General features: G+C 62.2%; 58 protein-coding genes (1 of these 58 running past the window's edge). 27 read left to right on the top strand and 31 right to left on the bottom strand.

What is annotated here, in order from left to right; all coding sequences use genetic code 11:
- The 14 genes from RBB39_RS04115 to RBB39_RS04050 all read left to right on the top strand — a co-directional run.
- Nucleotides 1-254: hypothetical protein (locus RBB39_RS04115; RefSeq protein ID WP_306168839.1), on the top strand; the 254-nt coding region annotated here is incomplete at its 5' end.
- Nucleotides 255-276: 22 nt separating this feature from the next.
- A complete protein-coding gene (locus RBB39_RS04110) occupies nucleotides 277-1608 on the top strand; it encodes an NCS2 family permease (protein WP_045992468.1) in 1332 nt (443 codons plus the stop codon).
- Between the two features lie 133 nt (nucleotides 1609-1741).
- Nucleotides 1742-2287, top strand: a complete 546-nt coding sequence (locus tag RBB39_RS04105; RefSeq protein ID WP_108133097.1) for an adenine phosphoribosyltransferase — start codon at nucleotides 1742-1744, stop codon at nucleotides 2285-2287.
- Between the two features lie 3 nt (nucleotides 2288-2290).
- Nucleotides 2291-2767 (top strand): xanthine phosphoribosyltransferase, encoded by a 477-nt coding sequence (gpt, locus tag RBB39_RS04100; protein ID WP_045994212.1) that lies wholly within the window; start codon nucleotides 2291-2293, stop codon nucleotides 2765-2767.
- Nucleotides 2768-2772: 5 nt separating this feature from the next.
- Entirely contained in the window at nucleotides 2773-3456 is a 684-nt protein-coding gene (gene ung / locus RBB39_RS04095; protein ID WP_045994218.1) for a uracil-DNA glycosylase, read from the top strand.
- Nucleotides 3457-3616: 160 nt separating this feature from the next.
- Nucleotides 3617-4246: a uracil phosphoribosyltransferase gene (gene upp, locus RBB39_RS04090; RefSeq protein ID WP_045994211.1), complete on the top strand. Its 630-nt coding sequence runs from the start codon at nucleotides 3617-3619 to the stop codon at nucleotides 4244-4246.
- 224 nt (nucleotides 4247-4470) lie between these two features.
- On the top strand, nucleotides 4471-4821 hold the full coding sequence (locus RBB39_RS04085; protein WP_052704471.1) for a hypothetical protein: 351 nt from the start codon (nucleotides 4471-4473) through the stop codon (nucleotides 4819-4821).
- A gap of 309 nt (nucleotides 4822-5130) precedes the next feature.
- Nucleotides 5131-6279 (top strand): ABC transporter ATP-binding protein, encoded by a 1149-nt coding sequence (locus RBB39_RS04080; protein WP_045994210.1) that lies wholly within the window; start codon nucleotides 5131-5133, stop codon nucleotides 6277-6279.
- Nucleotide 6280: 1 nt separating this feature from the next.
- Entirely contained in the window at nucleotides 6281-7384 is a 1104-nt protein-coding gene (locus RBB39_RS04075; protein WP_045994209.1) for an ABC transporter ATP-binding protein, read from the top strand.
- A complete protein-coding gene (locus RBB39_RS04070; protein WP_045994208.1) occupies nucleotides 7381-8268 on the top strand; it encodes a carbohydrate ABC transporter permease in 888 nt (295 codons plus the stop codon). Before RBB39_RS04075 ends, RBB39_RS04070 begins: the two co-directional genes overlap by 4 nt.
- Nucleotides 8261-9154, top strand: coding sequence for a carbohydrate ABC transporter permease (locus tag RBB39_RS04065; RefSeq protein ID WP_045994207.1), 894 nt, complete (start codon nucleotides 8261-8263; stop codon nucleotides 9152-9154). The genes RBB39_RS04070 and RBB39_RS04065 overlap by 8 nt, the downstream gene beginning before the upstream one ends.
- An 11-nt stretch (nucleotides 9155-9165) precedes the next feature.
- Entirely contained in the window at nucleotides 9166-9438 is a 273-nt protein-coding gene (locus tag RBB39_RS04060; protein WP_108133102.1) for a DUF2160 domain-containing protein, read from the top strand.
- A gap of 66 nt (nucleotides 9439-9504) precedes the next feature.
- Nucleotides 9505-11244, top strand: coding sequence for an ABC transporter substrate-binding protein (locus tag RBB39_RS04055; RefSeq protein WP_045994205.1), 1740 nt, complete (start codon nucleotides 9505-9507; stop codon nucleotides 11242-11244).
- Nucleotides 11245-11509: 265 nt separating this feature from the next.
- Complete coding sequence (locus tag RBB39_RS04050) at nucleotides 11510-12763, top strand: uracil-xanthine permease family protein (protein WP_045994204.1); 1254 nt, start codon at nucleotides 11510-11512, stop codon at nucleotides 12761-12763.
- Nucleotides 12764-12853: 90 nt separating this feature from the next.
- Here RBB39_RS04050 and RBB39_RS04045 read toward each other — a convergent pair whose 3' ends face one another.
- Nucleotides 12854-13435 (bottom strand): cupin domain-containing protein, encoded by a 582-nt coding sequence (locus RBB39_RS04045; RefSeq protein ID WP_045994203.1) that lies wholly within the window; start codon nucleotides 13433-13435, stop codon nucleotides 12854-12856.
- A 175-nt stretch (nucleotides 13436-13610) separates the two neighbouring features.
- On the opposite strand from RBB39_RS04045, the gene mobA reads away from it, so the two are divergent.
- From mobA to RBB39_RS04010, 7 genes are all read left to right on the top strand, one after another.
- Entirely contained in the window at nucleotides 13611-14222 is a 612-nt protein-coding gene (gene mobA / locus RBB39_RS04040; RefSeq protein ID WP_045994202.1) for a molybdenum cofactor guanylyltransferase MobA, read from the top strand.
- The gene (mobB, locus tag RBB39_RS04035; RefSeq protein ID WP_045994201.1) at nucleotides 14219-14788 is read left to right on the top strand and encodes a molybdopterin-guanine dinucleotide biosynthesis protein B; all 570 of its coding nucleotides are present in this window, start codon (nucleotides 14219-14221) and stop codon (nucleotides 14786-14788) included. Before mobA ends, mobB begins: the two co-directional genes overlap by 4 nt.
- The gene (gene glp / locus RBB39_RS04030) at nucleotides 14785-16035 is read left to right on the top strand and encodes a gephyrin-like molybdotransferase Glp (protein WP_045994200.1); all 1251 of its coding nucleotides are present in this window, start codon (nucleotides 14785-14787) and stop codon (nucleotides 16033-16035) included. The genes mobB and glp overlap by 4 nt, the downstream gene beginning before the upstream one ends.
- Nucleotides 16036-16044: 9 nt before the next feature.
- Entirely contained in the window at nucleotides 16045-16857 is an 813-nt protein-coding gene (gene moaC, locus RBB39_RS04025; RefSeq protein ID WP_045994199.1) for a cyclic pyranopterin monophosphate synthase MoaC, read from the top strand.
- A gap of 3 nt (nucleotides 16858-16860) precedes the next feature.
- Nucleotides 16861-17319 (top strand): molybdopterin synthase catalytic subunit MoaE, encoded by a 459-nt coding sequence (gene moaE, locus RBB39_RS04020; RefSeq protein ID WP_306168838.1) that lies wholly within the window; start codon nucleotides 16861-16863, stop codon nucleotides 17317-17319.
- Complete coding sequence (moaA, locus tag RBB39_RS04015; RefSeq protein ID WP_045994197.1) at nucleotides 17316-18308, top strand: GTP 3',8-cyclase MoaA; 993 nt, start codon at nucleotides 17316-17318, stop codon at nucleotides 18306-18308. Before moaE ends, moaA begins: the two co-directional genes overlap by 4 nt.
- A gap of 303 nt (nucleotides 18309-18611) precedes the next feature.
- Complete coding sequence (locus RBB39_RS04010; protein WP_045994196.1) at nucleotides 18612-18896, top strand: hypothetical protein; 285 nt, start codon at nucleotides 18612-18614, stop codon at nucleotides 18894-18896.
- A 216-nt stretch (nucleotides 18897-19112) separates the two neighbouring features.
- Here the strand turns inward: RBB39_RS04010 and RBB39_RS04005 are convergent, their stop codons facing one another.
- Complete coding sequence (locus RBB39_RS04005) at nucleotides 19113-20699, bottom strand: ribonuclease J (RefSeq protein WP_045994216.1); 1587 nt, start codon at nucleotides 20697-20699, stop codon at nucleotides 19113-19115.
- Between the two features lie 289 nt (nucleotides 20700-20988).
- On the opposite strand from RBB39_RS04005, the gene purU reads away from it, so the two are divergent.
- Both purU and RBB39_RS03995 read left to right on the top strand, forming a co-directional pair.
- Nucleotides 20989-21843, top strand: a complete 855-nt coding sequence (purU, locus tag RBB39_RS04000) for a formyltetrahydrofolate deformylase (RefSeq protein ID WP_045994195.1) — start codon at nucleotides 20989-20991, stop codon at nucleotides 21841-21843.
- 173 nt (nucleotides 21844-22016) lie between these two features.
- Entirely contained in the window at nucleotides 22017-22709 is a 693-nt protein-coding gene (locus RBB39_RS03995; RefSeq protein ID WP_045994194.1) for an energy-coupling factor ABC transporter permease, read from the top strand.
- Nucleotides 22710-22734: 25 nt separating this feature from the next.
- Here RBB39_RS03995 and nadB read toward each other — a convergent pair whose 3' ends face one another.
- The 3 genes from nadB to RBB39_RS03980 all read right to left on the bottom strand — a co-directional run bounded on the left by nadB (nucleotide 22735) and on the right by RBB39_RS03980 (nucleotide 26007).
- The gene (gene nadB, locus RBB39_RS03990) at nucleotides 22735-24306 is read right to left on the bottom strand and encodes an L-aspartate oxidase (RefSeq protein WP_045994193.1); all 1572 of its coding nucleotides are present in this window, start codon (nucleotides 24304-24306) and stop codon (nucleotides 22735-22737) included.
- Nucleotides 24287-25432 carry an FUSC family protein gene (locus RBB39_RS03985; RefSeq protein ID WP_045994192.1) on the bottom strand — a complete coding sequence of 382 codons (1146 nt, stop codon included), beginning with the start codon at nucleotides 25430-25432 and terminating at the stop codon, nucleotides 24287-24289. The genes nadB and RBB39_RS03985 overlap by 20 nt, the downstream gene beginning before the upstream one ends.
- Nucleotides 25433-25788: 356 nt before the next feature.
- Nucleotides 25789-26007: a hypothetical protein gene (locus RBB39_RS03980; RefSeq protein ID WP_045994191.1), complete on the bottom strand. Its 219-nt coding sequence runs from the start codon at nucleotides 26005-26007 to the stop codon at nucleotides 25789-25791.
- Nucleotides 26008-28002: 1995 nt separating this feature from the next.
- Here RBB39_RS03980 and RBB39_RS03975 point away from each other — a divergent pair.
- Complete coding sequence (locus tag RBB39_RS03975) at nucleotides 28003-28305, top strand: hypothetical protein (protein ID WP_306168837.1); 303 nt, start codon at nucleotides 28003-28005, stop codon at nucleotides 28303-28305.
- Complete coding sequence (locus RBB39_RS03970; RefSeq protein WP_306168836.1) at nucleotides 28306-28806, top strand: hypothetical protein; 501 nt, start codon at nucleotides 28306-28308, stop codon at nucleotides 28804-28806.
- Nucleotides 28807-28850: 44 nt separating this feature from the next.
- On the opposite strand, the gene RBB39_RS03965 is transcribed toward RBB39_RS03970, so the two are convergent.
- Genes RBB39_RS03965 through RBB39_RS03930 form a run of 8 tightly spaced genes read right to left on the bottom strand, consistent with a single transcriptional unit; the run spans nucleotide 28851 to nucleotide 36780 of the window.
- Nucleotides 28851-29240 (bottom strand): hypothetical protein, encoded by a 390-nt coding sequence (locus tag RBB39_RS03965; protein WP_306168835.1) that lies wholly within the window; start codon nucleotides 29238-29240, stop codon nucleotides 28851-28853.
- Nucleotides 29233-29655 (bottom strand): hypothetical protein, encoded by a 423-nt coding sequence (locus tag RBB39_RS03960; protein ID WP_306168834.1) that lies wholly within the window; start codon nucleotides 29653-29655, stop codon nucleotides 29233-29235. Before RBB39_RS03960 ends, RBB39_RS03965 begins: the two co-directional genes overlap by 8 nt.
- A 9-nt stretch (nucleotides 29656-29664) precedes the next feature.
- Nucleotides 29665-31398, bottom strand: a complete 1734-nt coding sequence (locus tag RBB39_RS03955; protein WP_306168833.1) for a prophage tail fiber N-terminal domain-containing protein — start codon at nucleotides 31396-31398, stop codon at nucleotides 29665-29667.
- 38 nt (nucleotides 31399-31436) lie between these two features.
- Nucleotides 31437-31796 (bottom strand): hypothetical protein, encoded by a 360-nt coding sequence (locus RBB39_RS03950; protein ID WP_306168832.1) that lies wholly within the window; start codon nucleotides 31794-31796, stop codon nucleotides 31437-31439.
- Nucleotides 31789-32175 (bottom strand): hypothetical protein, encoded by a 387-nt coding sequence (locus RBB39_RS03945; protein ID WP_306168831.1) that lies wholly within the window; start codon nucleotides 32173-32175, stop codon nucleotides 31789-31791. The genes RBB39_RS03950 and RBB39_RS03945 overlap by 8 nt, the downstream gene beginning before the upstream one ends.
- Nucleotides 32172-35468, bottom strand: a complete 3297-nt coding sequence (locus RBB39_RS03940) for a host specificity protein J (RefSeq protein ID WP_306168830.1) — start codon at nucleotides 35466-35468, stop codon at nucleotides 32172-32174. Before RBB39_RS03940 ends, RBB39_RS03945 begins: the two co-directional genes overlap by 4 nt.
- Entirely contained in the window at nucleotides 35465-36040 is a 576-nt protein-coding gene (locus RBB39_RS03935) for a tail assembly protein (RefSeq protein WP_222568906.1), read from the bottom strand. The genes RBB39_RS03940 and RBB39_RS03935 overlap by 4 nt, the downstream gene beginning before the upstream one ends.
- Nucleotides 36040-36780 carry an NlpC/P60 family protein gene (locus RBB39_RS03930; protein WP_306168829.1) on the bottom strand — a complete coding sequence of 247 codons (741 nt, stop codon included), beginning with the start codon at nucleotides 36778-36780 and terminating at the stop codon, nucleotides 36040-36042. The genes RBB39_RS03935 and RBB39_RS03930 overlap by 1 nt, the downstream gene beginning before the upstream one ends.
- A gap of 62 nt (nucleotides 36781-36842) precedes the next feature.
- On the opposite strand from RBB39_RS03930, the gene RBB39_RS03925 reads away from it, so the two are divergent.
- The gene (locus RBB39_RS03925) at nucleotides 36843-37061 is read left to right on the top strand and encodes a hypothetical protein (protein WP_213227024.1); all 219 of its coding nucleotides are present in this window, start codon (nucleotides 36843-36845) and stop codon (nucleotides 37059-37061) included.
- A 1-nt stretch (nucleotide 37062) separates the two neighbouring features.
- Here RBB39_RS03925 and RBB39_RS03920 read toward each other — a convergent pair whose 3' ends face one another.
- Genes RBB39_RS03920 through RBB39_RS03910 form a run of 3 tightly spaced genes read right to left on the bottom strand, consistent with a single transcriptional unit; the run spans nucleotide 37063 to nucleotide 40109 of the window.
- Entirely contained in the window at nucleotides 37063-37773 is a 711-nt protein-coding gene (locus tag RBB39_RS03920; RefSeq protein WP_306168828.1) for a phage minor tail protein L, read from the bottom strand.
- Nucleotides 37770-38126 carry a phage tail protein gene (locus tag RBB39_RS03915; protein WP_253029335.1) on the bottom strand — a complete coding sequence of 119 codons (357 nt, stop codon included), beginning with the start codon at nucleotides 38124-38126 and terminating at the stop codon, nucleotides 37770-37772. Before RBB39_RS03915 ends, RBB39_RS03920 begins: the two co-directional genes overlap by 4 nt.
- Before the next feature lie 3 nt (nucleotides 38127-38129).
- A complete protein-coding gene (locus tag RBB39_RS03910) occupies nucleotides 38130-40109 on the bottom strand; it encodes a hypothetical protein (RefSeq protein WP_306168827.1) in 1980 nt (659 codons plus the stop codon).
- A 117-nt stretch (nucleotides 40110-40226) separates the two neighbouring features.
- Between RBB39_RS03910 and RBB39_RS03905 the strand changes: the two genes are divergently transcribed.
- Nucleotides 40227-40871, top strand: coding sequence for a hypothetical protein (locus RBB39_RS03905; protein WP_253029333.1), 645 nt, complete (start codon nucleotides 40227-40229; stop codon nucleotides 40869-40871).
- Nucleotides 40872-41180: 309 nt separating this feature from the next.
- On the opposite strand, the gene RBB39_RS03900 is transcribed toward RBB39_RS03905, so the two are convergent.
- The 15 genes from RBB39_RS03900 to RBB39_RS03830 form a co-directional block, all read right to left on the bottom strand.
- Nucleotides 41181-41576 (bottom strand): hypothetical protein, encoded by a 396-nt coding sequence (locus RBB39_RS03900; protein ID WP_306168826.1) that lies wholly within the window; start codon nucleotides 41574-41576, stop codon nucleotides 41181-41183.
- Between the two features lie 10 nt (nucleotides 41577-41586).
- Nucleotides 41587-42534, bottom strand: coding sequence for a phage tail tube protein (locus RBB39_RS03895; protein WP_306168825.1), 948 nt, complete (start codon nucleotides 42532-42534; stop codon nucleotides 41587-41589).
- Between the two features lie 29 nt (nucleotides 42535-42563).
- Nucleotides 42564-42962, bottom strand: coding sequence for a phage tail terminator-like protein (locus RBB39_RS03890; protein WP_306168824.1), 399 nt, complete (start codon nucleotides 42960-42962; stop codon nucleotides 42564-42566).
- Nucleotides 42963-42964: 2 nt separating this feature from the next.
- Nucleotides 42965-43378, bottom strand: coding sequence for a hypothetical protein (locus RBB39_RS03885; protein ID WP_222568914.1), 414 nt, complete (start codon nucleotides 43376-43378; stop codon nucleotides 42965-42967).
- A gap of 55 nt (nucleotides 43379-43433) precedes the next feature.
- Nucleotides 43434-43814 (bottom strand): hypothetical protein, encoded by a 381-nt coding sequence (locus RBB39_RS03880; protein ID WP_108448752.1) that lies wholly within the window; start codon nucleotides 43812-43814, stop codon nucleotides 43434-43436.
- A gap of 57 nt (nucleotides 43815-43871) precedes the next feature.
- Entirely contained in the window at nucleotides 43872-44255 is a 384-nt protein-coding gene (locus tag RBB39_RS03875) for a hypothetical protein (RefSeq protein ID WP_306168823.1), read from the bottom strand.
- Nucleotides 44255-44629 carry a DnaT-like ssDNA-binding protein gene (locus RBB39_RS03870; protein WP_306168822.1) on the bottom strand — a complete coding sequence of 125 codons (375 nt, stop codon included), beginning with the start codon at nucleotides 44627-44629 and terminating at the stop codon, nucleotides 44255-44257. Before RBB39_RS03870 ends, RBB39_RS03875 begins: the two co-directional genes overlap by 1 nt.
- A gap of 3 nt (nucleotides 44630-44632) precedes the next feature.
- Nucleotides 44633-44986, bottom strand: coding sequence for a hypothetical protein (locus RBB39_RS03865; RefSeq protein WP_045994875.1), 354 nt, complete (start codon nucleotides 44984-44986; stop codon nucleotides 44633-44635).
- A 52-nt stretch (nucleotides 44987-45038) separates the two neighbouring features.
- Entirely contained in the window at nucleotides 45039-45509 is a 471-nt protein-coding gene (locus RBB39_RS03860; RefSeq protein ID WP_306168821.1) for a helix-turn-helix domain-containing protein, read from the bottom strand.
- Nucleotides 45510-45942: 433 nt separating this feature from the next.
- Nucleotides 45943-46902, bottom strand: a complete 960-nt coding sequence (locus tag RBB39_RS03855; RefSeq protein ID WP_306168820.1) for a major capsid protein — start codon at nucleotides 46900-46902, stop codon at nucleotides 45943-45945.
- A gap of 11 nt (nucleotides 46903-46913) precedes the next feature.
- Nucleotides 46914-47639 carry a hypothetical protein gene (locus tag RBB39_RS03850; protein ID WP_045994880.1) on the bottom strand — a complete coding sequence of 242 codons (726 nt, stop codon included), beginning with the start codon at nucleotides 47637-47639 and terminating at the stop codon, nucleotides 46914-46916.
- A 95-nt stretch (nucleotides 47640-47734) separates the two neighbouring features.
- Nucleotides 47735-47887, bottom strand: coding sequence for a hypothetical protein (locus RBB39_RS03845; RefSeq protein ID WP_157033133.1), 153 nt, complete (start codon nucleotides 47885-47887; stop codon nucleotides 47735-47737).
- Between the two features lie 14 nt (nucleotides 47888-47901).
- Complete coding sequence (locus tag RBB39_RS03840) at nucleotides 47902-49062, bottom strand: phage minor head protein (RefSeq protein WP_045994873.1); 1161 nt, start codon at nucleotides 49060-49062, stop codon at nucleotides 47902-47904.
- Nucleotides 49055-50437: a DUF4055 domain-containing protein gene (locus tag RBB39_RS03835; protein WP_045994872.1), complete on the bottom strand. Its 1383-nt coding sequence runs from the start codon at nucleotides 50435-50437 to the stop codon at nucleotides 49055-49057. Before RBB39_RS03835 ends, RBB39_RS03840 begins: the two co-directional genes overlap by 8 nt.
- 2 nt (nucleotides 50438-50439) lie before the next feature.
- Nucleotides 50440-50688: the 3' end of a terminase large subunit domain-containing protein gene (locus RBB39_RS03830; protein ID WP_045994871.1), read on the bottom strand. Its footprint extends 1206 nt past the window's final position; 249 of the gene's 1455 nt are visible here — the last part of the coding sequence; its start codon lies beyond the right edge, outside the window; the stop codon is at nucleotides 50440-50442.

Genomic DNA, 50688 nt, shown 5'->3' with positions numbered 1-50688 from the left:
CTCGCCGTACCGCGCCCGATGTGCGTTTGGCCCTGGCCGATCGTCGAGGGCTGGGATGCCGCTTTATGGGGCGGGCAGCCTTGCTTGACGTGGTGGCGCTGGAGGTCGCGCGGACGACCCTGCGTGCTCCCTGTGCGTTGGCCAGGTTGTGCAGGATCGTCGTGATTCCCTGGACGGCCTGCTATATGGTGTCACTAGTCGCAGGGTGGCAGGGCGCGTTCGGCGAACTCTCGTCCTGGACACTCCCCTATTGACTCCACGTGCAGGACCCAGCGCATGTCCAACCAGCAGCCTGAACCGAGCTCCGGCAAGAGCCCGCTCGATCGCTTCTTCAAGCTCAGTGAGCACCGCACCACCGTCAAGACGGAGGTGATCGCCGGGATCACCACCTTCCTGACCATGGCGTACATCATCTTTGTCAACCCGAGCATCCTGTCCGAGGCGGGCATGGACTACGGGGCGGTCTTCGTGGCGACCTGTGTCGCCGCCGCGGTGGGCTGTCTGGTAATGGGGCTGTGGGCCAACTATCCCATCGCCCTGGCGCCAGGCATGGGTCTGAACGCCTTTTTTACCTACGGTGTGGTGCTGGGCATGGGCTACACCTGGGAGGCAGCGCTGGGAGCGGTCTTCCTGTCCGGTGTTACCTTCTTTCTGCTCAGCATCTTTCGCATCCGCGAGTGGATCATCAACTCGATTCCGATCACCTTGAGACTCGGCATCGCGGCGGGTATCGGTCTGTTTCTGGCCATGGTCGCGATGAAGAATGCCGGCATCATCGTCGACAACCCGGCCACCCTGGTGTCGGTGGGCGATCTGTCCGAGCCGGCCCCGCTGTACGCCCTGGCCGGGTTCTTCGTGATTACCGCGCTGGCCCATCTGCGCGTCACCGGGGCGGTGATGATCGGTATTCTGGGGGTGACCCTGGTGGCCATGCTGCTGGGCCACAATGAATTCAGCGGGGTGGTGTCGATGCCGCCGTCGATCGCGCCGACCTTGATGTCCATGGACCTGGCCGGTGCCTTCGATGTGGCCATGATCAGCGTGGTCTTTGCCTTCCTGTTCGTAGATCTGTTCGACACCTCCGGTACCCTGGTGGGCGTTGCCCATCGCGGTGGCCTGCTCGACAAGGACGGCAAGCTGCCGCGCCTGGGTCGTGCGTTGATGGCGGACTCCACCGCCTCCATGGCCGGTGCTGCCCTCGGCACCTCGACCACCACCAGCTATGTGGAAAGCACCGCCGGCATCGCCGCCGGTGGGCGTACCGGTCTGACCGCCGTGGTGGTCGCGGTACTGTTTCTGGCCAGCCTTTTCTTCGCTCCGCTGGCGGGCTCCATTCCGGCCTATGCCACCGCGGGGGCGCTCCTGTACGTGGCGTCGCTGATGGCGGGAAGCCTTGCCCATGCCGACTGGGACGACGCCACCGAGGCGGCGCCGGTATTGATCGCCGCCCTGGCCATGCCGCTGACCTTCTCCATCGCCGAAGGTATCGCCTTCGGCTTCGTCAGCTACGTGGCGATCAAGGCCCTGTCCGGTCGCTTCAAGGACCTGAACGCCGCCGTGGTGATCCTCGGTGTGCTGTTCGCGATCAAGATGATCTACCTCGATTGAGCCCATCGGGCTGACCGGGGCTGGCTGGCCAGGACCGGCTGAGCCGGCAGGTTGGCCAGCCCCGCCGTGCGGCGCCGAGACAAGGCGCCGCATGTGTCATGCATTCTTCTTTCGACCCCTAGCGAGAACCGCCATGAGTATCTACGGCGACTACATCAAGTCCGTCATTCGCACCGTTCCCGACTGGCCCCAGCCGGGTGTCAACTTTCGTGACATCACCCCGCTGCTGCAGAATAGTGCGGCCTTTCGCAAGCTGATCGACAGCTTCGTGCACCGCTATCAGGAGATGGATCTGGACGCCATCGCCGCCATCGACGCCCGCGGTTTCATCGTCGGCGCGCCGGTGGCCTACGAGCTGGGCTGCAGTTTTGTGCCGGTACGCAAGAAGGGCAAACTGCCGTTCAAGACCATCAGTCAGACCTACACCCTGGAATACGGCCAGGCCGAGGTAGAGCTGCACTCCGATGCCTTCCGTGATGGCGACCGTATCCTGGTGGTGGACGACCTGATTGCCACCGGTGGCACCATGCTGGCCGCGGCCGAACTGATCAGCCGCAGCGGGGGACATGTGGTGGAGACGTCTGCCATCGTCGATCTGCCGGATCTTGGCGGCTCCCAGAGAATCCGTGACGCTGGCCACAGCGTGTTCGCCGTGTGTTCCTTCACCGAGGACGAGTGACCCATGAGCAGTCAACGCTACCATCGCCATTTCGTGGTGTCCTGGGACCAGCTTCATCGCGACGTGCGCGAGCTGTGTCATCGCCTGATCGAGCGCGATACCAAGGGCATCATTGCGATCACCCGGGGCGGGCTGATTCCCGCCGCGCTGATCGCTCGGGAGCTCAATGTTCGCCTGATCGACACCGTCTGCATCAAGAGCTACGACCATATGGAGCAGGACAGCCTCGAGGTGCTCAAGGGCGTGGATCACGACGGCGAAGGATGGCTGCTGGTCGATGATCTGGTGGACACCGGCAAGACCGCGCGCAAGGTGCGCGAGATGCTGCCCAAGGCGCACTTTGTGACCATCTACGCCAAGCCCGAGGGTCGTCCGCTGGTGGATCAGTACCTCACCGAGGTCGCCCAGGACTGCTGGATCCAGTTCCCCTGGGACATGGGCGTGGCCTACGTCGAGCCCCTGGCGGACCAGCGGCGGTGAGCGACATGGTTCAGGTATTGCCCGACAGCTGGGAGCGCTGGCTCGGAGCTGAGTTCCAGGCGCCCTACATGCAGCAGCTCAAGGCGTTTCTGGCGGCAGAGAAGGCCGCCAGGAAGACCATCTATCCGCACTCGTCGGACTGGTTTCGGGCCTTCGAGCTGACGCCGCTGGACGAGGTACGAGTGGTGATCCTGGGGCAAGATCCCTACCACGGTCCTGGCCAGGCTCATGGGTTGTGCTTTTCGGTGCGCGAGGGCATCAAGCCGCCGCCGTCACTGGTCAATATCTACAAGGAGCTGGCCCAGGACCTGGGGGTGACGCCGGTCAACCACGGCCACCTCGAGGCCTGGGCGCGCCAGGGGGTGTTGCTGCTCAACACCTCCTTGACGGTGGAGGAGGGCAACGCCGGCTCCCACCGGGGCAAGGGATGGGAGACCTTCACCGACCGCGCCATCGAGACCGTCAACGCCGAGGCGCCGCCCTGTGTCTTTCTGCTGTGGGGCAGCCACGCCCGCCAGAAGAAGGCGCTGGTGGATCAGGAGCGTCATCTGGTGCTGGAGTCGCCGCACCCGTCGCCGTTGTCGGCCCACCGCGGCTTTTTCGGCAATCACCATTTCTCTCGGGCCAACGCCTTTCTCGCCGAGCATGGGAGATCCCCGGTAGATTGGCAGCTGCCGCCGACTCCATGAACGTGTTGGGCGGACGGCGTGGTCGTCCGCCGGCTTTCGGTGCACGCTGCGGGTTAACCTGACGCGGCGTTGCAGGTAGAATGGCGCGCAATTTGTCGCCCGCGTCCATGCGACGAAGGTCGTCCAAGCACCACCTCCCGTTATCAAAGAGGACTCGCCAATGAGCGTCCATGCCATCGATCACCCCCTGGTCCAGCACAAACTCGGTCTGATGCGTGAAGCCGGCATCAGCACCAAGAGCTTCCGTGAACTGGCCGGCGAGGTGGCAAAACTGCTCACCTACGAGGCGACCCAGGACCTGGAGTTGCAGGACTATGACATCGATGGCTGGAGTGGCGAGACCATCACCGTCAAGCAGCTCAAGGGTAAGAAGGTCACCATCGTACCGATCCTGCGAGCGGGACTTGGCATGCTGGAAGGTGTCACCGACCTGATTCCCAGTGCACGGGTCAGCGTGGTCGGTCTCTACCGCGATGAAGAGACCCTCGAGCCAGTGCCCTATTTCTCCAAGTTCGCCAACGACCTGGACGAGCGCATGGCGGTGGTCATCGATCCGATGCTGGCCACCGGAGGTTCCATGGTGGCCACCCTGGACATGCTGCGCGACCGTGGCTGCCAGTTGATGCGAGTGATCGTGCTGGTGGCAGCTCCCGAAGGCATCCGCCGCGTTCAGGAAGCCTACCCGGATATCGAGATCTACACCGCCTCGGTGGACGAGCGCCTCGACGAAAACGGTTATATCGTGCCGGGACTGGGCGACGCCGGGGACAAGATCTTCGGTACCCGCTAAGCACGCGATATCCCGCCAATGCCACGGCCAGACTATCCAGCGGTGGCATTTTACCCAGTGGTTTCATGCCTATGATCGAAAGCAGACATTTCAGGTGAAATGTCTGCTTTGCTGTGTCCGCAAGTCAGTTGGGCGGGAACGCAGTTCAGCCATTGTCCGTCTGGACAGACGCCGCGCTCTCGTTGTGGCTGTCGGTGGTTGATTCAAGAATCAAGGAGGCATGGATGAAGTTGTTGCGTGTGGCAGCTAGTGCTGCAGTAATTCTGAGTCTGGCGGCAAGCGTTCAAGCTGGGGTGATACGCCCCGACTGCGATGCTGAAAAGGTCGCCAAGAATGCGGCACTCGAGGCCACGGTGGGGGTGTCTGGTCGTTGCACCGCAGATCGCGCCGTGGAAAACGCCAAGGACAACGTCAATGATCGTGTCGATGACGCCCGGGACGGGGTCGCGGATCACGTCGACGATGCTCGGGGTGGGGTTTACGATCGGGTGGTTACTGCACACGACAGCGTCGAGCGAGCGGGCGGGAAGGTCGATGATGCGCTGGATAAGCCAGTGCGTACGCTGTTGAACTGACGTCAGCGGGTTCTCCCGCGCCCATCGTGCGCCCAATGTTCCTTTGCGAACATTGGGCGCTTTTTTTTTCTGGAAACAACATCTGCACCAATGCTCAGCTACCAGAGAGGTGGCTTTTCGCATTAGACAAAAGTTGGTGGCAGCGGAAAAGAAAAGTAAAAACAAAAGGATAAGGGATAAAAAGGGTATCTTCTGGCGCGTGGTGAGCCCTTTCGTTTAAAAACATCACGGGCGAGTAGAGATTCTCTACTACCGTACAGATGACGCCCCTCGGAGACGAGGGGAACCTCTGCGCGAAAGAGTACGCCCATGTCCCTGATCCTCGACGGCGTCACCCGCAAGGTGGCGAGCGAGACCCACATCGATGACGTCAGCCTGACCCTGGAGCCGGGTTCCTTCAATGTCCTGCTGGGCCGCACCCTGGCCGGCAAGACCAGCCTGATGCGCCTGATGGCCGGGCTGGACCAGCCAACCCGGGGGCGCATCCTGATGCAGGGTGAAGACGTGACCGGCAAGGGGGTGCGCCAACGCAACGTGGCGATGGTCTACCAGCAGTTCATCAACTACCCCCACCAGAGTGTCTTCGACAATATTGCCTCTCCGCTGAAGCTGGCCCGTGTCGCCAAGAGCGAGATCCAGCGGCGTGTCCACGAGATCGCTGAGCTGCTGCACATTGAAGGCCTGCTCGACCGCCAGCCGCTGGAGCTGTCCGGTGGCCAGCAGCAGCGCACCGCCATGGCACGGGCGCTGGTCAAGGACGCGGATCTGGTGTTGTTCGATGAGCCACTGGTCAACCTCGACTACAAGCTGCGCGAGGAGTTTCGCGAGGAGTTGAGTGCCTTGTTCGCCCGGCGTGACTGCATCGCGGTCTACGCCACCACCGAACCGGCGGAAGCGCTGGCGCTGGGTGGCAATACGGCAATTCTGCACGAGGGGCGCCTGGTTCAGCATGGCCCGACCGCTACGGTGTTCCGCCAGCCGGCCTCCCTGACCGCGGCGGAGATGTTCTCCGAACCCCCCATCAATGTGCTGGAAGGACGTATCCGCGACGGTGAAGTCAGCTTTGACGACGAGGTGCACTTCCCGCTCGATGAAGATCTGGCGGCGCTTGACGAGGGCAGCTACCGCTTCGGTGTGCGGCCGGCTCATCTGGCCATGCAGCCCCGGGCAGACGATGACCTGGCGCTTGACGTCAAGGTCGAGCTGGCCGAGATCAGTGGTTCCGAGACCTTCCTGCACGTGGGCAACGAGAGGATGTCGCTGGTGGCGCATCTTCCCGGTGTTCACAGCTTTCGTGTGGATGAGCCGATCACACTCTATGTACCGGTGCATCGCCTGTTCGTGTTCGACATGGATGGCAAGACCCTGCACGTGCCGCCGGAAGCTGGTGACGGAGGGGTGCGTCCGCCGCTTCCGTCGTCACAGCAGGCACCGCCGGCGTCGGGGGAGGAGCGCTAGCATGGCCGAGATTCGCCTTTCACAGTTGGCGCACAGCTATTCGGCGTCGCCTTCGAAGCGCAGCGACTACGCCATCGAACAGATGGATCACGTGTGGGAGCAGGGTGGTGCCTATGCCCTGCTGGGGCCATCCGGCTGCGGCAAGTCGACCCTGCTCAATATCATCTCCGGGCTGCTGGTGCCTTCCCAGGGCGAGGTGCGCTTCGACGGGGTCATGGTCAACGAGCTGCCGCCTGAAGAGCGCAACATCGCTCAGGTGTTTCAGTTCCCGGTGGTCTACGACACCATGACGGTCTACGACAACCTGGCCTTCCCGCTGCGCAACGTGAAGACCCCGGAGGAGCGGGTTCGCGAGAGGGTCGAGGAGATCGCGGATATCCTTGATCTGACCGACCGCCTGGCCAGCAAGGCGCGCAACCTCAGCGCCGACGAGAAACAGAAGGTGTCCATGGGGCGTGGCCTGGTCCGTGATGATGTGGCGGCCATCCTGTTCGACGAGCCACTGACGGTGATCGACCCGCAGCTCAAGTGGAAGCTGCGGCGCAAGCTGAAGGAGATCCATCAGCGCTTCGCCATCACCATGATCTACGTGACCCACGATCAACTCGAAGCCTCGACCTTTGCCGACAAGATTGCGGTGATGTACGACGGTCGAATCGTCCAGTTCGGTACCCCGCGCGAGCTGTTCGAAAGCCCCGCTCACACCTTCGTCGGCTACTTCATCGGTAGTCCCGGCATGAACTTCTTCACGCCATGCATCGATGGCGACAACATCCTGATCGACGGCCAGCGCCTCGAGCTGTCCGCCGAGATGCGACGGTCGCTGCTTGATGCTCGTGAACGCAGCGACAACCTCAAGCTGGGCATTCGTCCGGAATTCATCGAGCTTGCCGAGGACGGCACGAGCGGCACCCTCAGCGCCGTGGTGGACCACTGCCAGGATCTCGGGACCTACTCGATCTTGACGCTGGCGCTAGACCAGGCGCGCTTCAAGGTGCGCGTGGAGGAGGGCGGGCTCGCGCTTTCCGGGCGCGTATCGGTGCGCTTTCCCGAAAGATGGTTGAGTTTGTACGTAGATGAATCCCGGGTAGAGGTGGCGCCATGAACAAGGTCCCCAACAATCGCGCCTGGTGGCTGGTGCTGCCGATGCTGGCGCTGGTCGCCTTCTCGGCCATCGTGCCGCTGATGACGGTGGTCAACTACTCGGTGCAGGACGTCTTCGACGCCAATACCCGGTTCTTCACCGGCACCGAATGGTTCGTCAAGATGCTCAACGATCCGGCGCTGCAGGCGGCGCTGGCCCGGCAGTTTGCGTTTTCGCTGACCATTCTGGCGATTCAGGTGCCGCTGGGAGTGGGGATCGCGCTGTTGATGCCCAAGCGTGGCTGGCGGGCGTCACTGGTGTTGATCCTGGTGACCTTGCCCTTGTTGATCCCGTGGAACGTGGTGGGCAGCATCTGGCAGATCTTCACCCGTGGCGACATCGGTCTGATGGGCTGGAGCCTGCGCCAGATCGGCTATCCCTACAACATCACCTCGAGTCCGCTGGACGCCTGGGTGACCATCGTGCTGATGGATGTCTGGCACTGGACCTCGCTGATCGCACTGCTCTGCTACAGCGGTCTGCAGGCGATTCCCGAGGCCTACTATCAGGCGGCGCGCATCGATCGCGCTTCACGCTGGGCGGTGTTTCGCTATATCCAGCTACCCAAGCTCACCAACGTACTGGTGATCGGGGTACTGCTGCGTTTCATGCATTCCTTCATGATCTACGCCGAACCCTTCGTGTTGACCGGCGGCGGGCCGGGAAGCGCGACCACCTTCCTCAGTCAATCGCTGGCGATCATGGCCACCGCCCAGTTCGATGTAGGGCCTTCGGCGGCCTTTTCGCTGATCTACTTCCTGATCATCCTGCTGGTCTGCTGGGTGTTCTATACCGCCATCATGAATCTGCAGAAGGACCGGCAGGGAGGGGCTCGCCATGACTGATGCCACGCCATCCAGTCCCGACCAGGTGCGAAAGCGCGCCGAAAAGGAGGCGGCCCGCCGCCGTCGACAGGGCCGTTCGACAGGACGACGCTTTCGCCGTGGCTTCTTGATGCTGGCCTACATCGTGTTTGTACTGCTGCCGATCTACTGGCTGGTCAACATGTCGCTGCAGACCAACAGCGAGATCCTCGGCGAGCTGACCCTATGGCCGCAATCGCTGACCCTGGCCAACTACGCCAAGATATTCACCGACCCGAGCTGGTACATGGGTTACGTCAACTCGATCACCTATGTGTTGATGAACATGGCCATCAGCATGAGCGTGGCGCTGCCGGCGGCCTATGCCTTCAGTCGCTACCGTTTCATCGGTGACAAGCACCTGTTCTTCTGGCTGTTGACCAACATGATGGCGCCACCGGCGGTGTTCCTGCTGCCGTACTTTCAGCTCTACTACACGGTGGGCCTGTTCGATACCCACATCGCCGTGGCGCTGGCCCACTGTCTGTTCAATATTCCGTTGGCGGTTTGGATCCTCGAAGGCTTCATGTCCAGCGTGCCCAAGGAGATCGACGAGACCGCCTTTATCGATGGCTACAGCTTCCCGCGCTTCTTCGTCCAGGTGTTCATTCCGATGATTCGCTCCGGCATCGGCGTGACGCTGTTCTTCCTGTTCATGTTCTCCTGGGTCGAGCTGTTGCTGGCACGCACCCTGACCTCCACCGAGGCCCAGCCCATCGCCTCGGTGATGACGCGAACCTCGACCGCCTCGGGCATCGACTGGGGCACCCTGGCGGCGGCCGGGGTACTGACCATCGTGCCCGGCATCGTGGTGGTGTTCTTCGTGCGCCATCACATCGCCAAGGGCTTTGCCCTGGGCCGGACCTGAGGAGCACCGACATGGACTGGATGGTATGGACCCTGCCCACGGCGATCTTCTTTGGTGTCATTGCGCTGTTGCTGGTGGTCATGACGACCTGGGAGCTGGTATCGCCGACGCGGGAACGGCGCGGTTTTCTGCCGATCAGCACCACCCGGGGGGACCGTTTCTTCATCGGCATGCTGTCGGCGGCCTACATCCATCTGGCGGTCGTGGGCTTCACCAGCCTGAGTCTGTGGCTGGCGCTGGGCGTATCGGTGGTGTGGATGCTGGTCCTGCTGCGATGGGGCTAGCGGGGGCCAGGCTCCCTTCGACGACAACGATCGACCTGACGGTCGACGACAACAATAGAGGTGACCATGAACGCTAGACTCAAGCTGACCAGACTAGGTGCTGTGGGGCTATTGCTGCTCAGCGGCGGCGCCCTGGCCCAGGACGATCGAACGGCGGTGATCGAGCGCCTGGCCGACGAGGTGTTCAAGGACTCGACCCTGAGCCGCGAGGAACGCATCGCTGAACTGGAATGGTTTGCCAAGGCTGCCGAGCCGTTTGAAGGCATGGAGATCAACACCGTCGCCGAGGGCCTGACCACCCACACCTGGGAGCGCGACGTGCTGGCTCCGGCATTTACCGAACTGACCGGTATCGAGGTAACCCACAACATCATCGGCGAAGGTGATGTGGTGCAGAACATGCAGACCCAGATGCAGTCGGGGCGCAATATCTATGACGCCTACGTCAACGACTCGGACGCCATCGGTACCCACATTCGCTACGGCTCGACCATCAACCTGAGCGAGGCCATGGCCAACGAGTGGAAGGACCTGACGCTGCCGACCCTCGATCTGGACGACTTTATCGGCATTCAGTACACCACCGGGCCCGACGGCAGCATCTACCAGCTACCCGATCAGCAGTTCGCCAACCTCTACTGGTTCCGCTATGACTGGTTCCAGCGCGATGACCTGAAGGCACAGTTCAAGGACATCTACGGCTATGATCTGGGTGTGCCCACCAACTGGACCGCCTATCAGGACATCGCCGAGTTCTTCAGCGAGCACGTCGGCGAGATCGACGGCCAGAAGGTCTACGGCCACATGGACTACGGCCGTCGGGATCCGTCGCTGGGGTGGCGTTTCCATGACTCCTGGCTGTCCATGGCCGGCATGGGCAGTCCCGGGGTGCCGTTCGGCAATCCGGTAGACGACTGGGGCATTCGGGTCGATGAAGAGAGCCACCCGGTGGGGGCCAGCGTCAGCCGTGGCGGCGCCACCAATTCACCGGCCTCGGTGTTCGCCGTCACCAAGATGGTGGAGTGGCTTCGAGACTATGCGCCGCCCGAAGCCCAGGGCATGACCTTCGGCGAGGCCGGGCCGGTGCCGGCCCAGGGCAACGTGGCCCAGCAGATGTTCTGGTACACCGCCTTTACCGCCGACATGGTCAGTCCCGATGTGGCAGTGACCGACGATGAGGGCAATCCCAAGTGGCGCATGGCGCCGTCTCCCACCGGCCCGTACTGGGAAGAGGGGATGAAGGTCGGCTATCAGGACGTGGGGGCCTGGACATTCTTCGATTCGACGCCGGAGGATCGGCGCAGCGCGGCCTGGCTGTTTGCCCAGTTCACCGTGTCCAAGACCGTCTCGCTGGAGAAGCTGATGGCGGGGCTGACGCCGATCCGCCGGTCCGACATCTTCTCCGACCAGATGACCGAGATGGCGCCGAAGCTGGGTGGTCTGGTGGAATTCTACCGCAGTCCCAACGAGTCCAACTGGACGCCTACCGGCACCAACGTGCCTGACTATCCGCGCATGGCGCCGCTGTGGTGGCAGAATCTGGCTCCCGCGGTCAATGGCGACATCTCCGCCCAGGAGGCGCTGGATAATCTGGCCGGTGACCTCGACAACATCATGGCGCGTCTGGCGCGGGCCAAGGTGTTTGCCACCTACGCGCCGGTGCTCAATGAACCCAAGGACCCCGAAGAATGGTTGAGCCAGCCCGGCGCGCCCAAGGCCAAGCTGGACAACGAGATGCCCCAGGGCACCACGGTGCCCTACGAGCAGATGATGGAGGAATGGATGTCGGCCGGTACCCGCGAGTAAGACGGGGACCTGTGCGCAGGTGACGGCGCTTCGCAGGTCGTCTTTCGTGCATGGCCCCTGATGTGCAGGACGCCGGGCCCTCGCTGGAGACAGCGGGGGCCCGGTGCCTTGTGGGCAATACATGGCGCCGGCTGGATAGCACAGGCTGAATGAGAGGAGCGTCTGCCAAGCGTTGGCGGTGGCGTCGAAAGACGCGCAAAATTTTGCCGAAACGTTGCGCGTGCGTTGGTACCATAGCCGGCGTTTGTCCACCGCGGAGCCCTCCATGTCAGACCCCTCGTCCTCTTCCTCGCCCGTCGCCCCATCGGCGGATTCCTTGCCTCGGCTGGCGCTGGTCGGTGCCCAGATGCTATTCGTGGCGTTCGGCGCCCTGGTGCTGGTGCCATTGCTGACCGGCCTCGATCCCAACGTCGCCATGTTCACCGCCGGTATCGGCACCCTGGTGTTCCATCTGACCACGCGTCTGACGGTTCCGGTGTTTCTGGCGTCGTCCTTTGCCTTTATTGCCCCTATTCAGGGCTCCATCGCCCACTTTGGTGTCTCCGCCACCCTGGGCGGGCTGATCGCTGCCGGTTTCGTCTACGTGGCGATCTCCCAGGCGGTTCGGCTGAAGGGGACGGGGTGGCTGCATCGGCTGCTGCCGCCGGTGGTGGTAGGACCGGTGATCATGGTCATCGGTCTTGCCCTGGCGCCGGTCGCGGTGAGCATGGCCACCGGCGAGAACAGCGAGACCATTGGTTACACCCAGGCCATGGTGCTGTCCATGTCGAGCCTGCTGGTGACGCTGATCCTGGCGGTCTTCGGGCGCGGTCTGTTGCGCCTGGTGCCGATCATGGGGGGGATCGTCACCGGCTATCTGATGGCATTGCTGATGGGGGTGGTCGACTTCAGCCCGGTACGTGAGGCGGCCTGGCTGGCGTTGCCATCCTTCACCGCGCCGAGCTTTCACTGGGCGGCGGTCCTGTTCATGATCCCTGTCGCCATCGCGCCGGCGGTGGAGCATATCGGTGACATGGTGGCGATCGGCTCGGTGACCCGACGCAACTACCTGGAGAAACCAGGCCTTCATCGCACCCTGTTGGGCGACGGCCTGGCGACCATTTCGGCGGCGCTGTTCGGTGGGCCGCCCAACACCACCTACTCGGAGGTCACCGGGGCGGTCACCCTGACCCGCGCCTTCAATCCGATGTTCATGGTGTCCGCCGCACTGGTAGCCATCACCCTGGCCTTCGTCGCCAAGCTGGGGGCAGTATTGCAGACCATTCCTACCCCGGTGATGGGCGGGATCATGACCCTGCTGTTCGGCTCCATCGCGGTGGTCGGCATGAATACCCTGGTGCGCGCCGGCAAACCCCTGACCGCCCCGCGTAACCTGGTGGTGGTCTCGCTGATCCTGGTGTTCGGCATCGGTGGTATGCAGTTCGGCGATGGCCAGTTCGCCCTGCAGGGGGTCAGCCTCGCCGCCTTGATCGGCATCGCCCTCAACCTGGTGTTGCCCCGGGCCAGCGAGGACGAATGAACCCTGCTATTACCATGGCCCGGCGTGACAGCCGGGCCATCGGCTGTTGGCGACAGGGCACTGACGATCATGCCCTGTCGTCGTCTTTGATCAATGATGTAGCTGCTCTCCGCCATCGGAAAAGGTGGGGGGAGTGTTCGCACTGACAATCACGCATTCCTGATCCCCCAGGTTGCGAAACCGATGGGGCAGGCGTGAGTCGAAGTAGTAGGCGTCGCCGGGGCCGAGCAGACCTGTCTCGCCGTTGACGGTGATCTCGATCTCGCCGGCGATGATGACGCCGCCTTCCTCGCCGTCGTGTTCAAGCATCTCTTCGCCGGTATCGGCTCCGGGCGGATAGCGCTCGTGGAGCACCGACATGCGTCGGTCCGGGCGTCTGGCCGCGACAAGCCGCCAGGACAGATGGCCATCACCGATCTCGGTGAGCTCCGCGGCGCGATAGAAGGGGCTGGGGTGGTTCGGTTCGTCACCCGCGAAGAAGGCGCTGATCGATACCGGCAAAGCGTCAAGAATCTTCTTAAGCGAGCTGACCGATGGGCTCACATTGTTAAGCTCAATCAGCGAAATGGTGCTGTTGGTCACACCGGCTCTTTTCGCCAGTTCGCGTTGAGAAAGCTGCTTTTCCTGTCGTAGTTGGCGCAATCTGGCGCCGACGTCGAAACTGTCTTCCATCCTGTTTCCCGTCTCGGCAAAGCCGATGTTGTGCATAATGATGGACACATGATACCCGCTAACGTCGCTGTCCGACATCCCTGGCGTCTACTGTCTACCCCGATACGCTCATGGCAGCCTGCGGGTGGCTAAGGCATCATGGAGGATGCTGTCGACGACCAATAAAAGAGGTGCAATGGTGGCGAGGCTGGACGCGAAGGAGATAAGCGGCGTGGTTCTGGCGGGAGGCCAGGGGCGACGCATGGGGGGAGTCGACAAGGGGCTGGTGCCGTTCGACGGCAAGCCGCTGGCGGCGCACGCCGTTGCCTGTCTGAAGCCCCATGTGGCTAGCGTGATGATCAATGCCAATCGCCATCTGGACGAGTACGCGGCTCTCGCCGATCGAGTGGTCGAGGATCACCAGGCGGGCTACCACGGACCCTTGATGGGCATCTACAGTGGTCTGGTCGCGTCCTCTACGCCCTGGGTGGTGGTGGTGCCCTGTGACAGCCCGGCGCTGCCCGCCGATCTGGTGCCCCGGCTGGTGGCTGGCTGGCGCGATGGGCTGGATATTGTCGTCGCCCATGACGGCGAGCGGCTGCACCCCGTGGTGGCGTTGCTGTCCCGTCACCTGCATGAGGATCTGGCGGCGGTACTGGAGCAGGGCGAACGCAAGATCGACCGCTGGTACGATCGCCACCGCTGGGATCGGGTCGACGTCAGCGACTGCGCTGCCGCCTTCGCCAATCTCAACACCGAAGAGGAGAGGCGACGGCTGGAGGCGTGTCGCCAGGAGCGTGACTCATGACGCAGGCGCTGAGCTTGCGCCCCGATCAGCCGCTGTTGGGCATCGCCGCCTGGAGCGGGACCGGCAAGACCACCCTGCTGGAACGTCTGGTACCGATGTTGAAGGGCGCCGGGCTCAAGGTGGCGGTGATCAAGCACGCCCACCACCGCTTCGAGGTAGACCAGCCTGGCAAGGACAGTCATCGCCTGCGTATGGCGGGGGCCGAACCTATCCTGATCGCCTCCCGCGCCCGGCTGGCATTGATGATGGAGACGCCGGGGGGCGAAGAGGCCGATCTGGCAACCCTGCTGGCCATGGTCGCGCCGCTGGAACCGCAACTGGTGCTGGTCGAGGGCTTCAAGGACTGGCCTTTACCCAAGCTGGAGCTCCATCGGCCGGCGCTGGAAAAGCCGCTGATGGCGGAAGACGATCCATGGATTCAGGCCGTCGCCAGTGACGCCCCCCTGGCGACCAGGGGCGATGCGCTCGATCTCAATGATCATGACGCCATCGCCGCCTGGGTCCAGGCCTGGGTGAGGCGATGGCCCGAATGGCTTGTCGCGCACCAGGGAGGAGAACCGTCATGACAACGCTCTCCTGTTTCGATCTTGGTGAGCGCATGCTCGGCGTCGTGGAGGCGCGCGATGCCCTGTTGACGCTGGTGGCTGGTCGCCTGGCGGCGGAAAAGGTGCCCCTGGCCAGGGCCCACGGCCGAGTGCTGGCCGAGGCGGTAGAAGCGCCCTTCGATGTGCCCGGGCATACCAACTCCGCGATGGATGGGGTGGCCCTCAACTGGTCGACCGAGGACCCCGGCGAGGTCTTTCTCCAGGTGGGAGAAGCCCTGGCGGGGCAGCCTTTTCAGGGTCGCCTGGGCGAAGGTGAGTGTATTGCCATCACCACGGGGGCGCCCTTGCCGCCAGGGGCCGACACCGTGGTCATGCTCGAACAGCTCGAGCGAGATGGCGATCGTGTGAGGGTGACACGCGCCGACCGCGTCAAGCAGGGGCAGAACGTGCGCCAGGCGGGCGAGGATCTGCGTGCCGGCCAGGTGGCCATTGCAGCAGGCAGGCGCCTCGAAGCCGCCGCGCTTGGCCTGCTGGCTTCTCTCGGGCAGGCCGAGGTCCGGGTGCGGCGACGCCCTCGGGTAGCCGTGTTCTCCACCGGCGATGAGGTCACGGCACCCGGTGAGGCACGCGCCCAGGCGGCGATCTATGATGCCAACCGCTATTCTCTGATGGGGTTGTTGCAGGAGCATGGCGCCGAGGTAATTGATCTCGGCATCGTCGCCGATGACACCGACGCCCTGGTCGAACAGCTCGCTGACGCCGCCCGGACCGCGGATCTGGTGGTCTCCAGTGGCGGAGTGTCGGTGGGGCAGGCCGACCACACCCGGGAAGCGGTGGAGCGTCTTGGCAGGTTGACCCTGTGGCGGATCGCCATGCGGCCAGGCCGGCCCATGGCATGTGGGGTGATTGGCTCCGACGAGACACCCTTGCTGGGACTGCCGGGTAACCCGGTGGCCTGCATGGTGACCTGTCTGGTGTTTGTGGTGCCGATGCTGGCGGCTCTGGAAGGGCGCTCACCCACTCAGCCACGCTGGAAGGCCTTGGCCGGTAGCGCCTTTCGCAGCAGGGTCGGACGTACGGACTACAGTCGCGGTGTCTTTCACTGTGATGCGGACGGGACCTTGCGGGTGGTCAATACAGGCAATCAGGGTTCCGGTATTCTGTCGTCCATGGTCTCGGCCAATTGCCTGGTCGAGATTCCCGAGGATACGGACTCGGCGTCCATCGATGATATCGTGATGGTACTCCCTCTCTTTCGATTTTCCTGAGGCTTGAACATGACGCTTTCCCATCTCAACGCACGCGGCGAAGCCAACATGGTCGATGTCGGCGACAAGGCAGCGACCCGACGGGAGGCGACGGCGACCGGAAGCATCTCCATGGCGCCGGAGACTCTGGCGCTGTTGAGCGATGGCAAGTTGCCCAAGGGCGACGTGCTGGCGACCGCCAGGATTGCCGGTATTCAGGCCGCGAAACGCACCCACGAGCTGATCCCGCTTTGCCACCAGCTGGCGTTGTCCAAGGTCAGCGTCGACTTCGAGATCGACGCCGAATCCAGTTGTGTCAGGGTGTCCGCCACCTGCCGTCTGACCGGACGGACCGGGGTCGAGATGGAAGCCCTGACGGCCGTATCGGTGGCCTGTCTCACCCTTTACGACATGTGCAAGGCGGTGGACAAGGAGATGGAGATCGGCGAAATCCACGTGGATGCAAAACAGGGTGGCAAGTCCGGTGACTATCTGCGTCGGAGCGCGACCGCTGCGACGGCAACGCCGATCGTGACCAGCCCCGAGAACAGCCCGGCGTTGACCCTGGGGCTTGCGTCCGCCGCGGAGCAGTGTGTCAGGGTGAAGTGCCTGGCTGAACTGCGCGAAAGGCTTGGCGTCGGTGAAGCATCGGTGCCACTGGACAGGTTGCCCAGTGCCGATGTTGCCGGTCTCAAGCAGGCACTGAAGACCCTGGATGATCGCTTCAAGGGGCTGGATGAAGGGCGCGTGCTGTGCGCCGTCAATCAGGTGATGGCGAGTGACGGTACCCGTCTGACCTGTGAGGACGAGGTGGCCTTCTTCCCGCCGGTGACAGGAGGCTGATCGATGATACGCGTGCAGCATGAGACCTTCGATGCAGGTCATGAACAGCGCCGGATGCTCGAACATCGCACCGACATCGGAGCGGTGGTCAGCTTCACCGGACTGGTCAGGGACTTCAATGAACGCCCGGACGTCACGGCGCTGACGCTTGAGCATTATCCCGGCATGACCGAAGCGTCGCTTTCCGAGATCGAAGCTGAGGCGCGACAGCGCTGGCCGCTCGATGAGGTAACCCTGATCCACCGGATCGGTCGTCTGGAGCCCGGTGATCCCATCGTACTGGTGGTGGTGGCCAGCGCCCATCGGCATGCCGCCTTCGAAGCCTGCGAATTCTTGATGGACCATCTGAAGACCCGGGCGCCATTCTGGAAGAAGGAGCACACCGAAAGCGGCGATTACTGGGTATCTGAACGTCGTCAGGATCATGATGACGCCAAGCGTTGGGAGGTCGCTTCGCAATGACACAACAGTTGATCGATAGTTTCGGTCGCCGGGTGACCTACGTCCGATTGTCTGTCACCGACCGCTGCGACTTTCGCTGCGTCTACTGCATGAGCGAGGAGATGACCTTCCTGCCACGTGCCCAGGTGCTGACGCTGGAGGAAATCGCTCAGGTGGCGCAAGCCTTCACCGAGCTCGGCGTGGAAAAGATTCGTTTGACCGGGGGGGAGCCGCTGGTCCGTCGCAATATCGAGCAACTGGTGTCCAGTATAGGGGCCTTGCCGGGGCTTCGGGACTTTGCCATGACCACCAACGGGGCGGGCCTGAGGCGGCATGCCGAGGCGCTGTGCCAGGGCGGCATGAAGCGTCTCAACATCAGCCTGGATTCGCTGGATCCCGAGCGCTTTCGACGGCTGACACGTACCGGTGACCTCGACAAGGTGCTGGACGGCATCAGCGCCGCTCGGCAGGCCGGCTTTGAGCGCATCAAGCTCAATGCGGTGGTGCTCAAGGGGCGCAACGAAGACGAGGTGCTGGATCTTGTCGAGTTCTCCAGGGCAGAGGGGCTGGATATCAGCTTTATCGAGGAGATGCCGCTGGGCGATGTGTCCGACCATTCCCGTGCCGAGACCTATTGTTCAAGTGACGAGGTGCGCGAAAGGATCGAGCAGCGCTACCCCCTGATGGCCACGACGGAAGCCACCGCAGGGCCTTCTCGCTACTACCGTATGGAGGATAGCGAGACGCGGGTCGGATTCATCTCGCCCCATAGCCATAACTTCTGTGCTTCCTGCAATCGTGTTCGGGTCACGGTGGAAGGGCGTCTGCTGCTGTGCCTTGGCAACGAGCATTCGGTGGATCTCAGGGCGGTATTGAGGCGCTACCCCGGTGACATGGAGAAGCTCAAGGCCGCCATCGTGGAGGCGATGCCGCTAAAGCCTGAGCGGCACCATTTCACCACCGATGGGGATGTTCAGGTGGTTCGCTTCATGAACATGACCGGTGGCTGACAGCGCTTTCGCCAAGTGACCGCTTGTCTCCTTACCTGCGCGGGCGCCTTGGGCGCCCGCTCTTTGTATCCTGGCCGCTGTCTTTTTTCCTCGAGGTGTCAGCGTTTCAACCAATATTGACCGGTCAAGGGGTGACTGGGCTCGTCCAATGAGCTCGCTGTTGACGTATAAAGACCGCCAATATTTCGGTAATTGACAAGGAAAAATCTCCAGCATTTCTTGCCAAGAGTGGCCGGTTGCATATACTTTTCTTCAAGTGAATTGCGGCGTGCGCCGCTTGGTGTCAAAGCTATGGAGTGAGCTATGTCCAGCGAATCATTGGAACGTATTGCGAGAAACAAGAACGTGGCACGGGCAGCGGCTCGTCAACTGAGCATGGAACAGCTGCAAAAACTGGCGGAAGTGGTCGAGGAGGTCATCGATCAGAAGCGCGACGAGGAGCGCCAGCGCCAGGAAGAAGAGATGCAGAAGGCCCAGAAGCTGGCGGAGATCCGTGAGCAGATCACCGAAGCCGGCCTGTCGCTGGATGATCTCGTATCGGAGCAGCCCAAGCGCAAGCGTGGACGTCCGCCCAAGAACGCCAAGTGATTCTGCTGGCGCAGGTGTGGTCACGCGAGTTCGGTTGACCTGACCTTGCACGGACGTGTCGCGTCGCCAGTGCAGCTTGGCCGCTGTGTCACCAAGGCGCGTGCATGACGCAAAGCGCGTGAATGGTGACGGCACGGCCACAAGTACGGCGAACGTCGAGCCGCGACCGGCCCTGGAAACGTCCAGGGCCGGTTGTTTTGTTTATAGGGGGGAGGCTCAGACGTCGCCGGCGATGCCTTCGATATCGCTCGCCATCAACTGGAGTTCGACCTGTGGCAGACGCTGTAAGTGTTCGCCCAGCCAGGCCTGAATACGAGGGTAGAGGCCACGACGGAGCGCCGACAGGGTATCGACGGCCAGGTCGTCGAGTTGTTCGTCGAGCCAGTCGATGAAATTGTCCTCGTCCAGGGGGCTGGTCTGGCTTGAGTCGATCATCAGCCGGCCAATTCTGGCCCAGCCGGTGTCGGTCGCTACCAGGCTGATGGCGAGGAAGAGTACGCCGTGTCGATTGCGCGCATGTGCCGGAGATTGACGCCGGTCGATGCCCCCGCGTTCGATGATGCACTGAGACAGAGGGAAGCTTTCCTCGCGGGTCAGGCCGCCCTGGTCGAACCGGATCAGATCGCCGTTGCGAGGTGCCAGCGGAGCCTCGATGCCCAGGCGACAGGCCAGTTCCTGATGAGCTGACTGATGGTTTTCCTCGCCATGGACCGGCAGCAGTCTGGTCGGCTGGAGCCAGCGATAGAAGCGTTCCAGTTCCTGCTGTGCGGGGTGCCCGGAGGCATGCAGTTCGGGGTGGCTGGCATCATCGATGATGGTGACCTGAAAGCGCGCCAGGCCGCGCTTGAGCCGCTCGATAAGGTGCTCGTTGCCGGGAATGGCCTTGGCCGAGAAGATGACGGTGTCGCCAGTGGTCAGCTCGAAGTGAGGATGCCTTCCCTGGGCAAGGCGCGACAGCGCGGCGCGGGGTTCGCCCTGGCTCCCCGTGGCAATGACCAGCACTTCCTCGGGTGGTAGATAGCCCAGGTCGCTGACGGGCACCAGCGCAGGAAAGTCGTCGAGATAGCCCAGTTGCCTGGCATGGCCCACCATGCGCTCCATGGAGCGCCCGAGCAGGCTGACCCGGCGTCCGCAACGAGCAGCGGCGCGGCCGATGGCCAGGACCCGTGCCAGATTGCTGGCGAAGCAGGAAACGACAACGCGGCCCTGGCAGCGGGAGATGGTAGACACCATGGCCCTTGCGACCTCGCCTTCACTTCGTGAATGGCCGGCCACGTTGGCATTGGTGGAATCACCCACCACCAGATCGACCGGCGCGAGGGCGCGAAACAGATCTTCGTTCACCGGTTGGCCGATCAGCGGCTCTGGGTCCAGTTTCCAGTCGCCGGTATGCAGGATGCGCGAGTTGCCTGCCTGAATGAGCAGGGCGCAGCTTTCCGGGATGGAATGGGTCAGCGGCAGGAAACGAAGGGAAAACCCTGCGATGTCCCTGGCGTCCCCGGGTTCGATGACGTCTATCGCGTCGGTGGGAAGTCCCCGTTCGCTGAACTTGACGCGCAACATGGCGGCGACCAGAGGGGTCGCCAGAATAGGGCAGGCCCAGCGTGGCCATAGCCAGGCGGCGGCACCGATATGATCTTCGTGGCCATGGGTAATGAGCAGCGCCTGCGGACGGATGCCGCGGGTATCCAGTATCGAGGTGTCCGGCACCTGGAGCGGCTCACCTGGAAGGTCCTGGCGAATAAGCATGCCACAGTCGACGGCAATCCAGGCGTCCTGATAGCCGTACAGGCTTAGATTCATGCCGATCTCGCCACAGCCTCCCAGGGGCAGAAAATGCACCGGTGGGCGTCGTCGTGGTCGAATCTGGGCTCGCGGAATCGGCATCATGCTCGGCATCGTGGACGGTGTTCATTTCACTATACGGGATCGACCGCGCACGACTCAACGCGAGAGGTCAAAGGACCCGTGCAGCGGTCGTTCGCCATCTCACTTTTCGCTACAATGCATGCCCCGAACGGGCGTGCTCATCGCCCCTCCCCATGGTGGTGCAAGGTTGGTCACCGAGCGTTGGTCCAAGGATACAGGTGTTATGTCCCATTTCTATCGTCTGGTCGTGTCGTGTCCCGATCGACTGGGTATTGTCGCCAGGGTGTCGAACTTCATTGCTGGCCACGGTGGTTCCATCACCGAGGCCAATCAGCACTCGGACCTGGCCTCTGGTCGCTTCTTCATGCGCTACGAAATCCTGGCCGACTCCATCGGCATGTCGAAGGAGGCCCTGTGCGAGGCCTTTGCGCCGGTAGCGCGTGAATTCGAGATGGACTGGGCGCTGCGCGACACTCGTCAGAAGCGGCGCGTCGTGCTGATGGTTTCCAGGGAATCTCATTGCCTGGTGGATCTGTTGTATCGATGGACCGCTGGTGAGCTCGATTGCGAGATCGCGGCGGTGATTTCGAACCATGACGACATGCGCAAGATGGTCGAGTGGCACGGTATTCCCTACCATCATGTGCCGGTTTCAGCAGACGACAAGAGTGCCGCCTTCGCCGAGGTCGAGCGTCTGGTCGAGGCGTCCGAGGCCGACAGTATCGTGCTGGCGCGCTATATGCAGATTCTTCCGCCTGATCTGTGCGAGCGCTACAGTGGGCGAGTCATCAACATTCACCATAGCTTCCTGCCATCCTTTGCCGGGGCCAAGCCCTATCACCAGGCTTACCAGCGCGGCGTCAAGCTGATTGGTGCGACCTGCCACTACGTCACCGAGGAACTCGACGCCGGGCCGATCATCGAGCAGGATATTCACAGGGTCAGTCACTGTCATACGCCGGATGACCTGGTGCGTTTCGGGCGCGATGTAGAAAAGACCGTGCTGGCACGGGGGCTGCGTTGGCACCTCGAGGATCGGGTGCTGATCCACGACAACAAGACCGTCGTCTTTGCCTGAGCCGGCATCAAGGGCGCCGGCCGTTCTTTCGACGCCCGGCGCCTGGGCGGGAGTGGGTGAGCGCGGGAATGGGTGATCGAGGGAGTGTCGAAAGCCTGGTCCGGTCACTCACCCAGGCATGCCAACCGAGCCGGAATCGCCCGCACAGGTAGGCAGCAGGAAGAGGAGGGGCCATGTCCTTTGCTCAGGTGATCCTTGCCCCCTGGCTGATCTGGGTTTGCGCGGGGGTGGCGTTGTCTGCCCTGGTGCTTGCCCTTTTCCAGCGTCCCTGGCGCGCCCTCTTTCAAGATACTGGCCTGCAGCATCGCTGGCTGGCGGCAACGCTGATGGTGGCGATGCTGTGGCAACTAAGGGCCCAGGCGGTCGATTGGCTCAGTCTGCATCTGCTGTTCACCACTCTGATGACGCTGGTCTTTCGAGGCCCCCTGGCGCTCTTGAGCTGTCTGCTGGTCAATCTGTCACTGGTGCTGACCGGGCGCGTCGCCTGGCCACTGCTGGGCGTCAATCTGGTGGTCACCGGCCTGGTACCGATGCTGGTGACGGTGCTGATATGGCGCCTGGTCGATCGACGGCTGCCATCTCATCCCATGGTTTTCCTGTTTATCGGCGGGTTCTGGTGCGCGGCGTTGTCGGCACTGGCTTCGGGGCTCGCGGTGCTGGGTTTGACGCGGCTCGGCGCCAGTGACCCGTCAGCGTTATTCCAGGCCAGCGAGTACGCGCGTTTCCTGCCGCTGCTGATGCCGTCGGAGGCCTTTATCAGCGGCATGCTGCTGAGCATTCTGATGTTCTACCACCCACACTGGGTCGCCACCTTCAACGACAGCCGTTACCTGGACGACGATGGTCGCGGCGGCCGGGGCCCGTGAGCTGAGCAGGGCCGGCGACCTTGCCTCAGGCCGGTTTGATCTGGCGTGACGGTTGCGGTGTCGGGTCCGCGTGGCGGGCGCAGTCCGGATTGTAGTGCAGCCCCCGGGATTCTCGCCTGGTGCAGGCGCTGGCGACCGTCAGACTGGCCAGAGTGAGCGCCTGGCGACAGGCGTGCAGCTCGACACTCGCGGCGCCGCCCCGAGTCAGGTCATGAAACTCCGATTCCAGTTGCTCGAGGGTCGTGCGTGCCTCGGCCAGCCCTTCGTCCTGGCGCACGATGGCGACCCTCGCGCTCATGATCTGGCGGACGCGCTGGCGCAACGAGGCGAGTCTCTCGCTGGAAACCTGTCGATCTCCAGTTGTTGCGCTCGGCCGTGGTGTCAAGGTGCGTCCCGGCGCCGGCTCACTCAGGTGGCGAGCGGCGGATCTGGCGTAGACCAGGCACTCGAGCAAGGAGTTGCTGGCCATGCGATTGGCGCCGTGCAGTCCGGTGCAGGCGACTTCGCCGATGGCGTAGAGCCCCGCCACGCGCGTGGCTCCCCGATGGTCGGTGGCGACGCCGCCGCAGCTATAGTGGGCCGCCGGCACCACCGGGATGGCCTGGGTGGTGATATCCAGGCCGCGCGCGAGGCAGTGGGCGTGGATGGTGGGGAAGTGGTGACGTATCGCGGCGTCGCCGAGGTGACGGATGTCCAGCAGCACATGGTCGCTCGAGGTGCGCTGCATCTCGGCGTCGATGGCGCGGGCGACCACGTCTCGCGGGGCCAGTTCAGCGCGCTCATCGATGGCGGGCATGAACCGCTCGCCACGCACGTTCAGCAACAGGCCGCCTTCGCCTCTTACCGCCTCGCTGACCAGAAAGGGCGGTCCCTGTGGATCGAACAGGCAGGTGGGGTGGAACTGCTGGAACTCCAGGTTCATCAGTTCGGCGCCGATCTCCCAGGCCATGACCATGCCCTCGCCACTGGCCGGGGCGGGGCTGGTGGTATGCAGGTAGAGCCCGCTGGCGCCGCCGGTAGCCAGGACGGTGTCCTGGGCGACAAGGTCGTGAGGACGCTGGTGGGCGTCCAGGCAGCGGGCACCGCAGCAGGCACCCAGGTCATCGGTGAGCAGTTCGACCGCGATCAGGTCGTCGCGCAGCGTGATCTGCGGATGGGCGCGCACTCGGGCCAGCAGGGTGTCGGTCACGGCCCGGCCGGTGGCGTCGTCGGCGTGGATGATTCGGCGAGCGTTGTGGCCGCCCTCCCGCGTGAGGTGGTAGGGGTAGCCACTGGCCGCCTCGGGATCCGGTGTGAAGGGCACGCCAAGACTCAACAGCCAGGCGATGGCGTCGGGGCCGTTTTCCACGGTGAAGCGCACCGCCGCTTCATCGCACAGCCCGTCCCCGGCAATCAGGGTATCCTGGATGTGGGCCTCGATGTCGTCCTGAGGCGACAGCACCGCGGCAATACCACCCTGGGCCCAGCGACTGGCACCTTGCGCCTCGACACCGGGGCGCAGCAGGGTGACCGGCCGGCGATCGGCGATCTCCAGGGCCATCGCCAGACCGGCGACGCCGCCACCGATGATGAGGACGTCAAGAGGGGCGTTTGCCATGCGTGGTTCCTTCCTTGCGGTCGAAAGAGGGGGCTCGGTGGAGCCCGTGTCGGGGGGCGCGGCGGCGCAGGCGCCTGCTGGGTAGCCGCTCGAGTCCGCCCAGGCGGCGGGCGGTTGCTTCGGTCAGGCGGGCCAGCTCCCGGTTCAGCCAGAGATAGCCGCTGGGGCTGAACAGCATTCTGCCATCCTCGGCGCGTGCCGTGGAGGCGAGGTCGGCGAAATCGTCCAGCGCGAAGGGCGTGACCTCGAGCGTGACCGGGCGTCCGGTGCGCACCTCGAAGGCGAGGGTGCCGAGATCCCGCGCCAGGGCGTGCTGCTGATCGCGCAGTCCTGCCATGGCATCGATCTGTTCGTGACCGGCGCGCGTGGTCCAGTGGGTCTCGAGCAATAGCTCCAGGGTGGACAGCATGCGTCGCTGGTAGGAGATCAGCTCGTCGACCTCGCCGCGGGTCAGGCGTCCTTCGCGGTGGACCGCGTCGGTCAGTCCGCGCTGCTTGACCAGCAATTGGCTGGCGGCCTTGAACAGTGCCTGGGTATCGATGCCCGGTGCCGATGTGGCACTGGTGTGGGTGTGATACAGCCGCGCCATGCGATCCAGACAGTCGGCCAGCAGGAAGCGCAGCATGTCGGTGGCCTTGTGGGGCAGAAAGACCAGGGTGGCGCCGATACCGACCAGGGTGCCGAGCAGTACGTCGGCGCTTCGCCAGAGTGCCACGCTGAGCTGTTGCGAGCCGTCGCCGATCACCAGCAGCAGGCTGATGGCGAACATCAGTCCGCTGTAGGCCTGGCGGCCGCCGAAGACCACCCAGGTGGCGATGGCGATGCCGATCAGCGCGCCGAGTTGTACCCCCCAGCCTGGCAGCGGGAGGATGATCAGCGCCAGGCCGAGGGCTGCGCCGATCAGGGTGCCGGCCAGGCGCTGGCGCCCCTTGTCCAGTACGCCCCCGATATGGGGAAGGTTGCCCATCACCATGACCGTGCTCACCAGCGCCCAGCCACTGTGCTGGAAGGGGAACGTCTGGACGATGGCAAAGGTCACGATCAGTGCCAGACTGACCCGGAGTACGTGGAAGAGGCGGCGATGGCGGTGATTGATGAAAGGGTCGCGCAGGCGTCCGAGCAGCATGGTTCAGCCTCTCTGTCGGCCTGGGGCCGGCTCTCGAGCCGGTTGAGGGTGGGCGGTGGGAGGCGCCGTCATACGCTGTCCGAGATCGTCGGGCAGGGGATCTCGGGGTAGAGAAGCATTGTCGCTCAAGATGCTGAAGACCGTGCAGTGCTGATGAAAATGGGGGTGAAGTTTACCACGCAGGCTCGCGTGCCGTCCCGAGCCAAATGATGTCTCGAGGGACGGTGTCCAGGTGGCTGACAACGGAAAGGGGCCCCGTCCCTGGGGCCCCTTTCATCATGGTGAGTCATTGTGGTGAGTCATGGTCGCACGTCATGGCCGCACGTCATGACTTGGCAAGGCTCAGCGCCAAAGGCTCAGGCGGCAGCGTCCTCTTCCATCATCTTGTGAATGAGCTCCTTGAGGTCCTCGACCTGTTGCTCGAGGGCTTCCACCCGGTCCTCTTCGCTGTTCTGTTGGGCTTTTTCCTCGATTTCCTGCATGTGCTCCTGCAGGGCTTCCGAATCCATGGCGAAGGTGCTGCCCGCCATCACAAATGCGGCGATCATGGTCGATCCGACTAGCGTGCGTTTCATGTGGCATCTCCTGGAAGTCGTCCCTGAACCCTGTGAAGGCCCGCGCTCACTCCATCGAGGCGATATGGCGCTCTGCCGTCCGTGAACTGAACCGGCACAATTCACTATAGGAGGTATTTCTTTATTCGCCATTATTGATATTTCGGCGCAAGCGATGAGCAAGGATATTGGGAACGATGAGAAGGCGATGACAAAGCGACAAGAGGGCGATCAGAGGATGATGAAACACGGGGCGGGGCAGGGAAAGCGTCTGGCGTGCAACGCCAACGGCTAAAGTGGGCTAGGCGACCAGAACACCACCACAAGGCAGGTCATCGAGGGAGTGAGTCACGTAAGACATCGATAGGGTTGGTGCCCGGAGCCGGGCTCGAACCGGCACGGTGTTGCCACCGAGGGATTTTAAGTTCGATCTGATCTAATTGGCGGCCGCGCTTGCAATGCGGTTTTTATGAAACTCAGTCACTTAAAGTTGCGTAATGCTGGACATAGCTGCCTCTCAGGCATTGACTGTGCGACCAAATTGCGACCATATTAAGGTACGGTGAGATTTCTTGGTCACAACGACTTTTACTTAGGAACGGGACAAAGGCGTCTAGCAAAGCATCTGACTGGTATTTTCACAAGCAATGTACTAGAGATCTAGTCATTGCTTAGCTTCTTTTATGAGTTGTCTAGTTGATTTTTATTACTTTTACGGAGTGATTTTCCAGAATTGTGCAGGTGTGAGCAACGTTGTGGTCCTACGAGCTTTGCTATGTCAGCATATACTATATGAATTGCTGAAACAGGAACGCTTTTGTTAGAAGAAACTGATGGTTGCGAGCAAGATGAGCTTAAGGAAAAGTTAGAGCTGCTCAGGGAGATACTGTCTTCTATAGAAATTATATCTAAGTCTACCGATTGGCGAGATGATAGAGACAGGGTGAGAATTGGGCGATTGTCTCATACTGGCATGCTTCTCATCGATGTTATAGAAGACTTCACGTCACAGAGGCGGCGTGATGGTCATCAACAATGATGATGCAGGGAATGGAGATAGTTAAAGATAATGTATTGCCTATTTTTGCGTAGAAATTCCCACTGATTTCATATAAGTCTCAAAGGCAATGCAGGCTGCTTTGCAGCGAGCATCAACCTCACTTTCGAGTGTATCAAGTACATGTCGTTGGGCACCCGGCTTGTACTCCACAATGTCCCACTCGATTTCTGACCCAATCTCGCTGTAATGCGCTTCTACCTTGATGGATGTTGTGACATTCATAGCGTCTCTCCAAGTCTTCTATGTTCCTGAGTGTAACAGTATTTTGAGACATTGGGATGCTCACGCTCGGACCAGCATAGAGAAGTGAAAAAAGATAGTTTTAAGGCCTGGTTGCGGCGCGTTCGAGCACAGGTCAGTGAATTTTGGCTCGCAGGGGCAGGGATCATGAGAGAAGAAATAATAAGCTTTACAGCTGTAGATGGTGGATGGGAGCTGTTCTGTAGAAACTGTTACACGCTAGAGTTTAACCACTACTCAGATTCTCCGTGGCTCCAATTCGAAATTCAGCCTGAAACAAAAAATGGGGGACGCTACACCGTCAGGTGCCGCGTATGCCGCCATGTATCGCGACGAAAATCGCTGCATCCGGATAGTCTTCGACCATCTTAGATTCGGGTTGCGAGCAAGGTAGTGGCGCTGGCGGAAAGGTTATAGCAGATCGTAGATTGTGGATCGCACCTCGTACCGCTCTGATCTACGCTGAGCCAAGCACTTTGCTTTCAGGAGACAGGGATGCTCACGCAGATGATCAGTTACCAGGTTGTGGAGAGCGGGCTGGAAATGCGTTGCCTGGTCTGCCAGGCGGTCGAGTTCTGCGAGACTGGCAGGCATGGCTGGAGGCACTTTGAAGTGATACCAGATGGGCCCTACGGACGCTGCTTCATCATTACGTGCAGAGCCTGTGGCCACAAGAACCTGCGCGCCTCTATGCATCCTGATTGGTAGGCTGGGAGATGGACACCTACCAGATCACCAAGTGGCGCAAGCGCCTCGAGCGCAAGGGCTGGCTTGGCCTGAGCCGGTCATCGCCGCCGATCGACAGGCTGGTCGAGTACCACGTTGTCTGGCAGGGCTGGCTGATCAGCGGGCGCTGCGTGCTGGGCAAGGAGATCAAGGACGATTGGTGGGAGCCAGGCACGCCGCAGTACCTGCTATCCCGCAAGCACGGCATCAGCGATGGAGTGTGGCGGCTGGCGAAGGATCAGCGGGCAGAGGTAGGGCAGGTGAGGCGTAAGATGGGACGTGAGGAACTATAGATGGAAAGTTATCTAGCTGCGTTGTCAGCAACTATAGCGGCGGTGGTGAGCGTAATGAACTATCACCAATCTGTGTCCATGAGGAAGGACAGGATTAAAGTGTCGCTATGGCCTATTAGTTTCGAAGCGCGGCCAGGGCTTGATCTTCATATAATAAATAGACGAAGTCACAAGACCCAGGTCGTTGACTATGGGTTTATTGACGATGAAGGATATCTACACTCAATGGTCGTTCTTAGTGAATTAGGAGAACTACATTCCAGTGATACCATAGTTAGTGGGTCAACATTGATGGTTGAACCTTCAGACTTTTTCGAGTTCGGAGTTATTGAGAGTCCCGTTGACAATGTTTGTGGCGCTTATGCCAAAACATCATACAGCGATAAATTGTTCTTCATGATAAGCTCGAACCTCCCATTTCATGACCGCCTGGCTATAAGGTTTAAGCTTTACAAAAACATGCTGTCTAGATTTTTAACTGGATCTATATTGTATAAATGATTTAATGCGATGACTTGATATATACGCCATCCCTGGCGCCCACATCACTCCCAGCCTATCGACTCAACCGCTTCCACTGTCTCTGCAGCCTTTACCTGATCCTCAAGAGCCTGGCGCTTGCCTGTCGCCAGGCCGCTCGCCTGCATCCATGCATCGGCCTTGGCGATGATCCGTGTCGCTAACTCGGTCTTGTCCATCCCCCGGCCAGTGGCCATGGCATCCAGTAGGGGCGTGGCGGTGGCTGAGTCAGCCAGGAATGCCCTTGCCTCACGCTCCTGCTTGTCCCAGGTCATTTGCTCCGACTCGGGGTACTCGCTGCGAATGCTGGCCAGCTCGGCCTCGTAGGCCGCGTTGATGCGGCGCGTTGCCGCCTGTTGAGCCTCCGCTAGATTTTCGGCCTCGGTCTTGGGCGGAATCCAGTACACGTTACCCATCAGCCATCTCCTTCTTGCGAACCGTCCAGCCGGTGTTTCCCGCGACATCCACGCCCTGCACGATCTCGTAGTCGTCTACGCCTGCCATGCCTGTGGGGATGACGTAGCAGATGCTGGGGTCATAGTCAGCGGCGTCGATGATGGGCGACTCTCGCCAGTGGGCTTTGTGGCCTGGGTATTGTCCCGCTATGACCCTCTGTACAAGAGTCACGTGCAGCTCGCCGTTAACGCGCTCCACTCGCCTAACCGTTTGTGCCCCCGACGGCAACCTCTCTACTCTTAGGAATATCCCACCCTCAGGAAACCCCGCTAGGTCGTAACTCTCACTTACCCCCTCATGGCTGGCTGTGAACACTTCGCCCTCGATGTTGTAATAGTCGGGAGCCTGTCCAACGGCTTTAAATCTTATCTTCACGGAGCTCTCCTACTTGTATCGACCACTTGAAAAGGCGTATGAGGTTAGGGAGTCGCCTGCGGCGAATGTGTCCCCAGCCTGTGCGCCTATCCTCAAGGACACCTGCGATACCGATGCCGCAGCAGTGAACGCCGTCCCGCGCCTGTGCGGAGGGGCGCCAGAGATGCTGGAAATTAAACCTTGGTCGGGGCAATGCGAGGGGCGGGGAGGGGTCGCAAAAGGTTGAGGGTAGTCCCACAAGCACGCCAAGATGTTATTTGTAACAACGTCGTCTAGTTGCACTTGAGCGGAACATTGTTGAGTCCCATCCGCCCATCGAGTCCACTCGCCATCATCGTTGCTGTCCGACTCGACAATTGGGTCGCCATTGACCGTAGGTATCGTGTCGAAATTGTTTGCACCAGACAGCCGCGCATACCGCGCATCAGCTTGCGATGTCTTGGGAACGTCATCCGCACCTGTACCCACATTGGCTGCCGCCGCCGTCCCGGCATCCGAGATAGTGCTCAGCAGCTGGGTGCCGGTGTGGTTGGCGCGCTGTACGGCGAAGTCCTTGGCGGCTTGCTCGGCACTTGCTGCCGAGCCCGCAGGGTCGGCGCCGACCTGCGCGGGAGTATGAGCAGAGCTTTTTGCCTCGTGCGCGGCGACTGCAGATGAGGCTGTTCCGGCGGGGTCTGCGCCAACGTCGCCCGGTACGAGCGTGACGGCGCCAGTTTTGCCGGCAACGCTGGCTACGCTGTCGGTGTTGTCGATCTTCGACCAGGTACCACCGCCACCGCTCTCGTTGGGCGTCCAGAGCAGCATGTCCTTGTTGCGGTACTCGACCCCGCCGATGGTCTCGCCATTCGCCGCGCCAGTGACCAGCCAGTAGCTGGCCCCGGTCGGCTCGGGTGGCAGGGAGCCGGTGCTCGCATCCCAAGCGCCTTGGGCGACCATGGCGTTAACAGCACGCTGCCGGGAAACTTCCGCCCAGTGAGCGGCGGAGAACTGGGAGCCGTCACCCTCTGGCACCGGTGTGTCGTTCGGGTATTGGGCCCAGTGCTGGGCCTCTAGGGCGGAGTCGCCTGCGGCGCTCTCTGATCCTGCGGCGTTTGATTCGCTGGCCGCAGCGGCGCTCGCAGAGCCCGCTGCGTTCGAGGCAGAGGTGGCCGCACTACCCTCGCTCGCTGCTGCTGCACTGGCTGAGCTGGCGGCATTCGCCTCGCTGGTCGACGCAGCGTCGGCACTGTCGGAGGCGCTGGATGCCGATGCGCTGGCAGCGCTCTCCGAGCTGGCGGCATTCTGCTCACTCGTGGCCGCGTTTGAGGCTGATTCGCTGGCCGCCGTAGCACTGTCGGCAGCGCTGGATTCGCTTGCGGCCGCCTCACCGGCAGAGGCTCCCGCCTCATCCCGGTACCCGCGGGCTTCGTCCACCAATGCCCGGAATTCGATCACGATGCCAGGCGTCAGGTCTTGCTCACCTTGCCACTCGACCACCAGCTCGTTGAGATCGGTGGCGGTGGAGTCAGCACGCACCTCCAGATTCTTGGCGAGCTCAAGGAATGATCGACCCTGCATCACGCGCACGTCGTAGCGGCCGACCTCGACGGAGATGGAGTAGTCGCCCTGGGCGTCGGTGATCGCCTCGGCACGAATGTGGTTCAGGACGGTGGCGGATGTCCTGACGGCGTCAAAGCGAATGGTCGCCCCGGGCAGCGGCTGGCCATAGGGGTCTTTCAGTACGCCGGAAAGCGTCACTGCCATGGTGTGTCTCCCACAAAAAGCCCGCGCTTGGCGGGCTGTTAGAGTGCGTTTCGAAAGCGGGTCAGGGCCCGATGCATGTCGGCGGGTGTGCTTGATCGTCGAATATCGGCTTTGGCGGTGATACGCGCCTCCTCGATGGTGCCGGCGCGCTTTTCCCAGCGGGTGCGGGCGCGCTTGATGCGCTGACATACGGTGGTCACGTCAGCGTCTGTGGCGGTCGCCTCGGCTTCGACCATTGGCCCCGAGCCTTGGGCCGCCTCGGCCAGCTTGAGCTGGTAGACGGCCTCTTGGGCGGGCGAAACGTAGCGAGCAGCCTCGGCCTCGCTGTCCACCAATGCCAGATAGTGCCGCTCGGCCTCAGCCCGTGAGGAGAACCGGCGAACGCTCAGCCTATCCATCGATCGCTACCTCCAGGGCTTCATCGAGACGCCAGGCGGGGCCGACCAGGTGGACCTGGAAGGTGCCCGGCACGTCGACATCGACCTGGGCGCTGTCGCCGGTGGTGACCATCTGGTGGCCGTTCATCGCCAGCAGGGTGCCAGGCTCCAGCCCAGTGATGGTGGCCGTTAAGCCCTCGACGGCAACCTGAGCACCCCGGTGCTGCTTCGGCTTGATCTGGCCGTCTGCCCGATCCACGTAGTGGACTGCATCGTCAAAGCCTGCCTCGACCTCGACATAGTCTTCGTGCTCACCACACTGCATCTCGACATGGTCTTCGGGGCAGTCTGTGACGCGCAGGATGGCACCGGTCAGTTCGCAGTAGATTGCGACGATCATCGTTTTTTGCCCTCTGCTGTCAGGGTGGACTGCGTGGAATTGACGGTGCCGGCACCGCGGCACTCGATGGCAATAGTGACGCCATTGCGGTTTCCGACATCGAGGGTGCAGGCGTGGTTTAGCTCGCCGGTACCCGTGGGAATTTCGAACCAGACACTGCCATCGACCTTCCATCGGAAGTAGGGCCGGCCGCCGCCGCCTGTCGCATTCGTTGCTGCGAAGTTGGCGAAGACTCGGCCGCCCTCAGCATTGAGGTAAACCGACAGCCAGCTGACCCAACTGCCGTTGCTGCTTCTTCCAGAGGTGCGTGACGTTCCGACTGGGATGGTCACCGCCTGCCCGGCAATCTGCAGCGTGTCGACCTGTGCGTCTCCGATCTTGGCTCGCGTGATCGCTGCATTGCCGATCTTGGCGTTGGTGATGGCGCCATTGCGGATGTGGGCGTTCTGCACGTCGATGTTGAACAGCTTGCCGTAATCCACATGGAGCTCATCGGCCTGGATGTAGCTGGCCTTCACCTTACCGTTCTCGACGATGAACGAGCCATCGGACGCCTTGAGCTTGGTGAACGTCAGGTATTGGATCAGCGCTTCTTTCAGGTACAGCGTGCCATCGGTGAAGATGAACGGGATCACCTCGGCGTCATTGTGGTAGACGTAGAATCGATCGACCTTTACTCCAAAATCGAAAACATCTTGATCGGGATCATAAGCCAGGCCGATCCCGCCGACCTTGCCGCCATCACCCTCCACTTTCAGAACCCATGCCGACTTCAGGGCATTCATGGTGCTCTGGAAGTCTTGGAAAAGATCGGTTTCCTTTATCTCTCCACTGATCACCGACATTATTTTTTCGGGATCATTCTCGGTGGTGGCCTGCACCGGGTACCAACTCGAGACGCCGTAGGCGTTGATGCCGCGAACGTAGTAGTAATACGTGGTGTCGGACTCGAGGTCGGTGTCGGTCAGGGTGGGCGCCACACCGACGCGCACTGCATTCGACTCGATCAGTCCTGTGTCGAGTGCGACGTTGGAGCGCCAGAATTCCCACATCTGCCCAGGGTAGAGGCCATTCGGGATCAGCGTGATCTCGAAGGTTCCCGCTCGGATGTCCACGCTATCCGGCGGCGTCGGCAGCAGCAGGCCGGCTACGGTGGTGGTCCGGTACGCCCAGGGCGACGCGGAGCCGGTACCGGTGATGCCACGGACACGGATCTGCCATTCACCCGGCTCTGCATCGAGGATGTCGAACGACGTGCCCGGGCCAGCGAAGGCCTCACCCCATGACACGTCATTCGGCCCCTGTACCTCGGCAATGTAACGGACGACTCGAGCGTCATCGCTGGGCGTCCAACTGACGGTGATCTTCTGGTGCTCGGTGCCGCCGGCCAGGTACTTGGATGCCTCGACGGTAATGGAGTAGGGCGCCGCCACCGGGCCGGTCGGGATCAGCGTGTAATCCTCGTCCGGCAGGTTGAGGCCCTGCTCGACGCGATCGTATTTGGTCGGGTCATGCTCGACGGCGGTGATCTGGAAGATCGCCGTCTCCTGCTCAGCGACGGACAGCACCCGGAACTTGCGCGGCTCTACGTCCTGGCTCGACAGCATCCAGATGGCGCCACGGATCGGCTCAGCTGAGAGCGGGCTGACCAGCTCGACATGATCACCGGCGAACCGGTCGACCTGCCGGCGCTCAATCCCCCCGGTAGGCAGCAGCACGTCCAGATACCAGTCGCTGCCGCTGACCTGCTCGGGCACTTGGTCAAGCACCAGGGCAGACAGCCCAGGGCGAACGATCCGGCCAGAGAGCCGGGCGCCGGCCGTGGTCGGGTCGTTGACTGCGATAATGTCGCCCGGGCGCAGGTCGGCATGATCGACGCTGGCCTGGTAGGTGATCGTCTCGGTTTCAGCGCGCTCGCTGTAGAGCATCCACTTGCCAAGGCGGTGCGCCTGGCCGCGACTGGTGCAGCCTACGGCGGTGACGTCGATCTGCTTCCAGCCAAATTGCTGGATAGCATCGGCATCCTCGACGACCTCGACCTGGAGGCGGTAGTTGTCGCCAGGGTCGTTCCAGCTCACCAAGGCGACTGAGTGCCGGGCCTTCAGCGCGGTACCGCTCGTTTCGAACTCACCGTCGATGACATTGGCCGGCGACACCAGCTTGACCGGATCGGCCGGCATGTCGGCTGTCGCCATGACGGTATTGGCGCCCCAGTAGGTCATGCCACGGAACGCAGTCGCCAGGGTGTCGAGCGCCTTGATGGCTTCCTCTCGGCTCGACAGCACGGTGTTGAAGGTGAAGCGCGGCTCTTGGCCGCCGAAGCCATCAGGGATCAGCTCGTCGCAGTATTGGGCGATCTGGTAGAGGCCCCACTTGTCGACGTTCTCCAGCCCGGCGCCGTACCGCTCGCTGGTGGCCAGGTCGAGGAAGCACCAGGCGGGGTTGTCGGTCCACGCCAGCTTGAACGAGCCATCCCACAGGCCGGTGTATTCGCGAGTCTCGGGGTTGTAGTTGGTCGGCACCCGGACGATCAAGCCCTTGACGTCGTAGCTCCGCGAGGGGATCTGGCTGCCAAAATCCTGGGCATCGACCTCGAGCCCGACCAATGCGGTATCGGGATACTGCAGCTTGGCGTCGATGATCTCGGTGTAAGTGGCCCAGTACGTCGCGTTGCGCAGGGTGGCGCTGCCGTTGTCGGGCGTCACTCGGCGCACGCGGATGTCCCAGGGGCCATCGCCGGTGAGCGGCACACGATAGGACCGCTGGTAGGGGCTGGTGGTCTTACCCTTGATGATGTCGTAGCGCTTCTCGGACCAGCTGCCTCCATTGGGGCGAACATCGACGGCCACCGCCACCTCGGTGGGCAGCAGATCGCCATTCTCGACGTTCTGATAGCTGAGCGCCTGCACCTGGACGGTAACGCGAGCGGCATCGGCCTCCGGGTTGGTGACGGTGCGAACGACTGGTGTGGCGTTGGTCACCTCGGTCGATACATCGTTGGCAGTCTCCACCGCAGCAAAGCCGGCGATGTGCGACTGATCAGGCTCACCAGTGCGGGTGTGAACGGTCACGCCTTGGAAGTTGAAGTCGCCACCCTCGTCCTGCAGCGGCGTCTCATCCAGATAGATGCTCTTGAGGCCATTGGTCAGGCCGACAATCGGCCCCTCGCCCAGCACGTCGATGATCCTGGCCTTGGAGGTGGAGCGAAGGGTGTTGGGCGCCTCGCGGGGAGTGCGGGCTTCATCGCCGCCGCCCTTGCCGCCTTTCGCGCCATAGACAACCAGATCGGTCATTCGTCCAGCTCCTCAGCAGTCATGCCGGCAGATGCCACAACACTGCCGACCTTCACGCGGCCGTAGATCACCGGCACCGGGAGGCCCTGGGTGCTGGTGTTGGTGGGTCCATCGAACAGGAAAGAAGGGCGCTCGTCGGGTCGCTCCCGCTCGCCGTAGTCGCCTGTCTGCGGGGTGGGCGACAGCATCTGTGCGACTCCACCCAAGGCAAGAGCCAGGCCGGCATTGAACATCCCGGGCCCGAAAACGGGGCCAGCCCAGAAGCTGGCAACCATCAGGACGGCGCCCGCAATGGTCTGCCAGATACCATCGCCCCCAGCTCCGGCGACCGCCGGGAGCAGATGAATCTCGGTTTCGTCATCCATGCCGACCATCAAACCTTCTTCGTCGAGCGACACGCCGCCATCGAGGGGGCCGCGCACGACATGCCAGTCGCCATCACGGATGACAGCTTCGAGCCCGGGAATTTGGATCAGCAGCGCACGGATGGCCTCGGCAGGATCACGGACGTCCAACGAAAAGGACTCGCCGAAGCGAGCCCCAAGAAAGCCATGCAGATAGAGCGTTTTCATCAGTCCCTCGACGTGTGACGGAGCCAGTGGGTGATGTAGGGGAGCCAGCGGGCGGCCGGGTCACGGCGCGAGAGCCGGGTGGGGTCGACAGGATGCCGGCCAGACGGATGGTGCAGGCATAGCCCGTTCTCGACCAGGACGCCGCCATGGTTGGGCACGTCGCTGCGAAGCTGGGCGAACCACATATCGCCGGGCATGGCCTTGTCCGCTTCGATAACGCGGAACCCCGCCTGCTCGAAACCCTGGCGGTAGAGGTCTTGCCCTTTGAGCCACCATTCCCACGAGCGAGGAAACTCGGGAAGATCGATGCCCAGTTCCATCGCGTAGTAGTCGCGGATCAGGGCGTAGCAGTCGGTCACGCCGTGGACGAAGCCCCTGCCGATAAGCTCCGGCCGGTCGCCGCCGCCCCACCAGCGAACGGGTGTCGTGGCGTTGCCATCGGTGGCCACGATCCCCCACGGAACGCCCGAGGCAATCTGGCCGCGCATGTCGGCCTCGCTGGGGCAGTCCGGGTAGTCCGGGTGTGAGTGAACAATGGCCCGCAGACCCTGGGCGGTGGCCGCTGCCATATCGCGCTTGGCAATGGCGAAGGTGGTTCGGGGGGCGTCTGCCACATTGGCTACCTGCCGGCAGCCGTGGTCGGTGATCAACCACACAGCCTCATTTGGATAGGCGGCCAGGGCTTCGGCGCGTATTAGCGCCTCATTATGATTCGAACTCAGACAGTCGACTAATGGCATTGGTTGCGTCATCACCCGATGCTAAAGATAGGGAACACTCACAACCAAATGAAGGATTCGGCATGAGCAAGTGGGAGTTAAAGAAGGTTTGCATTGTTGAGCCTGGTAGAGGGGGCATCGTCGAGGCTAATTACCTCAATGATGCTGGTGTCCACTGGGCGTTCACCATGTCTTTTCCAGAGGATGGCGCTGAGATGAGCATTTCCGAACTGATTGATTTCGTGGAGTTAGAGCGAGAGCGTCTTCTCTCTGATGCAGGGGCTAAGCCTGGCAACTTTTGAATCATCTCACCCGGCCTACGCCCGGGAAGGCCCGCGTCGGGAGAACGCCCGCTTGCCCGAACCTCAACCGGCAGTCGCTCAACCGCTTGCCGCACACATCGCGCCCCATGCCGGGCAGGGCATCTGACCCATCAGCCTCCCACTCGCCGGAGCCAGAATAGGGGCAGGTTACGCCCTCGTAGCGGTACTGGGTGCCATCCCACCAGCGGTAACGGTGCGTGCACGAGTCTCGCAGGATCTGCCGGTGGGGAATCATCCGGCCTTCCTGGTCCATCTGCACCGACAGCTCGAACTGAATCTGCCGGCGGTTCTGCGAGGCCTTGCGCTCGATCACGTAGTAGTCGATCGGGAACAAGGCCTCTGGGTCGGGCGCTGTGCCGTCATCCAGGTGTCGGCGGTAGGTGCGCAGGCGCTTGACCGGGGCGCCGACCAGGTCGTCGGCACTGATCACCAGCGACAGAAACGCGAGCTCCATGGCGGTGACCGTAAGCGTCGGCCGGGGCAGGGTGCCCTGGCCGTTCCACTCGAAGCCGGCGGCCTTGATCGGCACCGGCTGGTACTCGTAGCCATTGAACCGAACTGGACCGCCGTCGACTGGGTAGGGTGCGAATCGCAGAATGCCGTCGCCATAGTTGCGAGCATCTAGCTCGAACATGGTGACGATCGCGTCCTGCTCCAGGCGCTGGGTGTCGGAAGCGATGACCTGGCTCATAGCCCGAAGTCCTCGATGAAAGTGGCTGTCAGGGTGTGCCGCTTAAAGGTGTCTACGGTGACCTTTGGGTGCTCTTTGCAGGCCACACGCCATGCCTCGGGCTCTCCGGAGACCTGCCATAGGAAGGCGTAAACGCCCCGGCGCTCCAGCAGAAAGTCCCGCAAGCGCTCCATCTGCTCTTGGGTGATGAGGCTCCACGTCACGGTCCACTCTCGCCTGGAGGAGTTGATACCGGCGGGGCGACGCTGCTCGTACCCATCACCAAAGCTCACCGCATCCACAGCAAACGAGCCGCCGCCGGTCAGCCCATAGTCAGGCTCCCGGCCAATATCGGGGAGGAAGTCGATCTCCATGGGTTACCTCTTGGCGAGCAGCCCGCCGGGGCGCTGCTGCTCGATGATGAACTGAGCGAACTGGGCCTTGTTGGCACGCTTGAAGGCATCAGCCTGGCGTTCTGCATCTTGCTGTGTGGCGCCTGGCTGGGCTTCAACTGTGATCTGCGGGGCGTAGGTGATCTGCGGGGCCATCGAGGACGATGCGCTACCGCCCACCAGGCCGCCATTGGCGTAGCCGGGCATGTTGTTGAGGCGCTCGAGCATAGGCAGGACGCCTGGCTGATCGACCACCGACTTTTTCACCACGTACTCACCGGCATGCACGATGCCCGCCGGGTCATTCTTGCCGCCCGGCCCGGTGTAGCCGCCGTCTGCGTACCCGCCGTAATTGATGGCAGCTGTGAACCCTCCGGCAATTGCGCTGCCGCCCCCTCCACCAAAGGCCCCGCCGATGGCAGCGGCCAAGGGCTTGGTTATCAGCTCTCTGGTCGCCAATGCCGCCAGGTCTTCAGCCAGAGCTGCGACCGTCCCCCTCAGGTTTTCTCCAGCCATCAAGGCGTTGCCGAAGGCGCTGGCGATGGTGTCGCCAGCCTGCTGGCCTAAGGTGTCCACGTCCTTCATGGCTTTTGAGGCGGTGAAGCCGTAGGCCTCTGCCGCGCTGCCGGCATTCCTGTAGGCGTTGTCCAGGTCGTCATAGAGCGCGGCGGTCTCCATGACGCTCAGGTTTTCCCGCTGGGCGTACTGGGTCAGAAGGTCTTTGTCTGCCGCATACTGGCGTTGCGATGCCTCAAGAGGGCGGATCCGGTCCAGTAGCACTTGCTGAGCCAGGGCCAGGCGCTCGCTCTCCCGGGTGGCATCACTTTCGGCCTTGGCCAGGGCGGACGCTCCGCCTGCGGCAGCCTCCAGATCAGGCAGGCGAGGGAGGGAGAGCCCGCTGGGGGGCGGCGGCTCTGTGCTCTCCATGCCTGACAGCAGCTCGTCGCGCCGGGCGTAGAGCTTGCTCAGCTCGGCAATATCGTCCTCTGTCTTCCCCGCTGCCGCTCGGATCTCGGCGCCCAAGGTGCCGGTGCCCAAGGCGCCGCTGCCAGAGCCCACTCCTCTGTTCAGCCGGTCCTCAAGTACCTCGATCTCCTCATTGATCGCCACCAGGCTGCGCATCTCGTCAGCATTGCGAAACGTATCCATGAGGACGTTGAAGCGCTGCGCCAGGTACTCGACGCCGCCGGCAATCCCCTCCAGGGAGGACTTCATCAAGTTGTCGAACTGAGACACCGCGCGCGATGTTTCGGTCGTCAACAGCGCCCCAAGGTCGGAGAACTCCGATTTGATGTCCTTGAGCCGGTCGATCTCCAGTCTCGAGAGGATGCGGCCGCTCTTCTGCGCCTCATCACCAAGCCGTCGGAACTCCTCGCCGCCGTTGCGAAGCAGAGGAATCAGAGAGGTGGCTTCGTCAGCCATGCTCTCCATGTAGAACGTCATCTCTTGCTGGTTCAGCCCCGCTTTCTCGAGGCTGTCATAGTAGAGCTGGAGCGCCTGGGGGCCAGACAGGTTGCGAAACTGCTCAGCGGTGACGCCAATCTTGGGGGCGATATTGTCGAAGAAGTCGGCCATCTCACCGGAGCCGCTTTGCAGGAACTCGCCTACCCGCTCATTCACATCCTTGAGGATGTCTGAGACCTTTTCCTGTTCGATGTTGTGCTGACCAGCGGCATAGGTCATGCGCTGGAAGCTCTCTACACTGGTGTTGGCCAGGCCGGCCATGCGCTCGATCTCGACGGCGGCATTCGAGGCGTAGTTCGCCATGGCGCCCATGGCGCCGCCTATTGCGCCAAGGCCCACCGCTGCACCACTGGCCAGTCTGACAGCCTTGCCGATGTTGTAGAGGGAGCGCTGGCTCTTCTGCCCTTGGCGATCCACGCTCTCCAGCTTGCGCTCGATGCGCGACAAGGAGCGCTCCCCGCTTCGGCTGTCGACAACCAATTCAAGGCGAGATGAGTACATGATTACTCCATATTGCGAGAGGGTCCTGCTGCCTGGGCGCGCTTAACGTTAGTCGTTGCTCACGCTTGCGGACATGATGTAAGTGTCTTTCTCCGATCCGAGAAACGGGAATAAAAAATGAACTTCAGCAGGACAGCCTTTCTTACCGGGGTGTTGCTTCTTGCCGGGTGCGCAGGAAGAGTGGATTACACGCCCCCTTCGTACAGTTCCTATGCGACCGATAATTCAATTCTCATCGACAGCCCAAAAGAGGAAGTCTGGTCAAGAACAGTGCCGGCTATCAGCAGCAGTTTTTTCGTGATCAACAATATAGATAAGGAGTCTGGCCTGATTAATATCAGCTTTTCGGCAGACCCCGAGAAATACGTAGACTGCGGAATGGTCGAGTCTTACGTTAAAAATGCACGCGGCGAGCGGACATACAGGTTTCCAGCGTCCAGGAAGAGCGTCCAGTATGAGGTTATGAGTGATGGTGCGCTCTACAGATTTAACCGAAGCATGAGCCTTGACGGCCGAATAAACTTGGTTCTTGAAGAAGCCAGTGAACGATCCACCAAGGTCACCGCAAACACCCGCTACACCCTCACGCGCGGCACTCAGGTAGCAAGCGCTGCCGGCGGGATGCCGGCGTCGTCGCAAGAGAGCATTTCTTTCAGCTCTGGCGAAACTCAGTCTTTCCCCGCCAACTCAGATGGGAAAGCGACCACATGTATCCCCAACGGCTTATTAGAGGAAGCTCTGCTGTCGTCTGTTAGCGGATAACTTCCCTTTGAGATGCCCCGCTGCGGCGGGGCTAACTCCTGCTTTCCATGTATGCCCAGTCCATCTCCCGAATGACAGAGATGAATTCATCCGCTGAGCAGGGTAGCACCATCATCTGGCGCAAGGCAGCCATCTCAGACAACGGTATGGGTTGGATGGTGCCGAAGCCGGCAGGCCTTGAAGGGGAGAGAAGGTCAAACAGATGCAGCCAGAAGGCGCAGCGCTCGTCGATCTCGGGAGGCTCAACCTGTCTCGAGAGATTGAGCGCCTTTGCGATCGTGGCGAGCTTGGTTTCTCGCCCGGCTGCTGTCAGTCGGTACTTGAGCGCTGCCGCGGCTTTTTTCCCTGTTCGGCAATATCCTCCCTGCGGAAGTGCTCACGCCGGCGCGATTCCTGGGCAAGCTCAACGGCCAGGTCATCGTTGTCGAGCAGCACGCGCGTGGCATTGGCCACCGTGAAGGGGATAGGGTCGCCATTGCGATCGACGACATCTTCCCAGCCTCGAAGGATGCCCTTCGCCAGAGCCCGCGCCTCAGCCTCCATGCGCTCCGCTTGTGACTCGGGCAGGTTGGTGCGCAGAGCCTCAAGCTCCTCGCGGTATGCGGCGTTGCCTGAGCGGGCAATCAGCCACTTGGCTCCGCGCAATTCTACCCAGGCGCCGCCATCGATCTTGGCGGGATCGTTCTGCTCTGCATTGAAAGCCATCGGGGATTCCTTATACCAGCACGCGGGTGACTTTGATGGGAGTGTTCTTGGCGGTGTAGTTGAGCGACACCTGCACGATGTCTTCGTTACCACCATCCGGCAGCTCGCCATCGATCTCGATCTCGGGCAGCTCGAAGGTGTAGCTGTTGCCAGCGGCATCGGTCAGAGGGAAGGAAACACCGATGGCTTCGCGGGTCAGCATCTTCTTCCACTGGTTCCAGGCCGCCTTGCTCCAGGCCATGGTGAGCGAGCCTGAGACGTTGGCCGACGTGGCAATCAGGGCGCCGGGACCGGCCTTGCCGAGGCAGCGTTGGGTTTGCAGCGTGTTGTCGATGGACATGGACAGGGCGCTGATGCAGGCCTCGCCAGCCAGCGTAGCGCCGTCGACCAGGATGTCGCCCACACTGGTGGCCGAGCCCATCGCCACGGTGGTTGTTTGAGGATTCACGGTGCCAGCAGCGGTCGGGTCGGCCTCGCCGTCCTCATAGCCGAGGCCCATGCCAGTGAAGCTACAGGTCACCTTGCCTTCTTCGGGGATGTCGAGCTGCATGGCGCCAATGTGCACGCCCTTGAAGGTTGAGTAGACGCCAATGTCCTTGAATGCCTTCACGATGGTGAAGGTATGACGATCAGCACCAATCTCCAGCACATCGGTCGCCCAGGTGCCGTAGAAGGCCGCCTCGAGCAGCTTGTCGAACGTGCCCGCGCTCATCTCGCCGGCCAGGTCACCGGAGTAGTCGAGGCTGGTGATGATGCCGCCGCCCTGCATGCGCGTCTCGCGGATCTCAGCAGAGACCTCGGTGGAGACGTTGGGCGTCAGGGTGTTGCCGGTGAGGCGCAGAGTGTCCCAGGTCGCCGGATCGGGCGTTTCCCCGGGGGTTGTCTCTTCCACGATGAATGTAGCTATAGATGCACCGCTGGACATGATTTTTCTCCAGGCATGAAAAAAGCCGCTCAAGGCGGCTCGGAGGTGGGCGGTGGGGCGGTTTAGCCGACGCGGAAGGGCGTCGATGCGTTCAGTTGATACCAGCCGTCAGAGGGGCCTACGCGCTGCACTGAGGAGGCGAGTGTTTCGAGGTGGCCAGTACGCCAGAACTGCAGGTGCGCAGCCAGGGAGTCGGCGACTTGGTACGCCTGCCGGCTGCCCTGGTTATCTTTGGTGAACACCTGGCACATGATCAGCCCAGGGCGGCGAATGCAGGGCTCGGAGCCGAGACCAGCGACGAAGCTGTCGCCGTGCTGGATGGTCAGCCTCACCCAGGGTTCTTGGTTGGCGATGGCCGCATCCACGCTCGGTCCGTTGGGGGCGCCGTCGAATGCCACGGGCACGCCATCCCATGCCACCATGCGCGACTCGATAGCGATGCGGATCTCGTCGAATCCCATGATCAGCCCCCATACTTTTCGCGCAGAGTGTTGGCCGCCACGGCATAGACACCTTCGCCGGCCTGGTCAGAACTGCCGACTTCGATGCGCTCGGCATATGGGAGGTTGTTCTGGATATAGATCACCGTGAACGGGACGTGCATGGGCGCGATCTTCGCGGCCTCGCGATTGAAGGTCTCGTTATCCATGCCGCCTTTGGGCGGCTGCGAGGCGCCCGCAGATTCGTCGAAGCTGGTGTCAGGGCTGCCCACAGAGACCCGGTGATTGCCTCGAAAAGCGCCAGAGTCAACGGGAGAGCCAAGGATTACCATCTGCAAGGCTTCGGTAGCCACGCGCTTCTGCATGTCGGTCAGGTCGCGCTCTACCTGCCGAGCGAAACCGGAAAGTGATTTGGACCATCCCTTGCGCGTCGTCATTTTTTCTCCAGGCGTAAAAAACCCAGCACGTCGGCTGGGCAAGTAGCGGCAGGCCCTAGCGTGATCGTAAGCCACCGTAAGGTTCCAAAGCTTGCTGTAAGTCCTCAATGAGGGCCACGCCAACTCCCTCCGTTCTGCGTAGCTCCTGGTGGGATAGCTTCACGGCTTGAGCAACGGTGGATATGCCAAAGTGACGGAGGAAAGACTTGGTCTTTGCGCGCTTGACGAGATCGTGAACGTTGATAGCGGACCATTCCTGCTCTTTGTGAGCCAACTCCCGCTCTTTCAACATCTCCGCCGCGATGCTGTACGCGGTTCTTGCAATCGCTGCCCGATGCCGGGTGTCGGAGCTGAGAAGCTCTACGCCCTCGGCCGTGACCAGAGACTTCATCGCCTCAACGGCAAATTGATCCAGCAACTCGTTGTCATCGCTCATTCTGTAACCGCCAGGTAGAGGTGGTGTAGCTATTGTAGCCGCTTGTTCCAATTCAGTTTACGGTCTCCTGAGCTGAATCGTCCAGGTGGCCTTGGCGGGGTCCTGCCCAACGTTGACCACCAGCATGCCGTTGATGGTGTCATTGATCTTGGGTGTGGCCAGGGCATGGTCAGCGTCCATGATCAGCTCATTCTGGAGCACGCCAGATAGCTCTACGTCAGTACGCAGAATGTGCTGATTGTCGATCTCGGCGGTGGAGTAGTCGCCGAACACGCCGCGCCCGGTGTAGGTCACGCTCGTCTCGGGATAGGTTCCCTCGATAGGGTCGAACTCGCCCGAAACGACAGTGCGGGAGCCAGTGAAGGGCCGCACGGCGTCACTCAGCTTGCCGTCGAACGCCTTGGGCACCTTGGCGTTGATCTTATCCTGGATGTAGCCCATCACAACCTCTTGAGGATGGTGACCCCGTTGGTCTTCGGAAGGTACGGGGCCAGCAGGTCGGAGATCATCGACAGCGCGCCGGTCTGCGCCTGGGCGCCGTCCTGGTACTCGGTCTCCACCTCGACGGTGTCGGCCCTGACCCGCTCGCGCTTCACGGCGCCGTCGGTGTCGGCGTAGAGCCGGCCATTCGCCGCCTCCTGGGCCAGCAGGGCGCCGGCCATGACCACGTCATCGTCGACAGGATCGGCGAGCCGGGCCCGCTTGGCGGTGAGCCAGGTGTTGGCATCCAGCACGGCGCGCGTCTTGTCGCCCGTGCCTTCCCAGCCCGCGCCCAGTTTGGTGTCGACATCGTGAACGGTGACGTAGGTGGCCATGGGTTACTCCTGCCCGTCTTCGTCCTGGCTGCCGGACTCGATCTCGGCCATCCGCTGCTCCAGGGTCTCGGTCTTGGTGTTGGCGCCGGGGCGCTTGCCGGTGGCGTGCTCGATTGCGTCCATCAGTTCGGCGCGGCGGGCCCGCTCGTCGGACTCGGCATCGTCCGGACGCGGTTCTTCGGCGCCGATCACCTCGACCTCGATGCCGGCGGCCTCGTAGGCGGCGACCACGTCGGGGTGATGGCCCTCGACGGTGACGCTGGTGGCGGCCTTGTCGGCGCCGGCGAAGAAGCGGGGATTGCGGTACTGCCGCCCGGGCTCGAAGCCGCGGCGGCGCGTGGTGTAGATCAGGTGCATGGCTGACTCCTATCGACCAAAAAGAAGGGCGCCGCATGGGCGCCCGCCTGGGTTATTCCTGCTTTAGATGTCGAACGTATCGGTACGAGACCCCAAGCTCTCGCGCAGTCTCTGTGACTCCTGCCCCGGCTCTCAGCATCGCGATAACCTCTTTCTCCCGGTGAGCGTCCTTCCAGAAGGATGGCCGTGCCCGAATGCCGGCATCTATCAGGTACTTGCTGATGGTTGGCTGGCTTACGCCAAGCTCGTCGGCTATAGCCTGCTGGCTCATTCCCTTATCACGCATCGCCTTGATCTTCTGGATGCCTTCGGCAGGGAATGCGTGACTATGCCCCTCGAAGTGATCTAGGCGCCCCTTCCTGGAGGCGTCGGCTCGATTGTCGAGAGCCTCGCCCAAGAAGAGGTGAGACGGGTTTACGCACCCGGGATTGTCACAGTGGTGGCAAACAAGGGTTTCGCCACCGCCGATCTCGCCGTGAGTCATCTCATAAGAGTGCCGGTGCGCCCCTACATTGACGCCCATCTTTCCGCTTCCGGACTTGAAAGACCCATAGCCATCAGCGGTCTTCGCGCCCGTCCACTCCCAGCACTGGGATTCGGCGCCAACATTCACCTTCGACCAGAATCGACACTCCATAGAGCAGTACCGATTGGCGTTGTTGGTTTTAGTGAAGCTGGCCCCGCAGTGGTCACAAATCCCAATCGCTTTCTTGCGCGGCTTCGGGTTTTTTGCCCTTCTGCGAGGCGCATAGATCAGCGTATCGCATGCAACACAAATGCCATTGCTGGCATACCGGATGGGCTCATGACCCCTTGAGCAGACCCTTTCGGATACGTAGGTGGTCTCGCCATTCGACTTCGCGGACTTTCTCGCCTCTTCCATTGCGCACCTCGCCATAAAGCCATGCCCGGCCATTATAGCGAGGTGCATTCGCAATAAAAAGACTATTCCGGCGTTACAAGCTGGTAATAATCACGCCGGCGGTGTCCTTAACATCGCTGGCGATCTGCGACCAGTTCCCGCCGGTGCCGATGGTGGCGTCGTCGGGCGACTTGGTGCCGCCATAGGAGTAGCCCTTGAGGCCGAGGTTGTAGGTGTACTCGGCCTGGAAGATCCGGCGGATGTTCTCGTCGCCGGTCTTCTCCTCGACGGTGGCGTAGTAGTCGTTGTTGTCCTCGACAACCGCGGCGCCTTCGGCCAGGCCAAGGGTGTGATAGTGGTCGGTGCCAGCACCGCCACCATCGGCCTCGTACAGCGCAGGAGAGTCGGTCATCACGAACCGGCGGCCGAACCCATCCTGGGTGACGCGCACGGTGCCGAATTCGAACAGCTGATTGCCGTTGGTCAGGGCGCCGTCGAACAGGTCGGTCATCGGCTTGGAGTGGAGCACCCAGACCATGATGTCCATCATGCGATCGCCGAACTTGCCGGCGCCCTTGTTGAGGGCGTTCAGATTCAGAGTGCCGGCGGTGGCGTCATGCGCCACGGCGGAGTTGCCAATCATCGCGGTCTGCAGGGCCAGGATGGCGGTGTTCACCTCATCGGCGATGACGCCTCGAGCGACCTGCTCGCCGATCACCACACCGGCCTCTTCGGGCTGACGCTGGATCCACTGAAACTGCTGCGGCTGGAACTCCACCGGGGAGGTGCCGCCGGCGATCTTCACCGCCACATGGTCCATCTGGGCCAGAGTGGTCGGGCTGACGGCGCCGGTGCCGTAGGCGTTGCGACGACGCATCAGGTTGGCGATGGCCTTGTAGGAGGCCTCGTGAGCGAAATCGCCCACGTTGCCCGCCTGCTGGAGCTGCAGAGCACCGCCGGTGGCGGCGTTGAACAGTTCGATCTGCTGGCGGATGGTCTCGGTGGCTGCCGAGTACAGGAAGTCGTTGAAGACTTTCATATCAGAGAGTGCCATAGGGCGCTACCTCATTGGTTTTGCTTGCGTTTCAGGATTTCCACCTTTTCGGCGGTAGACTTCGCGTCCTTCCACGCCCTTGGCGCTGAGGAACCACCTCCGCCACCCGGCGCCCCTGACCCCTTGGGCTGCGGGAACCAGTGCGGAGCTTTCTCTCGCATGGACTCAAGCCATGCGGAAGGGGTGAGAGGCTTGCCGTCTGCATCCAGACCGGCCTCCTCTCGGGGCACAACGTTGCCCTCGTCATCGACTTCGAACAGCGAACTTGCGCGGTAGACTGCGTCTTGAACAGCCGAGTCCACGATGCCGACTTCGGCGGCCGCAGTTCGGATCTCGTCGCTCATGACCCGGCCGCGGAACTTGTCGGCGAACGCCTTGGCGCTCTCTGCGGTCTGCTGAGCCTCGCTCAGCTGGCGGTCATAGCCTTCCCGCATCCGCTCTGTGCGCTTGTTCAGCACCTCGTCGAGCTTGCCGTCGGCGATCAGCTGGGCCTCCTCGTTCTCGGCCAGCTGCTGCTCGAGCCTGCGGGCCCGCTCGGGGTCCAGCCCCTCGAATTGCTTGAGCTGAGACTTGAGCGTTTTCTGTGATTCGAGCAGTTGGTCGCGCTTTGACTTGAGGCCGCTGACCTCGCTGTTGAGCGCTTCCTCATGTTTGGCGTCCAGCGCCTCCTTGAGAGCCTTGGCCTTGTCTTCTTCCAGCTCGATGCCGAGTTCAGAGAAGTCGATTTCCAGTGGCATGGTGTTGTGCTCCTTGAGCGCGTTGAGGCCGCCCGCCTGGCGAGCAGCCATTAAAAAACCCCGCTCAATGGCGGGGCTTTGAATAAAATTGTTGGTCAGTCTTCGAAATCGCCTAGGCGGCGTCGAACCTCGAAAGAGAGGTTCCAGCAGAGGCGGGCCTGGAGTTGGTCGGCGAGCGTTCCGCTGCCGGACTGCAGCAGGCGCCACAGTCGCCACCAGGTGATGAAATCGGGATCGGCTGGGGTCATGCTGTCAGCCTACCTCATGCCGCCTCGCCAAACACCTCGGCGAATGTCTCGCGGTCGCGTGCTCTCAACTCGTCCAGCGTGTACTCGCGTTGCCGAGGATCGGTGAATCGGTCCAGGCTGTAGCCGCCCTCTTTGTAGAGGCGGTAGCGCCGGTCTCCCAGCCATTCGCGCTGATACCGGGCGCTCTGGCTCGCGAACCAGTCGGCGTATGTGGTGCCTGCGCTAACCTGACCAACCTCAAGGCCGGCAGCTTCGCGCTGCTTCTTGGTCATGCTGCCGATGCTGCGGAACTTGGCCTGGTCGTCGCGCCCCTTGACCTTAAGGGCGCGCACGTAGGGCCGCTGGCCCATGATGTCGCCGTCGAGGGAGGGCGCCAGGCTGCATCGGCATCGGTGATGAAGCGGCGGTTCCGGGTGCGGCTCGTCGATCTTCCAGCGCCGACCGTCCAGCGGGGCACAGCGGCGACAGGTCCGGCCCTCAAGCTGAGCCACCCAGACCACATGCGTGACGCCCAGGGCGTTGTAGGTCCCCCGGTAGGCCTCGTTGCTCATGTGCTGCCGGGCCGTGCGAACCACGTTGTCGACGTTGTTGCGCGTCGTCTGCAGCACGCCGTCGCGGTACTTGAGCGCCGGTGTCCCGCGCAGGGCCCGGATGATCTGGCTGTTGCTCTGGCCCTCGCTGACGCCTTGGCGGATGGTGCTGTAGACCCGGTTGCGGGTGGCCGGTCCGATGTCGGCCAGCATGTCCTCGACGAACTCCCCCATCACCGGTCGGGAGAGAGCGGCCGATGCCACAGCAGGAGCCGGCGGGATCTCGCCCTCTACCGCCTGGGCGATGAGGTCGCGGACGTATCCCGCCTCCTGATCGGCTAGGGCCGCCAGCTCCTTGAGACTCATGGACTTGATGCGCTCGCCAAGCGTCGAGACCCAGCGGTCGATTGCGTCGCGCAACCCCTTGAGCCGAGTCGTGTGGTAGCGGCCCCGGGCGAACGCCTGGAGCTCGGCAGGCGTCAGGTTGTCGAGGCGCTCGCCGATCTCCCGAGGAAGCTCGGCGCTCATTTCGTCGATGATCGCCAGCGCCTTATTGACGTGCGCTGTGCCGGTGCGGTGCAGGTATGAGACATGCTGCGCCAGAGCGGTGACGATCCGGCGCTGTGCGTCCTCACGATCACTCATCGTCGGTTACCTGACCATCGAGCAGGGCCAACAGGTCCTGGTCGGCGAGATTGGTGACCCCGGCCTTGCGCAACGACTCGAACAGCACCGCCTGCGGCACCTCGTCGGCCAGGCGCAGATCGCGAACGATGCCCATCATTGCGGCATCGATCTCGGCCTTGGTGAATTCGGGCTCGACCTTGAACGCGATGGCATCAATGTCGGCCTGCGGCAGGTTCAGCCAGCGGCCGAAGTAGCGAAGCAGCTGCTCAATGCCCTCGGCCGCGGTAACCACGACGCTGTACAGGCTGGTGTGTTGATCGCTCTGGCGGGCCTTGCGGGCCTCGCCGGACTCGTCGGCCCCTGCATCAATCACTCTGGCCCCAGCCTCCAACGCGGTGTTTCGCTGGTCCTGCATCGCTGTGCGGTTGGCCTCGATGCCAGCACCCTGGAATTCCAGATACCCGACCTTGCCGTCCTTGCCCACATTCCAGGCGGCCATGGGGCCGCTGACACTGAATTGCTCGTCCTCGCCCAGGTCCGCGGCGATCCACGGTTGGGGATGCGAGGTGTAATGGAGGCTGGTGTAGTAGTCCGCCGAGAGCTGGTATGACTTCAACGCTGCTTTCGCCATGGTCAGCAGCGGAATCTCGTCGGTGTCGGCGTTGTTGTCGGTGCTGCCCAAGAAGACCAGGGGGATGAAGTCGAGCGGCGCCTGGTTAGTGCCCGGCATGTCTTCCTCGCCGACTGCTTCACCATGCTCATCCAGCAGACGCACCCGGTATCGACCCTCGTTGAGGTCGAGCACTCGGTAGCGGGCCTCACTGTCGTGACTGAACTCGTCACCCTGGTGTACGGCCTCGCGCAGCACGCTCAGCACCAGGTCGCGACGCCCATCGACATCAGCTTCGCGCCAGTTGATGGCGTCGAGCGCGCCGTAGAGGGCCACATAGGGTCGGCCGTCGCCATCCCAGTCAGCGAGTAGAGGTTGTCGGCCATAGGCCAGCAGACCCAGCACTGAGCGAAGAAACAGCGTCTTGAGCGGGAAGCCATCGGCCGTGGCCTCGTCCTGAAGGGAGGCCAGGGAGGTCGGTAGGTTAATCTCGGGTTCCTGGCGAGACACAAGCCCCATCATCGTACGCAGTGAGTCCTTCACCCACAGCGGGTATTGGGCGCGCCGCTTGTAGGACTGGTAGATCTCCCGGGCCTCGTCGAGCGACAGCATCGCGCTTTCGTCGGTTTTCGCCTGGTGCTCGAGGGCCAGTTGGCCACTGGTCTTCGGCAGGTAGCCGGCGCCCGCGGCCTTGATCGCCCCCTCGCCCTCGAGGCTATCGCGCATCAGCTCCCAATCGGTGAGCTTGTCGTCGTATTGGGGGTGTGTCGTGGTGACGGGCATAGTCAGGCGAGTCCTCTGATCCGGCGCATTCCGGCATTGGGACGCTTGCGCATCACGCGATAGCGCAGGGCGTCGTAGTCGTGATCTTCAGCGGTAGTGTCGATGTCGTCCGGATTGCGCTCGCTACGCGGCAGTACCGGCAGATGGGCGATGATGTTGCGGCAGTGGTCCATGAAGTAGAGCGCCGGCTCCTCGGGCGCCTCTTTGGCAGCCTCCTTCAGGCGGGTGCGGATCAGTTCAAGACCGTTCAC

It is taken from the genome of Halomonas sp. MMSF_3323, assembly GCF_030733595.1.
GTDB lineage: Bacteria > Pseudomonadota > Gammaproteobacteria > Pseudomonadales > Halomonadaceae > Halomonas > Halomonas litopenaei.
The sequence above is the reverse complement of the archived record's forward strand: the minus strand, read 5'-3'. Positions and strand labels throughout refer to the sequence as shown.

What these genes read in the sequence shown, in the direction of transcription:
- RBB39_RS04075 (WP_045994209.1), top strand. Translation starts at nt 6,281, where the DNA reads ATGGCCGAGATTCGCCTTTCACAGTTGGCGCACAGCTATTCGGCGTCG.
- RBB39_RS03930 (WP_306168829.1), bottom strand. Translation starts at nt 36,780, where the DNA reads ATGCCATTAGTCGACTGTCTGAGTTCGAATCATAATGAGGCGCTAATA.
- RBB39_RS03905 (WP_253029333.1), top strand. Translation starts at nt 40,227, where the DNA reads ATGAACTTCAGCAGGACAGCCTTTCTTACCGGGGTGTTGCTTCTTGCC.
- RBB39_RS04060 (WP_108133102.1), top strand. Translation starts at nt 9,166, where the DNA reads ATGGACTGGATGGTATGGACCCTGCCCACGGCGATCTTCTTTGGTGTC.
- nadB (WP_045994193.1), bottom strand. Translation starts at nt 24,306, where the DNA reads ATGGCAAACGCCCCTCTTGACGTCCTCATCATCGGTGGCGGCGTCGCC.
- purU (WP_045994195.1), top strand. Translation starts at nt 20,989, where the DNA reads ATGTCCCATTTCTATCGTCTGGTCGTGTCGTGTCCCGATCGACTGGGT.
- RBB39_RS04065 (WP_045994207.1), top strand. Translation starts at nt 8,261, where the DNA reads ATGACTGATGCCACGCCATCCAGTCCCGACCAGGTGCGAAAGCGCGCC.
- RBB39_RS03835 (WP_045994872.1), bottom strand. Translation starts at nt 50,437, where the DNA reads ATGCCCGTCACCACGACACACCCCCAATACGACGACAAGCTCACCGAT.
- RBB39_RS03955 (WP_306168833.1), bottom strand. Translation starts at nt 31,398, where the DNA reads ATGGCAGTGACGCTTTCCGGCGTACTGAAAGACCCCTATGGCCAGCCG.
- RBB39_RS03915 (WP_253029335.1), bottom strand. Translation starts at nt 38,126, where the DNA reads ATGGAGATCGACTTCCTCCCCGATATTGGCCGGGAGCCTGACTATGGG.
- RBB39_RS04005 (WP_045994216.1), bottom strand. Translation starts at nt 20,699, where the DNA reads ATGAATCTAAGCCTGTACGGCTATCAGGACGCCTGGATTGCCGTCGAC.
- RBB39_RS03865 (WP_045994875.1), bottom strand. Translation starts at nt 44,986, where the DNA reads ATGCACCTGATCTACACCACGCGCCGCCGCGGCTTCGAGCCCGGGCGG.
- RBB39_RS04050 (WP_045994204.1), top strand. Translation starts at nt 11,510, where the DNA reads ATGTCAGACCCCTCGTCCTCTTCCTCGCCCGTCGCCCCATCGGCGGAT.
- RBB39_RS03900 (WP_306168826.1), bottom strand. Translation starts at nt 41,576, where the DNA reads ATGGCTTTCAATGCAGAGCAGAACGATCCCGCCAAGATCGATGGCGGC.
- RBB39_RS03965 (WP_306168835.1), bottom strand. Translation starts at nt 29,240, where the DNA reads ATGGGTAACGTGTACTGGATTCCGCCCAAGACCGAGGCCGAAAATCTA.
- RBB39_RS04080 (WP_045994210.1), top strand. Translation starts at nt 5,131, where the DNA reads ATGTCCCTGATCCTCGACGGCGTCACCCGCAAGGTGGCGAGCGAGACC.
- gpt (WP_045994212.1), top strand. Translation starts at nt 2,291, where the DNA reads ATGAGCAGTCAACGCTACCATCGCCATTTCGTGGTGTCCTGGGACCAG.
- RBB39_RS03850 (WP_045994880.1), bottom strand. Translation starts at nt 47,639, where the DNA reads ATGCCACTGGAAATCGACTTCTCTGAACTCGGCATCGAGCTGGAAGAA.
- RBB39_RS03995 (WP_045994194.1), top strand. Translation starts at nt 22,017, where the DNA reads ATGTCCTTTGCTCAGGTGATCCTTGCCCCCTGGCTGATCTGGGTTTGC.
- RBB39_RS03920 (WP_306168828.1), bottom strand. Translation starts at nt 37,773, where the DNA reads ATGAGCCAGGTCATCGCTTCCGACACCCAGCGCCTGGAGCAGGACGCG.
- RBB39_RS03860 (WP_306168821.1), bottom strand. Translation starts at nt 45,509, where the DNA reads ATGGGCGTCAATGTAGGGGCGCACCGGCACTCTTATGAGATGACTCAC.
- RBB39_RS03940 (WP_306168830.1), bottom strand. Translation starts at nt 35,468, where the DNA reads ATGACCGATCTGGTTGTCTATGGCGCGAAAGGCGGCAAGGGCGGCGGC.
- RBB39_RS03950 (WP_306168832.1), bottom strand. Translation starts at nt 31,796, where the DNA reads ATGGATAGGCTGAGCGTTCGCCGGTTCTCCTCACGGGCTGAGGCCGAG.
- RBB39_RS04055 (WP_045994205.1), top strand. Translation starts at nt 9,505, where the DNA reads ATGAACGCTAGACTCAAGCTGACCAGACTAGGTGCTGTGGGGCTATTG.
- moaC (WP_045994199.1), top strand. Translation starts at nt 16,045, where the DNA reads ATGACGCTTTCCCATCTCAACGCACGCGGCGAAGCCAACATGGTCGAT.
- upp (WP_045994211.1), top strand. Translation starts at nt 3,617, where the DNA reads ATGAGCGTCCATGCCATCGATCACCCCCTGGTCCAGCACAAACTCGGT.
- RBB39_RS03880 (WP_108448752.1), bottom strand. Translation starts at nt 43,814, where the DNA reads ATGAGCGATGACAACGAGTTGCTGGATCAATTTGCCGTTGAGGCGATG.
- RBB39_RS03870 (WP_306168822.1), bottom strand. Translation starts at nt 44,629, where the DNA reads ATGGCCACCTACGTCACCGTTCACGATGTCGACACCAAACTGGGCGCG.
- RBB39_RS04010 (WP_045994196.1), top strand. Translation starts at nt 18,612, where the DNA reads ATGTCCAGCGAATCATTGGAACGTATTGCGAGAAACAAGAACGTGGCA.
- RBB39_RS04085 (WP_052704471.1), top strand. Translation starts at nt 4,471, where the DNA reads ATGAAGTTGTTGCGTGTGGCAGCTAGTGCTGCAGTAATTCTGAGTCTG.
- RBB39_RS03875 (WP_306168823.1), bottom strand. Translation starts at nt 44,255, where the DNA reads ATGGGCTACATCCAGGATAAGATCAACGCCAAGGTGCCCAAGGCGTTC.
- RBB39_RS03975 (WP_306168837.1), top strand. Translation starts at nt 28,003, where the DNA reads ATGGACACCTACCAGATCACCAAGTGGCGCAAGCGCCTCGAGCGCAAG.
- RBB39_RS04105 (WP_108133097.1), top strand. Translation starts at nt 1,742, where the DNA reads ATGAGTATCTACGGCGACTACATCAAGTCCGTCATTCGCACCGTTCCC.
- RBB39_RS03935 (WP_222568906.1), bottom strand. Translation starts at nt 36,040, where the DNA reads ATGAAAACGCTCTATCTGCATGGCTTTCTTGGGGCTCGCTTCGGCGAG.
- RBB39_RS03945 (WP_306168831.1), bottom strand. Translation starts at nt 32,175, where the DNA reads ATGATCGTCGCAATCTACTGCGAACTGACCGGTGCCATCCTGCGCGTC.
- mobB (WP_045994201.1), top strand. Translation starts at nt 14,219, where the DNA reads ATGACGCAGGCGCTGAGCTTGCGCCCCGATCAGCCGCTGTTGGGCATC.
- moaA (WP_045994197.1), top strand. Translation starts at nt 17,316, where the DNA reads ATGACACAACAGTTGATCGATAGTTTCGGTCGCCGGGTGACCTACGTC.
- RBB39_RS03845 (WP_157033133.1), bottom strand. Translation starts at nt 47,887, where the DNA reads ATGACCCCAGCCGATCCCGATTTCATCACCTGGTGGCGACTGTGGCGC.
- RBB39_RS03885 (WP_222568914.1), bottom strand. Translation starts at nt 43,378, where the DNA reads ATGACGACGCGCAAGGGATGGTCCAAATCACTTTCCGGTTTCGCTCGG.
- RBB39_RS03985 (WP_045994192.1), bottom strand. Translation starts at nt 25,432, where the DNA reads ATGCTGCTCGGACGCCTGCGCGACCCTTTCATCAATCACCGCCATCGC.
- ung (WP_045994218.1), top strand. Translation starts at nt 2,773, where the DNA reads ATGGTTCAGGTATTGCCCGACAGCTGGGAGCGCTGGCTCGGAGCTGAG.
- RBB39_RS03890 (WP_306168824.1), bottom strand. Translation starts at nt 42,962, where the DNA reads ATGGGATTCGACGAGATCCGCATCGCTATCGAGTCGCGCATGGTGGCA.
- RBB39_RS03925 (WP_213227024.1), top strand. Translation starts at nt 36,843, where the DNA reads ATGAGCAAGTGGGAGTTAAAGAAGGTTTGCATTGTTGAGCCTGGTAGA.
- RBB39_RS03910 (WP_306168827.1), bottom strand. Translation starts at nt 40,109, where the DNA reads ATGTACTCATCTCGCCTTGAATTGGTTGTCGACAGCCGAAGCGGGGAG.
- glp (WP_045994200.1), top strand. Translation starts at nt 14,785, where the DNA reads ATGACAACGCTCTCCTGTTTCGATCTTGGTGAGCGCATGCTCGGCGTC.
- mobA (WP_045994202.1), top strand. Translation starts at nt 13,611, where the DNA reads ATGGTGGCGAGGCTGGACGCGAAGGAGATAAGCGGCGTGGTTCTGGCG.
- moaE (WP_306168838.1), top strand. Translation starts at nt 16,861, where the DNA reads ATGATACGCGTGCAGCATGAGACCTTCGATGCAGGTCATGAACAGCGC.
- RBB39_RS03855 (WP_306168820.1), bottom strand. Translation starts at nt 46,902, where the DNA reads ATGGCACTCTCTGATATGAAAGTCTTCAACGACTTCCTGTACTCGGCA.
- RBB39_RS04070 (WP_045994208.1), top strand. Translation starts at nt 7,381, where the DNA reads ATGAACAAGGTCCCCAACAATCGCGCCTGGTGGCTGGTGCTGCCGATG.
- RBB39_RS04110 (WP_045992468.1), top strand. Translation starts at nt 277, where the DNA reads ATGTCCAACCAGCAGCCTGAACCGAGCTCCGGCAAGAGCCCGCTCGAT.
- RBB39_RS03970 (WP_306168836.1), top strand. Translation starts at nt 28,306, where the DNA reads ATGGAAAGTTATCTAGCTGCGTTGTCAGCAACTATAGCGGCGGTGGTG.
- RBB39_RS03980 (WP_045994191.1), bottom strand. Translation starts at nt 26,007, where the DNA reads ATGAAACGCACGCTAGTCGGATCGACCATGATCGCCGCATTTGTGATG.
- RBB39_RS04045 (WP_045994203.1), bottom strand. Translation starts at nt 13,435, where the DNA reads ATGGAAGACAGTTTCGACGTCGGCGCCAGATTGCGCCAACTACGACAG.
- RBB39_RS03840 (WP_045994873.1), bottom strand. Translation starts at nt 49,062, where the DNA reads ATGAGTGATCGTGAGGACGCACAGCGCCGGATCGTCACCGCTCTGGCG.